Origin of the sequence: uncultured Gordonia sp., from assembly GCF_937858515.1 — a bacterium.
Lineage (GTDB): Bacteria > Actinomycetota > Actinomycetes > Mycobacteriales > Mycobacteriaceae > Gordonia.
Genome location: NZ_CALLZT010000084.1, coordinates 1 through 53,920, shown reverse-complemented (window position 1 = coordinate 53,920; position 53,920 = coordinate 1). Strand labels below are relative to the sequence as shown.

The 53,920-nt window shown below is 65.9% G+C and carries 57 protein-coding genes, 3 pseudogenes and 1 riboswitch; of the genes and pseudogenes, 29 read left to right on the top strand and 31 right to left on the bottom strand.

Features of this window, described 5'->3' with window-relative positions; translation table 11 throughout:
* From Q0627_RS07640 to Q0627_RS07630, 3 genes are all read right to left on the bottom strand, one after another.
* Nucleotides 1–1,330 (bottom strand): acyl-CoA dehydrogenase family protein (locus tag Q0627_RS07640; protein ID WP_298808825.1); only part of this gene is annotated, 1,330 nt, incomplete at its 3' end.
* 260 nt (nucleotides 1,331–1,590) lie between these two features.
* Nucleotides 1,591–2,361 carry a deoxyribonuclease IV gene (locus Q0627_RS07635; RefSeq protein WP_291017751.1) on the bottom strand — a complete coding sequence of 257 codons (771 nt, stop codon included), beginning with the start codon at nucleotides 2,359–2,361 and terminating at the stop codon, nucleotides 1,591–1,593.
* Between the two features lie 30 nt (nucleotides 2,362–2,391).
* Entirely contained in the window at nucleotides 2,392–2,598 is a 207-nt protein-coding gene (locus Q0627_RS07630) for a hypothetical protein (RefSeq protein ID WP_005193468.1), read from the bottom strand.
* Between the two features lie 264 nt (nucleotides 2,599–2,862).
* On the opposite strand from Q0627_RS07630, the gene Q0627_RS07625 reads away from it, so the two are divergent.
* From Q0627_RS07625 to Q0627_RS07615, 3 genes are all read left to right on the top strand, one after another.
* Nucleotides 2,863–4,020 carry a phosphatase PAP2 family protein gene (locus Q0627_RS07625; protein ID WP_298808819.1) on the top strand — a complete coding sequence of 386 codons (1,158 nt, stop codon included), beginning with the start codon at nucleotides 2,863–2,865 and terminating at the stop codon, nucleotides 4,018–4,020.
* 86 nt (nucleotides 4,021–4,106) lie between these two features.
* Nucleotides 4,107–5,135 carry an ABC transporter permease gene (locus Q0627_RS07620; RefSeq protein ID WP_298808818.1) on the top strand — a complete coding sequence of 343 codons (1,029 nt, stop codon included), beginning with the start codon at nucleotides 4,107–4,109 and terminating at the stop codon, nucleotides 5,133–5,135.
* A gap of 9 nt (nucleotides 5,136–5,144) precedes the next feature.
* Nucleotides 5,145–5,711 carry an HdeD family acid-resistance protein gene (locus Q0627_RS07615; protein ID WP_298808816.1) on the top strand — a complete coding sequence of 189 codons (567 nt, stop codon included), beginning with the start codon at nucleotides 5,145–5,147 and terminating at the stop codon, nucleotides 5,709–5,711.
* 59 nt (nucleotides 5,712–5,770) lie between these two features.
* On the opposite strand, the gene Q0627_RS07610 is transcribed toward Q0627_RS07615, so the two are convergent.
* The 9 genes from Q0627_RS07610 to Q0627_RS07570 all read right to left on the bottom strand — a co-directional run bounded on the left by Q0627_RS07610 (nucleotide 5,771) and on the right by Q0627_RS07570 (nucleotide 14,117).
* Nucleotides 5,771–6,670 carry an acyl-CoA thioesterase domain-containing protein gene (locus tag Q0627_RS07610; RefSeq protein ID WP_298808813.1) on the bottom strand — a complete coding sequence of 300 codons (900 nt, stop codon included), beginning with the start codon at nucleotides 6,668–6,670 and terminating at the stop codon, nucleotides 5,771–5,773.
* Between the two features lie 87 nt (nucleotides 6,671–6,757).
* Nucleotides 6,758–7,135 carry a PIN domain-containing protein gene (locus Q0627_RS07605; RefSeq protein WP_298808811.1) on the bottom strand — a complete coding sequence of 126 codons (378 nt, stop codon included), beginning with the start codon at nucleotides 7,133–7,135 and terminating at the stop codon, nucleotides 6,758–6,760.
* Entirely contained in the window at nucleotides 7,132–7,383 is a 252-nt protein-coding gene (locus tag Q0627_RS07600; RefSeq protein WP_291018456.1) for a hypothetical protein, read from the bottom strand. Before Q0627_RS07600 ends, Q0627_RS07605 begins: the two co-directional genes overlap by 4 nt.
* Before the next feature lie 61 nt (nucleotides 7,384–7,444).
* The gene (locus Q0627_RS07595) at nucleotides 7,445–8,023 is read right to left on the bottom strand and encodes a hypothetical protein (protein WP_298808809.1); all 579 of its coding nucleotides are present in this window, start codon (nucleotides 8,021–8,023) and stop codon (nucleotides 7,445–7,447) included.
* Nucleotides 8,024–8,093: 70 nt separating this feature from the next.
* Complete coding sequence (locus tag Q0627_RS07590) at nucleotides 8,094–8,906, bottom strand: IclR family transcriptional regulator (protein WP_298808808.1); 813 nt, start codon at nucleotides 8,904–8,906, stop codon at nucleotides 8,094–8,096.
* Nucleotides 8,906–9,517, bottom strand: a complete 612-nt coding sequence (locus Q0627_RS07585; RefSeq protein WP_298808805.1) for a sarcosine oxidase subunit gamma — start codon at nucleotides 9,515–9,517, stop codon at nucleotides 8,906–8,908. Before Q0627_RS07585 ends, Q0627_RS07590 begins: the two co-directional genes overlap by 1 nt.
* Nucleotides 9,510–12,596, bottom strand: a complete 3,087-nt coding sequence (locus tag Q0627_RS07580) for an FAD-dependent oxidoreductase (RefSeq protein ID WP_298808803.1) — start codon at nucleotides 12,594–12,596, stop codon at nucleotides 9,510–9,512. Before Q0627_RS07580 ends, Q0627_RS07585 begins: the two co-directional genes overlap by 8 nt.
* Nucleotides 12,593–12,859, bottom strand: coding sequence for a sarcosine oxidase subunit delta (locus Q0627_RS07575; protein WP_291018673.1), 267 nt, complete (start codon nucleotides 12,857–12,859; stop codon nucleotides 12,593–12,595). The genes Q0627_RS07580 and Q0627_RS07575 overlap by 4 nt, the downstream gene beginning before the upstream one ends.
* Nucleotides 12,860–12,890: 31 nt before the next feature.
* On the bottom strand, nucleotides 12,891–14,117 hold the full coding sequence (locus Q0627_RS07570) for a sarcosine oxidase subunit beta family protein (protein ID WP_291018670.1): 1,227 nt from the start codon (nucleotides 14,115–14,117) through the stop codon (nucleotides 12,891–12,893).
* A gap of 213 nt (nucleotides 14,118–14,330) precedes the next feature.
* Here Q0627_RS07570 and Q0627_RS07565 point away from each other — a divergent pair, with 213 nt between their 5' ends.
* The 3 genes from Q0627_RS07565 to Q0627_RS07555 all read left to right on the top strand — a co-directional run bounded on the left by Q0627_RS07565 (nucleotide 14,331) and on the right by Q0627_RS07555 (nucleotide 17,589).
* A complete protein-coding gene (locus tag Q0627_RS07565) occupies nucleotides 14,331–15,725 on the top strand; it encodes an L-serine ammonia-lyase (protein ID WP_298808797.1) in 1,395 nt (464 codons plus the stop codon).
* 38 nt (nucleotides 15,726–15,763) lie between these two features.
* Nucleotides 15,764–16,753: an LLM class flavin-dependent oxidoreductase gene (locus tag Q0627_RS07560; RefSeq protein WP_298808795.1), complete on the top strand. Its 990-nt coding sequence runs from the start codon at nucleotides 15,764–15,766 to the stop codon at nucleotides 16,751–16,753.
* 92 nt (nucleotides 16,754–16,845) lie between these two features.
* Nucleotides 16,846–17,589: a glutamine amidotransferase gene (locus Q0627_RS07555; protein ID WP_298808793.1), complete on the top strand. Its 744-nt coding sequence runs from the start codon at nucleotides 16,846–16,848 to the stop codon at nucleotides 17,587–17,589.
* A 44-nt stretch (nucleotides 17,590–17,633) separates the two neighbouring features.
* Here Q0627_RS07555 and Q0627_RS07550 read toward each other — a convergent pair.
* A pseudogene (locus Q0627_RS07550) lies at nucleotides 17,634–17,753 on the bottom strand (excalibur calcium-binding domain-containing protein); the annotation flags it as partial.
* A gap of 241 nt (nucleotides 17,754–17,994) precedes the next feature.
* Between Q0627_RS07550 and Q0627_RS07545 the strand changes: the two are divergent.
* Both Q0627_RS07545 and Q0627_RS07540 read left to right on the top strand, forming a co-directional pair.
* Complete coding sequence (locus Q0627_RS07545) at nucleotides 17,995–18,192, top strand: hypothetical protein (RefSeq protein WP_291018659.1); 198 nt, start codon at nucleotides 17,995–17,997, stop codon at nucleotides 18,190–18,192.
* Nucleotides 18,189–18,530 carry a type II toxin-antitoxin system PemK/MazF family toxin gene (locus Q0627_RS07540; RefSeq protein WP_298808788.1) on the top strand — a complete coding sequence of 114 codons (342 nt, stop codon included), beginning with the start codon at nucleotides 18,189–18,191 and terminating at the stop codon, nucleotides 18,528–18,530. Before Q0627_RS07545 ends, Q0627_RS07540 begins: the two co-directional genes overlap by 4 nt.
* Before the next feature lie 456 nt (nucleotides 18,531–18,986).
* On the opposite strand, the gene Q0627_RS07535 is transcribed toward Q0627_RS07540, so the two are convergent.
* A complete protein-coding gene (locus tag Q0627_RS07535; protein WP_291018649.1) occupies nucleotides 18,987–19,121 on the bottom strand; it encodes a hypothetical protein in 135 nt (44 codons plus the stop codon).
* Between the two features lie 354 nt (nucleotides 19,122–19,475).
* On the opposite strand from Q0627_RS07535, the gene Q0627_RS07530 reads away from it, so the two are divergent.
* Entirely contained in the window at nucleotides 19,476–19,682 is a 207-nt protein-coding gene (locus Q0627_RS07530; RefSeq protein WP_291018647.1) for a helix-turn-helix domain-containing protein, read from the top strand.
* A 26-nt stretch (nucleotides 19,683–19,708) separates the two neighbouring features.
* Nucleotides 19,709–20,920: a type II toxin-antitoxin system HipA family toxin gene (locus tag Q0627_RS07525; RefSeq protein WP_291018639.1), complete on the top strand. Its 1,212-nt coding sequence runs from the start codon at nucleotides 19,709–19,711 to the stop codon at nucleotides 20,918–20,920.
* A 182-nt stretch (nucleotides 20,921–21,102) separates the two neighbouring features.
* On the opposite strand, the gene Q0627_RS07520 is transcribed toward Q0627_RS07525, so the two are convergent.
* Both Q0627_RS07520 and Q0627_RS07515 read right to left on the bottom strand, forming a co-directional pair.
* A complete protein-coding gene (locus Q0627_RS07520) occupies nucleotides 21,103–21,576 on the bottom strand; it encodes a hypothetical protein (protein WP_298808786.1) in 474 nt (157 codons plus the stop codon).
* Between the two features lie 170 nt (nucleotides 21,577–21,746).
* A complete protein-coding gene (locus tag Q0627_RS07515) occupies nucleotides 21,747–21,992 on the bottom strand; it encodes a hypothetical protein (protein WP_298808784.1) in 246 nt (81 codons plus the stop codon).
* A gap of 84 nt (nucleotides 21,993–22,076) precedes the next feature.
* Here Q0627_RS07515 and Q0627_RS07510 point away from each other — a divergent pair, with 84 nt between their 5' ends.
* Nucleotides 22,077–23,318, top strand: a complete 1,242-nt coding sequence (locus Q0627_RS07510) for an HNH endonuclease signature motif containing protein (protein WP_298808782.1) — start codon at nucleotides 22,077–22,079, stop codon at nucleotides 23,316–23,318.
* Between the two features lie 159 nt (nucleotides 23,319–23,477).
* Here the strand turns inward: Q0627_RS07510 and Q0627_RS07505 are convergent, their stop codons facing one another.
* The gene (locus tag Q0627_RS07505) at nucleotides 23,478–24,152 is read right to left on the bottom strand and encodes an HAD family hydrolase (protein WP_298808781.1); all 675 of its coding nucleotides are present in this window, start codon (nucleotides 24,150–24,152) and stop codon (nucleotides 23,478–23,480) included.
* 89 nt (nucleotides 24,153–24,241) lie between these two features.
* Here Q0627_RS07505 and Q0627_RS07500 point away from each other — a divergent pair.
* Both Q0627_RS07500 and Q0627_RS07495 read left to right on the top strand, forming a co-directional pair.
* Nucleotides 24,242–24,388 (top strand): annotated as a pseudogene (locus tag Q0627_RS07500) (cupin); the annotation flags it as partial.
* A 105-nt stretch (nucleotides 24,389–24,493) separates the two neighbouring features.
* Entirely contained in the window at nucleotides 24,494–25,057 is a 564-nt protein-coding gene (locus Q0627_RS07495; RefSeq protein ID WP_291016367.1) for a peroxidase-related enzyme, read from the top strand.
* 31 nt (nucleotides 25,058–25,088) lie between these two features.
* Here the strand turns inward: Q0627_RS07495 and thiD are convergent, their stop codons facing one another.
* Both thiD and thiC read right to left on the bottom strand, forming a co-directional pair.
* On the bottom strand, nucleotides 25,089–25,931 hold the full coding sequence (gene thiD, locus Q0627_RS07490; protein WP_291016369.1) for a bifunctional hydroxymethylpyrimidine kinase/phosphomethylpyrimidine kinase: 843 nt from the start codon (nucleotides 25,929–25,931) through the stop codon (nucleotides 25,089–25,091).
* Nucleotides 25,928–27,532 (bottom strand): annotated as a pseudogene (gene thiC / locus Q0627_RS07485) (phosphomethylpyrimidine synthase ThiC); the annotation flags it as partial. The pseudogene thiC and the gene thiD, both read right to left, overlap by 4 nt.
* A gap of 321 nt (nucleotides 27,533–27,853) precedes the next feature.
* Nucleotides 27,854–27,968, bottom strand: a riboswitch (TPP riboswitch).
* A 246-nt stretch (nucleotides 27,969–28,214) separates the two neighbouring features.
* Between thiC and Q0627_RS07480 the strand changes: the two are divergent.
* The 4 genes from Q0627_RS07480 (at nucleotide 28,215) to Q0627_RS07465 (ending at nucleotide 32,174) form a co-directional block, all read left to right on the top strand.
* Nucleotides 28,215–28,565, top strand: coding sequence for a GNAT family N-acetyltransferase (locus Q0627_RS07480; RefSeq protein ID WP_291016371.1), 351 nt, complete (start codon nucleotides 28,215–28,217; stop codon nucleotides 28,563–28,565).
* A gap of 30 nt (nucleotides 28,566–28,595) precedes the next feature.
* Nucleotides 28,596–29,348 carry a siderophore-interacting protein gene (locus tag Q0627_RS07475; protein ID WP_291016373.1) on the top strand — a complete coding sequence of 251 codons (753 nt, stop codon included), beginning with the start codon at nucleotides 28,596–28,598 and terminating at the stop codon, nucleotides 29,346–29,348.
* Nucleotides 29,349–29,469: 121 nt separating this feature from the next.
* Nucleotides 29,470–30,870 carry a salicylate synthase gene (locus Q0627_RS07470; protein WP_291016448.1) on the top strand — a complete coding sequence of 467 codons (1,401 nt, stop codon included), beginning with the start codon at nucleotides 29,470–29,472 and terminating at the stop codon, nucleotides 30,868–30,870.
* Entirely contained in the window at nucleotides 30,867–32,174 is a 1,308-nt protein-coding gene (locus tag Q0627_RS07465; protein WP_291016376.1) for a lysine N(6)-hydroxylase/L-ornithine N(5)-oxygenase family protein, read from the top strand. The genes Q0627_RS07470 and Q0627_RS07465 overlap by 4 nt, the downstream gene beginning before the upstream one ends.
* Here the strand turns inward: Q0627_RS07465 and Q0627_RS07460 are convergent.
* From Q0627_RS07460 to Q0627_RS07440, 5 genes are read right to left on the bottom strand one after another with little or no spacing between them, the layout of a single operon-like run.
* Entirely contained in the window at nucleotides 32,144–32,920 is a 777-nt protein-coding gene (locus tag Q0627_RS07460; RefSeq protein ID WP_291016379.1) for an exodeoxyribonuclease III, read from the bottom strand. The two genes, Q0627_RS07465 and Q0627_RS07460, sit on opposite strands and share 31 nt — an antisense overlap.
* Before the next feature lie 5 nt (nucleotides 32,921–32,925).
* Nucleotides 32,926–33,426 carry a barstar family protein gene (locus Q0627_RS07455; RefSeq protein WP_298808779.1) on the bottom strand — a complete coding sequence of 167 codons (501 nt, stop codon included), beginning with the start codon at nucleotides 33,424–33,426 and terminating at the stop codon, nucleotides 32,926–32,928.
* Nucleotides 33,426–33,980 carry a ribonuclease domain-containing protein gene (locus Q0627_RS07450; RefSeq protein ID WP_291016386.1) on the bottom strand — a complete coding sequence of 185 codons (555 nt, stop codon included), beginning with the start codon at nucleotides 33,978–33,980 and terminating at the stop codon, nucleotides 33,426–33,428. Before Q0627_RS07450 ends, Q0627_RS07455 begins: the two co-directional genes overlap by 1 nt.
* Nucleotides 33,981–34,012: 32 nt before the next feature.
* Nucleotides 34,013–34,993, bottom strand: coding sequence for a GNAT family N-acetyltransferase (locus tag Q0627_RS07445; protein ID WP_298808776.1), 981 nt, complete (start codon nucleotides 34,991–34,993; stop codon nucleotides 34,013–34,015).
* Nucleotides 34,994–35,011: 18 nt separating this feature from the next.
* Nucleotides 35,012–35,614: a peptide deformylase gene (locus Q0627_RS07440; RefSeq protein ID WP_291016392.1), complete on the bottom strand. Its 603-nt coding sequence runs from the start codon at nucleotides 35,612–35,614 to the stop codon at nucleotides 35,012–35,014.
* A 278-nt stretch (nucleotides 35,615–35,892) separates the two neighbouring features.
* Here Q0627_RS07440 and Q0627_RS07435 point away from each other — a divergent pair, with 278 nt between their 5' ends.
* From Q0627_RS07435 to purB, 5 genes are all read left to right on the top strand, one after another.
* Nucleotides 35,893–36,252, top strand: a complete 360-nt coding sequence (locus tag Q0627_RS07435; protein WP_291016395.1) for a DUF3263 domain-containing protein — start codon at nucleotides 35,893–35,895, stop codon at nucleotides 36,250–36,252.
* Between the two features lie 65 nt (nucleotides 36,253–36,317).
* Nucleotides 36,318–36,797, top strand: a complete 480-nt coding sequence (locus Q0627_RS07430; RefSeq protein ID WP_291016397.1) for a LytR C-terminal domain-containing protein — start codon at nucleotides 36,318–36,320, stop codon at nucleotides 36,795–36,797.
* Between the two features lie 141 nt (nucleotides 36,798–36,938).
* Nucleotides 36,939–37,694, top strand: coding sequence for a superoxide dismutase family protein (locus Q0627_RS07425; protein WP_291016400.1), 756 nt, complete (start codon nucleotides 36,939–36,941; stop codon nucleotides 37,692–37,694).
* Nucleotides 37,695–37,752: 58 nt separating this feature from the next.
* Nucleotides 37,753–38,871 carry a glutamate--cysteine ligase gene (locus Q0627_RS07420; protein ID WP_291016450.1) on the top strand — a complete coding sequence of 373 codons (1,119 nt, stop codon included), beginning with the start codon at nucleotides 37,753–37,755 and terminating at the stop codon, nucleotides 38,869–38,871.
* A 72-nt stretch (nucleotides 38,872–38,943) separates the two neighbouring features.
* The gene (gene purB, locus Q0627_RS07415; protein ID WP_291016402.1) at nucleotides 38,944–40,371 is read left to right on the top strand and encodes an adenylosuccinate lyase; all 1,428 of its coding nucleotides are present in this window, start codon (nucleotides 38,944–38,946) and stop codon (nucleotides 40,369–40,371) included.
* A 4-nt stretch (nucleotides 40,372–40,375) separates the two neighbouring features.
* Here the strand turns inward: purB and Q0627_RS07410 are convergent, their stop codons facing one another.
* Entirely contained in the window at nucleotides 40,376–40,663 is a 288-nt protein-coding gene (locus Q0627_RS07410) for a SelT/SelW/SelH family protein (protein WP_291016404.1), read from the bottom strand.
* Nucleotides 40,664–40,762: 99 nt separating this feature from the next.
* Nucleotides 40,763–41,116, bottom strand: a complete 354-nt coding sequence (locus Q0627_RS07405) for an Lsr2 family protein (protein ID WP_291016407.1) — start codon at nucleotides 41,114–41,116, stop codon at nucleotides 40,763–40,765.
* Nucleotides 41,117–41,338: 222 nt separating this feature from the next.
* Here Q0627_RS07405 and Q0627_RS07400 point away from each other — a divergent pair, with 222 nt between their 5' ends.
* Nucleotides 41,339–42,238, top strand: coding sequence for a phosphoribosylaminoimidazolesuccinocarboxamide synthase (locus Q0627_RS07400; protein WP_291016409.1), 900 nt, complete (start codon nucleotides 41,339–41,341; stop codon nucleotides 42,236–42,238).
* The gene (locus Q0627_RS07395) at nucleotides 42,235–44,415 is read left to right on the top strand and encodes a S9 family peptidase (RefSeq protein WP_291016412.1); all 2,181 of its coding nucleotides are present in this window, start codon (nucleotides 42,235–42,237) and stop codon (nucleotides 44,413–44,415) included. The genes Q0627_RS07400 and Q0627_RS07395 overlap by 4 nt, the downstream gene beginning before the upstream one ends.
* A 154-nt stretch (nucleotides 44,416–44,569) precedes the next feature.
* Here Q0627_RS07395 and Q0627_RS07390 read toward each other — a convergent pair whose 3' ends face one another.
* The 3 genes from Q0627_RS07390 to Q0627_RS07380 all read right to left on the bottom strand — a co-directional run bounded on the left by Q0627_RS07390 (nucleotide 44,570) and on the right by Q0627_RS07380 (nucleotide 48,375).
* Entirely contained in the window at nucleotides 44,570–46,111 is a 1,542-nt protein-coding gene (locus Q0627_RS07390; protein WP_291016413.1) for a DHA2 family efflux MFS transporter permease subunit, read from the bottom strand.
* Nucleotides 46,112–46,264: 153 nt separating this feature from the next.
* Nucleotides 46,265–47,827 carry a DHA2 family efflux MFS transporter permease subunit gene (locus Q0627_RS07385; RefSeq protein ID WP_291016415.1) on the bottom strand — a complete coding sequence of 521 codons (1,563 nt, stop codon included), beginning with the start codon at nucleotides 47,825–47,827 and terminating at the stop codon, nucleotides 46,265–46,267.
* Nucleotides 47,828–47,868: 41 nt separating this feature from the next.
* Nucleotides 47,869–48,375 (bottom strand): MarR family transcriptional regulator, encoded by a 507-nt coding sequence (locus Q0627_RS07380; protein WP_291016417.1) that lies wholly within the window; start codon nucleotides 48,373–48,375, stop codon nucleotides 47,869–47,871.
* A gap of 123 nt (nucleotides 48,376–48,498) precedes the next feature.
* On the opposite strand from Q0627_RS07380, the gene Q0627_RS07375 reads away from it, so the two are divergent.
* From Q0627_RS07375 to Q0627_RS07360, 4 genes are all read left to right on the top strand, one after another.
* Nucleotides 48,499–48,984: a glutathione peroxidase gene (locus tag Q0627_RS07375; RefSeq protein ID WP_291016419.1), complete on the top strand. Its 486-nt coding sequence runs from the start codon at nucleotides 48,499–48,501 to the stop codon at nucleotides 48,982–48,984.
* A 99-nt stretch (nucleotides 48,985–49,083) separates the two neighbouring features.
* Nucleotides 49,084–49,320, top strand: coding sequence for a phosphoribosylformylglycinamidine synthase subunit PurS (purS, locus tag Q0627_RS07370; RefSeq protein WP_291016421.1), 237 nt, complete (start codon nucleotides 49,084–49,086; stop codon nucleotides 49,318–49,320).
* Nucleotides 49,321–49,324: 4 nt separating this feature from the next.
* On the top strand, nucleotides 49,325–50,005 hold the full coding sequence (gene purQ / locus Q0627_RS07365) for a phosphoribosylformylglycinamidine synthase subunit PurQ (protein WP_291016425.1): 681 nt from the start codon (nucleotides 49,325–49,327) through the stop codon (nucleotides 50,003–50,005).
* Nucleotides 50,006–50,008: 3 nt separating this feature from the next.
* A complete protein-coding gene (locus Q0627_RS07360; protein ID WP_291016427.1) occupies nucleotides 50,009–51,322 on the top strand; it encodes a M18 family aminopeptidase in 1,314 nt (437 codons plus the stop codon).
* A gap of 78 nt (nucleotides 51,323–51,400) precedes the next feature.
* On the opposite strand, the gene Q0627_RS22480 is transcribed toward Q0627_RS07360, so the two are convergent.
* Nucleotides 51,401–51,607 (bottom strand): DUF433 domain-containing protein, encoded by a 207-nt coding sequence (locus tag Q0627_RS22480; RefSeq protein ID WP_366852257.1) that lies wholly within the window; start codon nucleotides 51,605–51,607, stop codon nucleotides 51,401–51,403.
* 48 nt (nucleotides 51,608–51,655) lie between these two features.
* Nucleotides 51,656–52,537 (bottom strand): lytic transglycosylase domain-containing protein, encoded by an 882-nt coding sequence (locus tag Q0627_RS07355; RefSeq protein WP_291016430.1) that lies wholly within the window; start codon nucleotides 52,535–52,537, stop codon nucleotides 51,656–51,658.
* A gap of 442 nt (nucleotides 52,538–52,979) precedes the next feature.
* Between Q0627_RS07355 and Q0627_RS07350 the strand changes: the two genes are divergently transcribed.
* Nucleotides 52,980–53,564: a hypothetical protein gene (locus Q0627_RS07350; RefSeq protein WP_291016432.1), complete on the top strand. Its 585-nt coding sequence runs from the start codon at nucleotides 52,980–52,982 to the stop codon at nucleotides 53,562–53,564.
* Nucleotides 53,565–53,920 lie beyond the last annotated feature (356 nt).

The window sequence follows — 53,920 nt, the reverse complement described above, 5'->3', positions numbered from 1 at the left end:
AGTCGATCTTGGCGTCGCGGATGTACTGCTCGATCGGGTAGTCCTGCAGGAAGCCGGAGCCGCCGAAGGTCTGCAGCGATTCGTGGCTCAGCGCGGCGTACGCACGCTCGGAGCCGACACCCTTGACGATCGGGAGCAGCAGGTCGTTGACGCGGTGCGCAAGGTCGGCGTCGGCGCCGGAGACGATCTTGGCGGCTGCGGCGTCCTGGTGCGAGGCGGTGTACAGGTAGACCGCGCGCAGGCCCTCGGCGTATGCCTTCTGGGTCATCAGCGAACGACGCACGTCGGGGTGGTGGGTGATGGTGACGCGCGGGGCGGCCTTGTCGGTCATCTGGGTGAGGTCGGCACCCTGGACGCGCTGCTTGGCGTAGTCGAGGGCGTTGAGGTAACCGGTCGACAGGGTGGAGATGGCCTTGGTGCCCACCATCATGCGGGCATGCTCGATGACCTCGAACATCTGCGCGATGCCCTTGTGGACCTCGCCGACGAGCCAGCCCTTGGCGGGGACGCCGTGCTGACCGAAGGTGACCTCACAGGTGGCCGACGCCTTGATTCCCATCTTGTGTTCGACGTTGGTGACGAAGACGCCGTTGCGTTCGCCCAGTTCGCCGGTCTCGTGGTCGAAGTGGAACTTGGGGACGAAGAACAGCGACAGTCCCTTGGTGCCGGGGCCGGCGCCCTCGGGACGGGCGAGCACCAGGTGGAAGATGTTCTCGGTCATGTCCTGGTCACCGGAGGTGATGAAGCGCTTCACGCCGTCGATGTGCCAGGTGCCGTCGGGCTGCTCGACGGCCTTGGTGCGGCCGGCGCCGACGTCGGAACCGGCGTCGGGCTCGGTGAGGACCATGGTGGCGCCCCAGCCGCGCTGGGCGCAGATGGCGGCCCACTTCTTCTGCTCGTCGGTGGCCTGATTGAAGAAGATGTCGGCAAAGCCGGAACCGGCTGCGTACATGTAGAGCGGCGGGTTGGCGCCGAGGATCATTTCACCGAGGGCCCAGAACAGGGTGCGCGGGGCGGGCAGGCCGTCGAGTTCTTCGTGCAGTCCGATCTTGTCCCAGCCTGCTTCGATGTAGGCGGCGTAGGACTTCTTGAAGCTTTCGGGGACGGTCACCGAATGGGTCTCGGGGTCGAACACCGGCGGGTTGCGGTCGGCATCGGCGAACGATTCGGCGATGGGACCTTCGGCCAGGGTGCGGACCTCGCGCAGCATGTCGATGGCGGTCTCTTTGTCGAGGTCGCCGAAATCGCCTTCTTCGAGGACCTGCTCCAGGTTGAAGAGTTCGAAGAGGTTGAACTGGAGATCACGCAGGTTGCTCTTGTAGTGACCCATTGTCTGGTTCCTATCTGGGGTGTTGCTTTCTTTGCGGGGCAGAAGCGAGGGGTGGTCTCTTGCCCGGGGCGCTCGGGCAACCGTAAGTTACTCGCCAGTAACTTCAGTTTACTACCGATTTGCATATGCAACAAGTGGCATGTTTGTGATCGCGCCGACTCTGCGAAGAATATATTCGGCGCGGTAAGAACCGCCCTCCACGGCGTAGCTGCCGATCTACGGCGGCGGCCGGTCCGTGGAGGGCGGATCTTGTCCGGTGATCAGAGGTGTTCGCGCAGGTAGGTGAGGTCTTCGGGGATTCCCTCGGTGGGGGTCTCCAGAATGATCGGGGCTCCGGCTGTGCGGGCCACCTCCGCGAGGACGGCCGCGTCGATGTGGCCGGATTCCAGGTTGGCGTGCCGGTCGCGGCCCGAGTCGAACTCGTCGCGGGAGTTGTTCAGATGCACCAGGTCGATGCGGCCGGTGATCGCCTTGACCCGTTCGACCAGGCCCACCAGATCCTCACCGCCGGCCCAGGCGTGGCAGGTGTCGAGGCAGAATCCGGCCTGCTCGAAGTCGCCCACCTCGCTCCAGAGCCGGTCGATGGATTCGAGGGTGCGGGCCATCGCGTGATCGCCGCCGGCGGTGTTCTCGATGAGGATCGGCACCCCGAACCCGCCCTTGTCCACCTGCCGGTCGAACAGCTTGTGCCAATTGGCGAAGCCCTCGGCCGAGTCCTCACCGTCGCGCAGGTGACCACCGTGCACGACCAGCCCGAACGCGCCCAACTCCGCGGCAGCCGCGGCCTGCTGCTCGACGGCCTTACGGGAGGGCATCCGTAGCCGGTTGTTGAGGCTCGCGACGTTGATCGAGTAGCTCGAATGCACCACGACGTCGATCGGAGACTCCCGGAATTCCTGCGCCCGCGGGTTGGGGGCGGGCTTTTTCCAGCTCTGCGGGTCGGTGACGAACATCTGGAAGACGTCGATGCCGAGGTCGGCCGCCGTGGCAAGTGGGTCGGTGTCTTCGCGAAGGTGGGCTCCGATGCGCATACCGCAACGATAGTGCGCCGCGGTCGGGCGTCAGTCGAGCAGTTCTTCGATGGTGATCGGCACCCCCGGTGCGATCAGGATGCGGCAGGGGGCCTCGGTGCCGGGGTACAGGTTGAACCACTCGTGGCTGCGGCCGGGACCGTCGTAGACGGCCGCCAGCGAACGATGAAGCCGGGCTTCGGCCTCCTTGCTGATGATGTAGCGCTGGTCGCCGTAGCGCAGATACCTGTTGGACACGGGGAGCTCCGTTCTCGTCGATCGGTGTGCCGGACGGGCCGACAACGGGGCCGTTACGGTGTGATCTAACACACAATCGTACGTGGCGGCTGCCGGAAGTTCAGGCCCGGCCGCCACGAAAAATGCTGCGAATCGTCGCGTTCCGGACGCCCATCTCCATACCCGGACGTCTTGGCGCGCACTATCGGCCGATCATGAATGCGTGGGGCCAACTAGGGTGACGGGAGCCGTCGTATCCGTGAACAGACCTGTGGAGCAGCCCCGTTGAGCATCGATGAGTCGGAAGCACCAGCCCCGCACCGGGGTGTGGAACCGCTGCTGACCGACCTGGGCAAGGCCGCCGAACTTGACCCGGACATGGCCACCCGCCGCGATCTGACCTGGGTGCGCCGGGTGGCCATCGGTCTGTGGGCGATCGGCATATTCGCCGAGTTTTGGGTGCACGGCCTGGCCTTCGACCGCACCCGGCTCATCTTGCTGATGTGCTTCGGGATGTTCGCGGCGTGCATCGGCCGGCGCCGGGCCATCACCGTGGTCGTCGACTGGCTGCCGTTCGTGCTGATTCTGCTGCTCTACGACTGGACCCGCAACGTCGCTCAGCTCATCGACATGCCGACGCAGTGGCATCTCGCGCCCGACATCGACAAGTGGATGTTCGGGGTCAATCCGACGGTGTGGCTGCAGAGTCACCTCAAACATGCCGAACCCACCTGGTGGGAGGTCGTCACCAGCGTCGTCTACATCTCGTACTTCATCGTCCCGTACGCGATGGCGGCGATCCTGTGGGTGCGTGACCGTGCGGTGTGGCGACGCTACGCCGCGTGTTTCCTGGCGACGACGTTCCTCGCGCTGGTCGGTTACACGCTGCTACCTGCCGCCCCGCCGTGGGCCGCTGCCCGGTGCACCGCCGAACAGGTCGTCGATCATCCCCGTGATCCGCCGTGCATGCATTCGATGAACCCCGAACCCGGCGGCGGGCTGCTGGGCAAGGTCGAACCCCGCCACGACGGTGCTGCGCCCTATGTCGAACGCATCTCGTGGCGCGGCTGGAGCGTGCTCAATATCCACAACGCGTCGCAGTTGTTCACGATGGCGCAGGGCAAGTCGAATCTGGTCGCGGCGATTCCGTCGCTGCACGCGGGCTTGACGATGCTGCTGGCGCTGTTCATGTGGCCGCGGGTCAAGGCGCTCGGCAAGACGCTGTTCATGGCCTATCCGCTGGCGATGGCATTCGCGCTGGTGTTCACCGCCGAGCATTACGTCATCGACATCCTGCTCGGCTGGGCACTGGCGGCGAGTGTGATCGCGGTGTGTCGGTGGGTGGATCGGCGCTGGTTGATACCCCGGCAGGAGGGCTTATGCACCGCAGCCGAGCGCGCCGACGTTGAGATCACGAATCAGAAACAAGAACTGGACATCTGAAAGTTGGCTCGCCGGGGATCGCCGGGTACGCGTTAGCGTGAGACGTTGTCGGCAACAGCCCCGGCGACCTGACTGAGAGGTGAGTGATGGCCACCGAGACCGCAGACCCCGAATCGTCAGAATCGTCCGGTCCTCTGGCCGACAAGAGCCCGTGGCTCAAGATCGGCATCGTGGTCGGCGGCCTCGCGGTTGCCGTCTCCCTGATGGTGCTCGCCTTCCTTGCACCGTCGATCAACTCGGGTGCCGACGATCTGCCCGTCGGTATCAGCGGCCCCGCGCAGGCGACCGCGCAGCTTCAGCAGAAGTTCGAGGCCGCCCAGCCAGGTGCGTTCGACTTCAGGAACTACGACGACGCGGCCGCGGTCGCCGAGGCCGCCCACGACCGGGACGTGGTGGGCGGCATCAGCATCGAGGCGGACGGTTCGGTGACGATCACCGTCGCCGGCGGTGCAGGCACGCCGTACTCGGCGTTGCTCAAGAACATCGGCGCGGGCCTGGAGACCGCCGGTAAGAAGGTCACCTACACCGACATCGCGCCGCTGACCGCCGACGACCCCAACGGTTCGGGCCTCAGCGCGCTCGGCATGCCACTGGCCTTCGGTGGCATGATCTCGGCGGTCCTGCTGTCGACGCTGCTCAAGAACCTGCCCCTGTACAAGATTGCCGGCTCCATCGCCGGATCGACCGTCGTCGGTTTCGTGGTCGTCGCAATCCTGCAGTTCGGCTTCGGGTCCGTCGACGGCAACTACTTCCTGACCTCGTTGTCGCTGGCACTCGGCGTGGCCGCAATCTCGCTGTTCGTTCTCGGCATGGAGTCACTGCTCGGCTACGCGGGCTTTGGTGTCGGCGGTCTGTTGATGATGTTCATCGCGAACCCGTTGTCGGGTATGGCGACCGGTTGGCAGTGGCTGCCGTCGCCGTGGGGTTTCATCGGGCAGTTGCTGCCGATCGGCTCGACCGGGACGCTCGTCCGGTCGGTCGCCTTCTTCGACGGTCATGGCATCGGTATGCCACTGACGGTCCTGTTCATCTGGGTGATCGTCGGCGTGGCACTGACCATCGGCGGTGCAGCCAAGAAGCAGCGTGCCGCCGCCGCGTCCGCGGCGAACGCGTAAGGTGCGCTCATGACTTACTCAGATCTGGAGAACAGGCTTCCCGACGAGGCGCTCATCGCCGTTCGCAACACCATCGTCCTCACCTCGATCGTCGGCATCGTGGCCGGCATCGTCGCGCTGGTGTGGCCGCACGCGACAATGCTGGTGATCGCGGTGCTGTTCGCGATCTCCCTGTTCTGCATCGGCGCGTTCCGCCTCTACCTCGCCTTCGCGGGCAAGGATCTGTCGGGTGCGTGGCGGGTGGTGCACGGAGTTCTCGGTTTCATCATCCTGATCGCCGGCATCATCGCGCTCGTCCGGCCCGGACAGTCCCTGGCCATGCTCGCCGTGTTCATCGGTGTGGGCTGGATCTTCTCCGGACTCGGCGAGATCTTCTCGGCCAGCGACAATCCGTACGCACCCAAGTGGCTGCTGATCGTCTCCGGCATCGTGTCGGTGATCGCCGGCATCGTGATGATCGCCTTCTCCTGGGTCGCCCTGGCCACCCTGGTCTGGGTGTCGGCGATCATGCTGATCGCCATGAGCATCGCCAACCTGTTCACGCTGCCCAAGCGGGCACCGGCTGCCGCGGTCTGATCGGGTCCGCCCGGATACCCGACCGCGGTGAGTATCCGGGCAACTGGCCGTCGGCGGGCTCAGCTTTCGGCGTAGTGGCCGGTCATATCGACCTTCGCGAAGTCGATCTGGGCGGCGACGTTGTTGACGGCTGTGACCAGTCCGGTGCCGAACCGTCCGTCGGCGTCGTAGAGGCCCGTCGACGAGGTGGAGATGCCGTCGTGTTCGGTGTGCGATTCGGCACGCACGTGGATGCGGCCGTCGCCGGGCAGCCGGCTCAGCGCGACGGTGAGGTCGCAGTTGATGAACGCGATGCCCTCGGTACCCCAGTTGCCCATCAGGCTCGTCGCCTCCGACGCCATGACGGTGCGCTGGAACGGGCTGGGCGGTTCACCTTCGACGACCTGCGCCGATCGGCTCCACACGGCCTTCTGTCCGTCGGTCTGGTTGGTGCCCATGTCGTTGGACCAGGTGCCGCCGGAATAGAACCACGGCGCGAGGGCCGGATCCCACGGGCCCTCCCCGTTGAACTCGTTCGATGCGGCGTCCTGCTGCTGCGGGGTGGGGGTGTCGGCGGCGACGATGTCGTCGGCCGGGTTGCGCCAGCGTTTGCCGGGCGGGTTGGCCGACTCGCGCAGGAACACCGTCGTGCTGCGGGCGACCACGACCTCCTCGGTGCTCGCGCCCGACGGCTTATCCTGCACCACGTCGACCTCGATGACCCTGATCCGCCCACCGTCGCGCAGCACCCGGCCGACGGTGCGGGTGGGCAGCGCGCGGGCCATCTTGAACAGGTCGACGGTGAATCGAACCGGCCGGAATCCGGTTTCGCCGTAGCCGGTTTCGGCGGCACGAGCGGCGATACCGCAGACCGCGGGGCCGGTGAGGGAGTCGGCGGCCCACAGGCTGCGCGCCAGCGGAAGCGGCAGGAACCGTCCGGAATCCTCGGTGAAGAACGCGAGCACAGGTCCGTCGGTCATCAACACTCCTCAAATCGGTCCTCCTTCGCACACTATGCAAGGGACCGGAGCACTATTGCACGGGGGTGCGTTGCGGTCGGTGTCGCTTCACACCGTGATGAGGTCGATTGAGGGATCGAGCGCGCGCAGATCGTCCGGGTCGCTCGTCACGATTGTCTGGCGGGCTCGCCGCCCACAAACGATGACGTGTGCATCTGCGATGTCGGACGTGCCGCTCGCGGCCAACAACCGTCCTACGTTCGTTGCGTCGACCTTGTCGAGCGGTACCACGTTCGTGCGCGGTTGACGCACCAACCGGGCGAGTCGTGCCTGCCGGGCAGGGTCTCGGATCGCCTGCGCGAGGGCAGATCCAGGGATCGTAATGATTCCTCCACGCTCGGTTGCCAAGGCCAGCAAGGCGATGACCTGCCGCCGTCCGCGGTCGAGTTGGATCAGCGGGCCCGCGTCGAGCGTCACACCGTTCACGCGACGGAATCATCCACACCGAGAATGCGGTCGGCCCATTCCCGCTCTTCCGCGGTGAGCGGGCCACCGGTTTCTTCGAGTGCCTGTGCGAGCATCGCACCCCATCCGGCCACGTCGTCGAGCGAGACCGCGACGGCGTGCTGCACAAATCCGGACACGCTGTCGGCTTTGCCCTCTGCGACCAACTCGCGGATCGCCTGCACCGACTCGACAGGTAGGGTCACTGTCACCTTCTGCGAACTCGCCATACTGATCACCATACCGATGTGCGGAGTGGTGGCAAGGTTCCATCCACAGGCGGCGGAGTGCTCAGCCGATCTCGGTGGCCAGACCGTCGATGGTCAGAGTGACCCGGTCGTCGCCTGCGGCTTCGGCCAGCCAGGCCGTCAGGTCGGCCAGGGCCGCGGTCACGTCCGGTTCGTGCAGCAGCGGCCGGGGAGAGGTCGGCGTGTCCAGGCCGGCGCGCGTTCGGTAGGCGGCAGCCGCGCCCAGAAGTCGTCTTGCCTGCGCGGGGTCGGTGTCCCAGAGTGCGTCGGCGGTCATCAGGTACAGACCCGTCGCCGGCGGCAGTTGCCCGAGATGCACGAGCGCCCACGCCCAGTGCTTGGCGACGTCGACGGTCGACGCCTGCCCGCGGCCGTGCGTCCGGACGTACTTACTGTGCAGTTCGCGGCACGCTTGGTCGCTGTCGGACCACAGCGCCAGCTGCGACATGCACCGCACGCAATCGTGCAGGTTGGACAGGTAGGTGACCGAGTAGGGGCCTTCGCGGCGGGATCGGATCTCCCGCAGCACCGAATACTCGGCGAGTGCGTGTGTCCATTCGCCGGCGGACAGGTACTGGGCCGCCTCTGCCTCGATCTTCGCGAGAACACCGGTGTCAGTCATGTAGGTATTGTGACGGCAATCACAGAATTGCGCCACGGATCGAATGGCCTGGGTCGGCGGAGCGGTCGGGTCAGGTGCCGGTGTGGCCGAACTTCGCGCTCAGTTCGGCCACCGACGCGGCCAGGCCGGCGGCGATCGTGGGGGCGTCGGCGGGATCGATCCGGTAGCGAGGTCCGGTGATGGTCAGCGCGGCGATGATGCCGTCGGTGTGGTCGCGCACGGGGACCGCGACGGCCACCATTCCCACCTCGAGTTCCTCGTCGGCGACCGCCCAGCCGCGTTCGGCGACAACGCCGAGTTCGTCTATGAGTCGCGTGCGGTCGGTGACGGTGTTGTCGGTGTACGCCGCCGGCCGCGCCGGGAGGAGGTCGCGGAGCTGCGCGGTGGTGAGCGCGCTGAGCAGCACCTTGCCCGACGATGTGGCGTGTGCGGGGGTCGCCTGTCCGATCCAGGTGTGCATCGCGACGCTCGCGGTGCCCAGTGCTTCGACGACGTTGATGGCCTGCGTGCCGTCGAGCACCGCAAGGTTGGTGGTTTCGCCGGTGGCGGCGGCGACCCGGTTGCACACGTCCTGGCCGTACGTGGCGAGGTCGAGTTTGGCGGCGGTGGTTCCGGCCAGGCGCACCACTGTGAAACCGATCCGGTAGTCGCGCCCGCCCGGCACCTGTTCGACGAATCCGCGTGCTTCCAGCGATGCGACGAGCCGCGACACCGTCGACTTGTGGACGCCCAGTTGCCCCGCCAGGTCGCTGACGCCGGCCGACCCGGCCCGGCCGATGAGTTCGAGGATCTGCAGTGCCCGGTCGACGGATTGGACGGTGCTCCCGGTCTGCCGGTCACCTCCCGTGGTATCGGTCTTGTCCGTCTCTTTCGGGCTGGTCATCAGAGCATCCTTGCGGACATTCCGCTGCGCTGGGCGGTGGGGGACTCGGTTGTGGCGGTGTATTCGGTTGCGGCGTCGACGATCCACGCGGCGAGATAGTCGGCGAACGAGGAGCGTACGTACAAGGCGAAACCACTGTTCTCGCGGTGCACGATCACGCCGGCCTGAGCGAGGAAGGTCTGCACCGCGGCGGTGTCCCCGAATCGGCCCGGCGACAGGTCGATCGCGCATCCGTGCGCCAGAACCGTTGCGGCATAAGGTCCATCGAGGGTGATGCGGGTACGTTGGCCGGTGGTGTCGGCGAGATAGGTTCCGCCCGGCGCGGATTTGCCGGCGTCCACCGATGTCTGCAGGACGGGGAGCCAGTCGTGCGCAGCGATTCCCGGGCGGGTGAGCAGCCACTCGTCGGGTCCCAGCCAGATCGCGTCGGTGCCGTCGGCGGAGCTGATCGCGCACGCACCGGGCAGGGTGAGTGCGTCGATCACGCCGGGGTCGGTGGTGCGCACACTGATTGCCGCGACCGGTGTTTCGGAGACCAGCACGGCCGGTGCGAGCGCCGCGAAGCGCCACGCCCAGCTTGCCAGGGGCGTGATCATGGGTATCTCAGCCATCGGGGCGGGCTCCTTCGGGATCGACGTACACGGGGGGGGGGCCCTCGCCCTCGACGAGCCGATCGCCGACGGGCACGTCGAGCCGGGTGCCGATGCGTCCGGTGCCGCCGCCGACGAGGGCCAGTGCGAACGGCCGGCCGAGCTCGGCGCTGTCGTAGCTGGAGGTGACGTGCCCGAGCATCGGCACGGGGGCCGGCGGCACGACCCGATCGGGGTTGTGGTCGATCACCTGTGACCCCTCCGGCAACCGGGTGGTCGCGTCCACCGGCAGCAGTCCGACGAGTTGTTTGCGGTTCGGGTCCAGATTGGACTGCCTTGCATAGGAACGCTTTCCGATGAAGTCGGGTTTGCGTTTGGACACCGCCCAGCCCAGGCCGAGATCGTGCGGTGTGACGGTGCCGTCGGTGTCCTGCCCGATGATCGGATAGCCCTTCTCCGCTCGCAGGACGTGCATCGCCTCGGTGCCGTACGGAGTGATCCCGTACGACGTACCGGCCTTGACGAGGGCGTCCCACACAGCGCGTGCGTACCCGGCGGGAACGTTCACCTCGAACGCGAGTTCGCCGGAGAAGCTGACCCGTCCCACCCGCACCGGCACGCCGCGGAAGGTGGTGTCCCGCCAATCCATGAACGCGAACGCGTCATTGGCCACGTCGAGCTCGCCGAACACGGCACCGATCACCTCGCGGGAGCGAGGCCCGACCACCGGGAACGTGGCCATGTGATCGGTCAGCGAGGTGCTGAACACCCGCAGCTGCGGCCACTCGGTCTGCTGCCACTCCTGCATCCAGTCCAGGATCGACGCCGCGTTGCCGGTGGTCGTGTACACCCAATAGCGATCGTCTGCGAGCCGCATCACCGTGCCGTCGTCGATCACCATCCCGTCCGCGCCGCACATCACCCCGTAGCGGATCTTGCCGGGCTTCAGCGTGCTCATCAGGTTGGTGTAAAGCATGTCCATGAACGCGGGGGCATCCAGTCCGGCCACCTCGATCAGACCGAGCGTCGACCCGTCGAGAATGCCGACACCTGAACGGACCGCGGCACATTCGCGGAGGACCGCCGCGTCCATGTCCTCGCCGACGCGCGGATAGAAGCGGGGCCGTTTCCACTGGCCGACGTCCTCGAACACCGCCCCCGATTCGACATGCCAGTCGTGAATGGGGGTGCGCCGCACGGGATCGTAAAGATCACCCCGATCACGTCCGGCGAGCACAGCGAACGACACCGGTGTGTACGGCGGACGGAACGTGGTGGTGCCCGCGCCGGCGACCGGAACCCCGAGCAAGTCGGCGACGATGCCCGACGACACGATCCCCGAGGTCTTGCCCTGATCGTGGGCGGTGCCGATGGTGGTGTACCGCTTGACGTGCTCCACCGACCGCATGCCTGCGCCTATGGCGCGGGCGATGTCGGCGACCGTCGCATCACGCTGCAGATCAACGAATGAGGTTGTCGCAGTGGATGGGTCGCCGGGACTACGCCAGCAGATCGCCGTCGCCGCCGGGGTGCGTTCGGGTGTCTTCGGTACGCCCCGGAATTCGGGTAGCGGTATGCCCATCTTGCGCAGCGCCGCCAGCGCACCTCGGCGGCCGTCGGTGAGACAGCCGCTCTCGGTGAGCAAACCCGCTGCCGCGCCGACGATCTCGACGTTCATAAGTGAACCCACCGGAAGGAACGCCGCCGCAGTCTCGTCGAATGCAATCGTGCCCCGTAGCTGACTCCACAGGTGCGCCGCCGGATTCCATCCTCCACTCACCAGAATGGTGTCGCAATCGATCACGGTCCCGGTGTTCAGTCCCGGTGCACTGATCTCCGCCCCGATCACCTCATGTGCCTCTGGTCGCCGGACCCTTCGAGACCCTCGCTCCTTCGTCGCTTCGGCCTCAGGGATCAAGAAGGTCGCCGCGTATTCGTCTGTGGTTACCCATGATTCGTGTGGTTCGTTGGTTGTGGTGGTGTTTCTTGTTTTGTGTGGTTCGTTGGTTGTGGTGGTGTTTCTTGTTTTGTGTGGTTTGTCGGTCGTGGTGGTGCCTCTTGATCCCTGAGGAGCCGAGCCGTTAGGCGAGGCGTCACGAAGGGTCTGGTGAGTGGCGGCTCCCAACGCGCGAACCACATAGCCGCCCGGGTGGACGGGAATCCGCAGCTTACGAGCCTCGTCGAGCAGGTCCGACGCGACCTCGTCCCGGGTGTCGACGATGGCGGAAATCGTTGTGCCGGCACCGGAGAGCGCGAACGCGGCCTCATAGGCGGAGTCGCAGGCGGTGTAGACGACGGCAGTGGACCCGGGGCGCACCCCGTACCGGCAAACGTAGTCGGCGGCGGATCCGGCGAGCATCACCCCGGGAAGATCGTTGTCGGCGAACACGATCGGACGTTCATGCGCACCGGCCGCGATGATGATGTGCCGGGCCCGGATGCGGTGCAAACGCTGCCGCGAGACATGTGCGGGTGCTTGATCCCCGAGATGGTCGGTACGGTGCTCGACGGCCAGCACGAAACCGTCGTCGTAGCCACCGAACGCGGTGGTGCGGACCAGTCTGGTGGTGCGTTCGAATGCGTCGAACTCGGCGACGGCAGCGGCAACCCACGAGGCACCCGGTGTCGACCCACCCGGTTCGTTGCGTTCGTCGACGAGCAGGACGGACACCCCGGCGCGGGCGCAGATCAACGCCGCCATGAGGCCGGCCGCACCGGCCCCGACGACCAGCACGTCGGGGTGGTGGTGGAGCCTGTCGTAACGTGCGGTGTCGGGTTCGGTACTGAGCCTTCCCCAACCCGGAACCCCGTGCGCCACAAGACCAGGACACAGTTCGACGGTGGTCGCCGGTACCATCGGCTCGATGAAGGGTGCGTCGATACCGACCTGGGCGGTGGCATCCTCGGCCCATGATCCGCTGATACCGCGTGGGCGGCCTAGATTGACGCTGGTCGTGACCGTGCGCACCCCGCTGGCCAGCAGCGCCGAGGCGAGAGTGTCCCCGGCGTATCCGGTGTAGGTCACACCGTCGAAGACGAAGTCGACGGGCCGATCGCGATCGACCCGGCCTCCCGCTGCAATGCGGTTGGACTGGCTCATGATTCATCATCCTTGGCTGCCGAGGCACGGAATGTGTAGGTCACGGTATCGCGTTCGGCGGTGAACCACTGCCGACAGCCGGCGACGTGGCACCAGCGTTCGGCCAGAACACCTTTCGGGTTGGGTCGGAAGAACAGGTATCGGCCCCACTCGGTGTCGTCGAGTCCGGCCGGGTTCTCCGGGTAGTCGATACCGGCCGCGGCGCCGTAGTGGAACTCGGTTTCCTCGCGGGGCCCGCAGTGAGGGCATGGAATCAGTTGCATCGCAATATCTCTCAGGTCAGTGAGCTGTAGGTCAGTGAGCTACGGCGGCCGCGCCGTGTTCGTCGATGAGCGCACCGGTGTAGAAGCGTTCCAGCGTGAACGGGGCGTTGATCTCGTGCGGCATACCGGTTGCGACGGTATGCGCCAGACACCAGCCCACCCCCGGTGTCGCCTTGAATCCGCCTGTGCCCCAGCCACAGTTGAGGTAGACATTGTCGTACGGGGTGGTACCGACGATCGGAGAGGCGTCGGGCGTGACGTCGACGATGCCGCCCCACGTGCGCAGCAACCGGGCGCGCGCGAACACCGGGAACAGTTCGACGGCCGCCGCCATCTGCCTTTCGATGATGTGGAACGCGCCCCGCTGCCCGTACCCGTTGTACGAGTCCACGCCCGCACCCATCACCAGTTCACCCTTGTGCGCCTGGGAGACGTACACGTGCACCGCATTCGACATGACCACCGTCGGGTGGATCGGCTCAAGCAACTCCGAGACGAGCGCCTGCAGCGGATGGGACTGCACCGGCACCGGAACCCCGAGCCGGTCGGTGAGCGTGGAGGTGTGTCCGGCCGCGCACAACGCCACCCGGCCCGCTCCGATGCGTCCGCGGGAGGTTTCGACCGCCGTGACCCGGCCGCCGTCGGTGGCAAAGCCGGTGACTTCGCAGTTCTGGATTATGTCGATGCCGGCGTTGACCGCGCTGCGGGCGAAACCCCATGCCACATAGTCATGTTTGGCGATGCCGCCACGTGGCTGAAAGGTGGCGCCGAGCACCGGATAACGGATGTTCGGGGACACGTTGACGATGGGACAGACGTCGGCCACCTGCTGGGGGTCGAGCCATTCGGCGTCGATTCCGTTGAGCCGGTTGGCTTCCACGCGGCGGATGCTGTCACGCACGTCCTGTTCGGTGTGTGCGAGGTTGAGCACGCCGCGCTGGCTGAACAGGATCTGATAGCCGAGTTCGTCCTCGAGGCCCTCCCATAGCTTCAGCGAGTGTTCGTAGATGCGAGCGCTCTCGTCCCACAGGTAGTTGGAGCGGATCAGGGTGGTGTTGCGCGCCATGTTGCCGCCACCGAGCCAACCGCGTTCGAGCACAGCCACGTTGGTGATCCCGTGATTGCGGGCCAGGTAGTGCGCGGTGGCCAGGCCGTGTCCACCACCGCCGACGATCACCACGTCGTAGTTCGGCCGGGGATCGGGGTTGTGCCACAAGAAGTCCGGATGCTGTGGCAGATCTGCTCCGGGGGCTGTCATCTGGGCTGTCCTTGCATGTCGGTTGGTGTGTGAGATCAGAAGTCGATCACGAAGAGGTGAGTGTTCGGACCTAACAGTTGTTGCGACCAGCGCAACTAAGCGCGTGTCATGCAACAATGGTGTAGCCTGTCCGTTGCGTTGTCAATCGGACTCCAGAACTTGCAGCCATCGGGGAGAAGAATCCGCAGTACACTATCCATCGAGGTCAAAGCCATGACTGTCAGTGTTTTCGAGCTTTTCAGCATCGGTATCGGACCGTCGAGTTCCCATACCGTCGGACCGATGCGCGCCGCACAGCGCTTCGTCGCCGACCTCGCCGACCGCGGTCTGCTCGTCGAGCCGATCCGGGTGGAGGCCGAACTGTTCGGCTCCCTCGCCGCCACCGGCGCCGGTCACGGCACCCTCGACGCCGTCCTCCTCGGGCTGGAGGGACTACGGCCGGAGACGATCTCCACCGACACCAAACAGCAGCGGCTCGCCTGGATGGCGGTGCACCGCCGGATCCGGATCGGCGGCCTGATCGAGATCCCGTTCACCACCGACGACATCGTCTGCCGGGCGAATACGTACCTGCCCGAGCATCCGAATGCGATGACATTGCGTGCCTTTGGAATTGACCCTGCACCCAGTGCGGAGGAAACCTATCTCTCGGTGGGCGGTGGTTTCGTCGTCACGGCATCGGAGTGGGCCGCCGCGTCGTCGCGTGGACCCGCCGCCGACACTGTCCCATGTCCCTATTCGGATGCCCGGGAACTGCTTGAGCTGTGTGCATCGTCGGGGTGCTCGATTGCCGACATCACCCTCGCGAACGAGGCGGTGCACCGCTCGCGCGACGACGTCGCCAAGTATCTGCTGGAGATCGCCGACGTGATGCACGAATGTGCGCGTCGCGGTATGAGAACCGATGGTGTCCTGCCGGGCGGTCTGAACGTCAAGCGCCGGGCGAAGGCGTGGTGGCAGCGGCTGGTGTACGAGGACCCCGACCGGGCGCCGGAGTTCGCCGAGGACTGGGTGAACCTGGTGGCGCTGGCCGTCAACGAGGAGAACGCCGCAGGTGGGCGGGTGGTCACCGCTCCCACCAACGGCGCCGCCGGCATCGTGCCCGCCGTGCTGTACTACGCGCGTCGCTACACGTCCGCGGGACGCGCCGACCACGACGATGTGACCGTGCGGTTCCTGCTCACCGCGGGTGCCGTCGGCGCGCTGATCAAGGAGCACGCGTCGATCTCGGGTGCCGACGTCGGCTGCCAGGGCGAGGTGGGGTCGGCTGCCGCGATGGCCGCCGCGGGATTGGCCGAGGTCCTCGGCGGCTCACCGGCACAGGTCGAGAATGCCGCCGAGATCGCGATGGAACACAGCCTCGGTCTCACCTGTGACCCGATCGGCGGACTGGTCCAGATTCCGTGCATCGAACGCAATGCGATCTCGGCGGGTAGGGCCATCAATGCCGCCCGCATGGCGTTGCGCGGCGACGGCACCCATCGGGTCAGTCTCGACCAGGTGATCGCGACCATGCGGGATACCGGCCGCGACATGCACAGTAAGTACAAGGAGACCGCAACGGGCGGACTTGCCGTGCACGTGCCGCTCAATATCGTCGAATGCTGACTATCGACAGGTTAGTTAGGGTTGGCTAACCTCGAACCATGACCGCTATCACAGGTGTGAGCGACCGGACCTTCGGACTGTTCCTGAACATGGGCGCCAACCTCGCGCCCACCACGGCCGGGGTGTTCGACCTGACGCTGCGCGAGGCCGATGCCGCCGAACAACTCGGTTACGACGAATTGTGGGTCACCGAACACCATTTCATCCGATTCGGCATCAACCCGAGCGCGCTCACCACCGCCGGATTCCTGCTCGGCCGCACCGAACGGATCCGCGTCGGCACCGCGGTCACGCTGTCGCCGCTGCTGCATCCGGTGGAGATGGCCGAACGGTCCGCGCTGCTCGACCAACTCAGCGGCGGCCGGTTCAGCCTCGGTCTGGGCCGGGGCGGATATCGGAAGGACTACGATGTGCTCGGCGTCGACTTCGCCCGCTGGGACGACGAGCCGGCGTCGAGTGCGCGGCAGATCCTCACCCACTGGGCGCCGGAGTCGGACCTGCAACCCGCGCCGCTCACGCAGCCGCATCCGGAACTGTTACTCGGCACCACCGGTGCGGCCGGCCTGGAGCTGGCCGCTCGCAATGGTCTTGCGCTGCAACACTATTTCGCGATGCCCGCTGAGCCGCGGGTACAGATCGAACAGGCCTACCGGTCATTCGATCCGGTGGGTGATCCCCGGCACCTGCACACCCTGACCGTCATCGTCGACGACGACCCCGACATTCGGCATCGGCTCGAAAAGGTTGCGCTGCAATCGTTCAAGGACGGCGACCATCCGCACGTCCCGCAGGCCCCCGAGTTTCACGTCGGTCCCGACGGAAAGCCGCTCACCTCCGAAGATCAGGTGAAGATGGCCGTGCACGCCGCGATCGTCGGCTCGGTCGAGCAGGTCGTCGACGGGCTCGGCCGGTTCATCGAGACGACCGGCGCCAGGCGTCTCGCGTTCTACGCCGAGGCCATCGCCGACGCCGACATCACCATGCGCACCATCACCGACCTCGCCGAAAAGGTGATCCCCCAGCTCTGACACCGCCGCCACTTCAGTGCGTGCACCGTTCTTGTAGTTGGCTGGTGTATACCGATTGCGTTCGGCCCTCGACGAAGGAGCACCAGTAAGCCATGTCCGCCACCCCGACAGTCCTCGTGATCCGACACCTCCTGTTCGAGGATCTCGGCATCTTCGCTCCGGTGCTGATTGAGTCCGGCTACCGGATCGACTACGTCGACGCCGGCATCGACCGCATTGACCCGGACGCCGTGTACGACGCCGACCTGCTGGTGGTCCTGGGCGGCCCCATCGGGGTGGGCGACCAGCGCGCCTACCCCTACCTGACCGACGAGATCGCGGCCATCGCTGAGCGAATCGACCGCGGCCTGCCGACGCTGGGGGTATGTCTGGGTGCGCAACTGATCGCCGCGGCACTGGGTGCGGCGGTCGAACCCACCGGACGCATCGAGATCGGCTATGCACCTTTGACTTTCGCCGATGTCCCGGACAATCCGCTCGCGATGCTCGGGCAGGTGCCCGTACTGCACTGGCACGGCGACCAGTTCGCCATCCCCGACGGCGCCCGGCTACTGGCATCCACCCCAGGATTCCCGCATCAGGCATTCGACTATGGTCCGGCCGTCCTCGCCCTCCAATTCCATCTCGAAGCCGACCACGACCGCATCGAGCAATGGCTCATCGGACACGCCCACGAACTGGCCACCAACGGCATCGACCCGGCGGCCATCCGTGCCGACGCCGGGCGGTACGGACCACAACTGGCCGACCATGCGCGAGAAGTGTTCGCGGCGTGGCTGCGGTCAGCCGGTGCGCCCGGCACCACCCGCGGAACATCTGCCGCCATTCCCTGCTGAACTGGAACTCGGGCCTTTCGGTCCAGTGCGTTTGTGTGGAGCGCTCAGCTTTCGCAGCCGACGCCGTCGCCGTCTCGGTCGAGAGCGGGCCGGTAGCCCGGCTGCCCGACGTAGACCGGCGCCGCACCCGCTGCCCGGGCCTCCGAGCAGTTTCCGTAGTAGACATCGCCCGTCGTGGGCGAGGTCACCGCCTGCGGCGTGGTGGTGCGCTCCGGTGTCGAAGTGCGGGGTGTCGAAGTGCGGGGTGTCGATGTGCCCGGGGTGGTACGCCCCGGCGTGTGGGTGCGTGGTCGTGTCGCGTCGTCGTCGTTCGAGTTCTGCTTGTGCGACCAGCTGAAATCGTGGTCGGGTATGTGCATGCCAAGTCTGTAGAACAAATGTTGAACAAAGCAGTACGATGAGGGTATGTCAACAATCGGATTCCGGCCCACTGCCGAGGACGAGCGCATACTCCGCACGGCTGCGCGGACCGGGGAAAGTACCTCCGACACGCTGCGTCGGGCGCTACGGCTGCTGGACCACGAACGGTGGCTCGAACAGTTCCGCGCCGACGCCGAACAACTCACCGGCGAAGATATCAACGTCGAACCTCAAGCCTGGTGATCCGGGGCGCGGTGTACCGCATCGACCTCGGCCAGGCGCGCGGTCGCGAACAGCGCGGCAGGCGGCTCGGTCTGGTGATCTCCCCATCGCAATCACCTCTGTCGGTGGTCACGGTCATCCCGACGTCCACTTCCGCCCGACCGGCGATCCACCGGCCCGAACTGGAGATCGCGGGGCGAACGACAACGATGCTGATCGATCAGATCCGGTCCATCGACACCGACTACCTGGTCGGCGATCCAGTCGACTACCTCTCCCGCGACGAACTGGCACAGGTGGAGCTGGCCCTCGCGCACTATCTCGGCCTCACAGCCGTCGCGCCAGCGCAGTCCCGATAGTGTGAAAGTCGAGGAGGCCCCTCTGCTTGAGATTGACGTCAGGTAGAACGTCTCCGCCTACCACTACTCCAAGGACGAAGTCTTCCAGGCGCTCGTGGCTGCGAAACCCGGACTGGCGGGGACGACCGCGTCCAACCTCCGGCGTGTCCCGGACATCCTGACATCCTTCCAGCGGGAACCTCGGTCCTGCTGACTCGGTGTTGTCTACCGACGCTGGGCAAGCTCGGTCCCCCAACTCGACCGCCTGCAGCGAACTGGTGAGGATCGGCTGACGCGAGTCTTCCCGGACTGTGCCGGAGTACATACAGCACCAAGACCGGCGGCGAATGCTTCTCGCGTTCGCCGCCGGTGGGGTGTTGTATCGTCGCGGCTTCCGACCGCTGGGCTCAGTCGATGCCCGTTACCCGATGCCCGTTACCCGATGTCCGTTACCCGATGCCCGTTACCCGATGCCCGTTACCCGATGCCGTTGTCGGCGTCGGTCTCGATGCGCAGGTTGCCACCCCACGCCGACAGGTAGCCGACGTTGCAGCCGCCCCGGATACCGGTGGCACGCACACCGATCTTGTGGGTTCCTGGCGAGAGTTGCATGTAGTAGCTGCCGTCGCTCTGGCTCGGTCCCCCTCACGGCCATCGGTGAACGACTATGGGTAGTTCTCTCCATCAATGGGCAGATCTCCCCTCCGAACAAGAGCTGATTGGGCACAATCGCATTCCGACCCCAAACGTCCCACGGCACCGCATCGATGGTTCCCGCTCAGCTACAGCGCGAGCGTGACACAAGGCGCAACGAGCGACTTACTATGCTTGAGAAGCAAAGCATAGACTCAGGAGGCACGATGAAGGCACGATGGATCTAGGCTTACGCATGAAATACAAGGCATAGGAGACTGTATGGGTGCACCACGACGGACGACCCCACGTCAGCGGTCAACTGTGCCCGCCTTGACAAGCATTGGCGCCACGATCGCCGATCGCCGACGAGGACTGAACCTCACCCAGCAGACTCTGTCCGACCTGAGCGGAGTTTCCAGGTCGACGGTCCAGGCCCTTGAATACGGCAGCGGCTCGATCCGGCTCGAAGCCCTCACAGCCGTCGCCGAAGTACTCGGCCTCCACATCGGCGTCTTGCGGCCGGGGCAAGCGCGATGATGACCGCACCCGCGGAACTTCGCCAGATGAGGCAGGCGGACGTCTATATCAACGACGCGCGAGCAGCTGTTCTGCTCCGCGACGACCGCGACCGGGTGACCTTCCGGTACCACACCGAATTCCTTGACGCGCATCGTGATACAGAAGTCCGCAACCGATCCGTGGCGTGGACGTTGCTGTCTACCCCGACATTCCGGCAGGCGACCGCCGACGGTGGTGCGGTGCCTCCGTTCTTCGCCGGACTCCTACCTGAGGGGGCGCGGCTCGATGCCGCCATCGCCTCGACCAAGACGTCCGCCGACGACCATTTGACGCTTCTGCTCTCCGTTGGCGCCGACACCATCGGCAACGTCCGTATCGCACCCGCAGGCACGGCACCGATCGGCGTCGAACCTGCGGTCGACAATCCCGAAGTCGCCGATTTCAGCAGGCTCGCGGTATCGCTCGGCGAGACGATCGACGTCGACCCGATTGCACTTTCGGGAGTGCAGCCGAAGGTGTCGGCGCAGCGGCTGACCACGACGGTTCGCCGAACCTCAGGCTCCGCGATCTTGAAGTTCAGCCCGGCCCGCTACCCACGGATCGCCGAGAATGAGGACTTCTTCCTTCGCATGGCCCGCGGCTGCGGTCTGCGCACCCCGACCCACGAGGTCGTCCACGATGTCAACGGGGTCAGTGCACTGCTGGTCGCCCGCTTCGACCGCACCCCGGACGGACGCCGGATTCCTCAGGAAGACGCCTGTCAGGTGGCCGGCGCGTACCCGGCGAGCAAGTACCGTCTCAAGACCGAAACCGCCATCAAAGAACTGTCCCGCGCCTGCGCGGACGGCGGAGGTTCGGCAGCAGCCGCAACGCTCGAACTGTTGCAGACGGTGTCGTTCTCGTGGCTCATCGGCAACGGTGATCTGCACGGAAAGAATCTGTCCATCTATGCACCAGAAGACTTTTGGCTGCCCACACCGTCGTATGACCTGCTGTGTACGCAGCCGTATGCGGGCTGGCGCGATCCGATGGCGATGATGCTCTACGGCCGCAACAACCGGTTGACCCACACCCACATCGTCGAATCCGGCGAACGCCTCGGTCTACGCCCACGGGCGGTCTCCCGGATGCTCGACTCACTCACCTCGGCCGCCACCCCCTGGATCGAGCGATGCGCCGAGATCGGCTTCGACGATCGCACCACCGCTCACCTGGAAAACCACCTACGCGAACGCCAAGCCTCGCTCCTCCGATGACACACTCCCGCGTCGCCGACTTCGTCCGGCGAATCGCTTATCGCGATATCCGATACGCGGGACGCAGTTCGAGTCGCGGCACGGGTCAGTCGGGCGTGGTGCGGTGTTGATATTGTCGCGGTCACCGACCGCCGGGCTCAGCCGATGCCCGTTTATCCGATGCCCGTTTATCTGATGCCCGTTTATCCGATGCCGATGCCGTTGTCGGCGTCGGCGCCGGTCTCGAAGTGCAGGTTACCGCTCCAGCCGATCAGGGAGCCGGTGTTGCAGCCGCCCCGGATCCCGGTGGCGCGCACACCGATCCTGTGCGTGCCCGGTGACAGTTGCATGAAGTAGCTGCCATCACGCTGCCCGGGACCGAGCACCTGCCGGCCCCACTCGGTACCGTCAACGATGATGTGGGCGATCATGCTGGAGCAATGGCTGGGATTGGCCCGGAACTGCACCACGTACTTGCCCGAGCTCGACCTCACGTTGTACGAGGGGGTGTTCAGGCATTCCTGGCTCGGCGTCGCGGTGCGGTAGTAGCACTGCGTCACGTTGACCGGATTGTTCGGGAACACAGCGGCATTGGCGGCCGGAGCGGCGAACCCGAGGGCAACGGCACCGGCGGCGGCGATCATGGCACCGGTTGCGGAGGTCTTGGTGATGTTCATTGTTTTCTCCTGCTGTGTTTTGGGAGTGTTTTTGTGGACATCACAACTATCGCCCGACCAGTCACCAACGACAATGGGTAGTTCTCTCCATCGATGGGCAGTTCTCCCCTCTGAGCGAAACCCGATCGGACACAAGCGCATTCCGATGACGCGGCGTGGATCGAGAACAATCAGGTCGGGCGTACGCCGGACATGCGCCGGCGACAGAGGCTGCGCTGATCGACCGGCACCTGTATCGGCGCGGCCGGGATGTCTGCCACGGTTGGGTTACCGCCAAAACGGAGTTCGTCGATGAGATAGTCGTCACCCCAGACGGGCTCGGCCGTCATGATCAGGGATCCGATTTGTATCGACAACATTTGATAAATATCAGAGATTGGTGGTAGAGTGTGGTGGTCGTACGTGGGCTCGCTCATCAGGCTCATGGAAAAGATTGAGCAGGAACGAATTTGGTCGACATGCCTCTTGCTATCGATAGTATGTTCGACTATGGTTGTGGCATGGACCTGGGGAGAGTTACCGCAGAACTGGCCGACCTTGACTTCGGTCAGGAGATGGACGGGCGCGGCGCGTTCGATGCACTGCGCGAGATGCTGACGTTGGTGAATGTCGCACATCATCACGCCGCGGTACTGGTGGGCGTGCTCGATCGGCTCGGGGTGACCAGGAAATGGGGAGGATCGTTGCGGAAGTTACTGATAGACATGGGATGTGCGCCGTCGGTCGCATCCCGGTTGGTGCGTGTCGGCACGTCGCTCCCCGGATTGGCCTATGTCGGTCGGCATACGCGAGATGGGGACTTCTCGCTCGAGCATGCTGATGCGGTGGTCGCAGGACTCGCGCACATCGAACGACGCGCAGGTGCTGAACTCGGCATCGAAGATCGCTTCGAGTTTGAGAATTCGATGGTGGCGCAAGTATTTTCGGGTGTGTCGCCCTCAGAGGTCGCCGCCACTGCCAGGAGAATCGGCAATAGCGTTGCCGATGAATCGGATTCGGGTCTGCCGCCGGCGGAGGACCGTGCCATCGATGACTTCAGTGTGACCGTGGACCCCGATGGTCGGACACGGGTCAGGGGCGATCTGGATGCGATTATCGGTGAGAAGTTTGCGACGCTTGTCGACGCATTCTCGGAGGTCCGGCCTGAGCCTGATGGCTCCCCCGACGCGCGGCCCGCGGGACGGCGCCGCGCCGACGCCGTCGAACGGATACTCGACGCGGCGATGGCGGCACACGAACTCGGAATGCTCGCCGGAGCACCCAAAACCTCAGTCCTGCTGACACTTCCGTCCGACACGCCGGAACTGTCGACGCTGGCATGGGTGGGGCCGGTATCGCAGGCCACCACAGAACAACTCACCTGCGACGCGACGATCACCACGATCATCGTCGACGGTGAGACCGTCCCGCTGCAGATAGGCCGGGACCGACGGCTGTTCCCGGCACACCTGCGCAAGGCGATCATCGTCCGCGACGGCGGTGCGTGCATCAAATGTGGTGCACCGGCATCGTGGACCCAGGTACATCACATCGAACACTGGTCGCGGGGCGGTGAAACCAACCTGGACAACGGATGTCTGGTCTGCACCTCGTGCCACGACGATATCCACCACGCCGGTTGGGATGTCACCATCGGCTACGACCGTCACCCTTGGCTCATTCCACCGGCAACGGTTGATCCACGTCGACGGCCACGCCCGGCCTACAACCGGCGCACCATGCGCCTGGATGTCGCCGCCTGAAATACCCACAGCCTCAACATGTTCCTTGACAACTCCATAGTGTGATGGGCTTCGCTGATCCCCTGTGCCGACCGACCGTCGAGGGGCCTGGCAGGATCGTGTCCTCAGTCGATCAGCGATACGCAAGTCGGTGGGTTGTGTGATTGCAGAGGTCGCAGGCTACCGGACGGCAGTGCCCGCCAGCAGCCCGGGCAGCTCGAGCAACGAATCGATGACCGTCGCCCGAGCCGCCTCGGGGCGGCGCGCATGGAGATATCCCCACGGCCCGCGGCGGATCAGGATGGGCCGCATACCGGCGTCGGCAGCGGGCAGCACATCGTTGTCGGTCCGGTCACCGACGTAGGCGATCTCTTCCGGCGCCACCCCGGCCAGTTCGGCGGCCGCGTTGAAGAACGCAGGATCCGGCTTCTCGACGCCGAGTTCGGCGGAATTGCGGATCTCATCGACCGGCAGGTCCATTGCGCGCAGCGCGGTGAGTGCGCGCGGGGGCTGATTGCCGGCGATCACCAGCCGCAGCCCGGACGTCCGCAACTGTGCCAGCGCGGGGCGCACGTCGGGATAGAGGTCGTCGGCGTCGAAGCTATTGCGCAACCCGGCCGGGTCGTCGGCCGCCCACGCCGCATCCTCGGCGGCGACATCGATATCCGGGCGGACCAGTGAAAAAGCGTCCTCGACCGGCCGGTCGGTGGCCGCACACGCCCCGAGCGCACCGAGAAACGTAAGCGGGGTGACTCCGAGCCGGTCGGCCCACCGCAGCCAGAGCCGCGATTCGTCGACGAGGGTCTCACCGACGTCGAACACGACGGCACGGACTGCGGCTGCGGATTCGCTCATGGCCGTCGAGCTTACGGACGGCCTTCCGGGACACACCGGTCGGTGGCATAGTCGGCGCAAGGTGCGCCGAACCCGAGGAGAATCCGATGCCCGGCTACTACATCTTCGTTCCGCCGTTCGTCCCGCACCGCGAGGAGAACCCCGACCCGGACAATCCGGCCGTCGTGGTGATCGCCCGCAGCACGCAGGAGGCGATCGTCGTCAACCTTCCCGCCCTCTACGCGCTGGAGGGTTGACCGAGCCCGATAGAGCCTGGATGGACAGGGCGGGCCGCCGATCCGGTCTGCGTCGGGGTTACGGTGTGATGGGAGTCACCCGACGAGTTGAACGGAGTCGTTCGAATGTCTGAGCCGATCACCGCCCTGGATCTGCCCGCGCAGGAACTCAGCGAGGCCACCCGCAAGTACTTCGCGATCTGCGAAGAGAAACTGGGAATGGTCCCGAACGTCCTGCAGGCATACACCTTCGACGAGGAGAAGCTGCGTGCCTTCACCGGCATGTACAACGATCTGATGCTCGGCGATTCCGGACTCTCGAAACTGGAGCGGGAGATGATCGCGGTCGTCGTCTCGTCGGTCAACAAGTGCTACTACTGCCTCACTGCGCATGGCGCGGCGGTGCGGCAACTGTCCGGCGACCCACTGCTCGGCGAACAACTGGTCATGAACTTTCGATCGGCTGCGCTCGACGACAGGCAGCGGGCGATGCTCGAATTCGCCGAGAAGGTTACCGAACAACCCGCCAAACTCGACGAAGCCGACCGGCAGCGACTACGGGATGTGGGGTTCGGTGACCGTGATATCTGGGACATCTCGGCAACCGCCGCGTTCTTCAACATGACCAACCGGGTGTCGTCTGCGATCGATATGCGGCCCAACACCGAATACGCGTCGCAGTATCGCTGATCCGCAACGGGTTTCGGAGTCGGGACCGCACTCAGCCCACCTTCCACAGGGGATTGACCGGTCCGTGGCCGGCGCCGAGCGGATAGGCGGCCTCCAGCCCGCGGGTCACCCAGCGTTTACCGAACGCCACCGCATCCGGCATCGAAAAGCCATGTGCCAGAGCCGATGCCATCGCCGCAGACAAGGTGTCGCCGGCGCCGTGATCGTGGGGCGTGTCGATTCGGGAGTGGGTGAACTCGTGGAACTGCGCGCCGTCGAACAACAGGTCCGGGCTCTGTGCCGACGAGCGCAGGTGGCCGCCCTTGACCAGCGCCCAGCGGGCACCCAGCCCGTGCAGGGCGCGTGCGGCATCACGCTGGGACGCGTCGTCGACCACGTCGATGCCGGTGATGAGCCGCACCTCGTCGAGATTAGGTGTCACCACCGTTGCGATCGGGAACAGGACGGTGCGCAACGCATCCAGGGCTCCGGTCGCCAGGAGTGGATCGCCGTGCATCGACGCGCACACCGGATCGGCCACCAGTGGGATGGCGCCGTCTCCACCGATGTCCAGGCCGCCGCAGGCATCGACGACGGCCTCGATGATCGCGCTTGACGCGAGCATCCCCGTCTTGGCGGCGCCGATCCCGATGTCGGTGACGACGCTCGTGATCTGACCGGCCACTATCTGCGGTTCGATCTCCTGGAAGCCCTGTACCCCAAGGGAGTTCTGCACGGTGACCGCGGTGACCGCGACACAGCCGTGAACGCCGAGGGTGGCGAACGTGCGCAGGTCCGCCTGCATACCCGCCCCACCGCCCGAGTCCGAACCGGCGACGGTCAGAACCCGGACGGGGGTTAGACCCGTGGGCGCGGTGGGTAGTTCGGTTGTCATTCCACACCTACGGTTTCAAGGGGCAAATACACCCGGTTGCCCTGTTCGGCGAACTCCTCGGACTTCGCCGCCATCTCCTCGGCGATCTTGCGATCGATGTCCTCGGCCGTGACCAGGTTGTTCTTCTCCGCATAGGCGCGGACGTCGGCGCTGATGCGCATCGAGCAGAACTTGGGGCCGCACATCGAGCAGAAGTGGGCGGTCTTGGCGGGTTCGGCGGGCAGTGTCTCGTCGTGGTAGTCGCGGGCGGTGTCCGGGTCGAGGGCCAGGTTGAACTGGTCGGTCCACCGGAACTCGAAACGTGCCTGCGACAGGGCGTTGTCACGTTCCTGTGCCCGGGGGTGTGCCTTCGCCAGGTCGGCGGCGTGTGCGGCGATCTTGTAGGTGATCACTCCCACTTTCACGTCGTCGCGATCGGGCAGTCCCAGGTGCTCCTTCGGGGTGACGTAGCAGAGCATCGCGGTACCGGCCTGCGCGATCATCGCCGCACCGATCGCGGAGGTGATGTGGTCGTAGGCGGGGGCGATATCGGTGGCCAGCGGTCCGAGGGTATAGAACGGTGCCTCCTCGCACAGTTCCTCCTCCAGACGCACGTTCTCGACGATCTTGTGCATCGGAACATGGCCGGGACCTTCGATCATCACCTGCACGCCATAGCTTTTCGCGATCGATGTCAGCTCACCCAGGGTGCGCAGTTCGGCAAACTGGGCCTCGTCGTTGGCATCGGCGATGGAGCCGGGTCGCAGGCCGTCGCCGAGGGAGAAGGTGATGTCGTACCTGGCGAAGATCTCGCACAGCTCGCGGAAGTGGTTGTACAGGAATGATTCCTGATGGTGTGCCAGGCACCAGGCCGCCATGATCGAACCGCCGCGCGAGACGATGCCGGTGACCCGGCGGGCGGTGAGCGGCACGTACCGCAGCAGCACCCCGGCGTGCACCGTCATGTAGTCGACACCCTGCTCGGCCTGCTCGATCACGGTGTCGCGGTATATCTCCCACGTCAGCTTGGTGGGATCGCCGTTCACCTTCTCCAGTGCCTGATAGATCGGCACTGTGCCGACCGGCACCGGGGAGTTGCGCATGATCCATTCGCGGGTGAGATGGATGTCCTTACCCGTGGACAGGTCCATGATGGTGTCGGCGCCCCAGCGGGTGGCCCACACCATCTTCTCCACCTCTTCCGAGATATCGCTGCGCACAGCGGAATTACCGATATTGGCGTTCACCTTGACGGCGAATCGTTTGCCGATAATCATCGGCTCGGACTCGGGGTGGCGGTGGTTGGCGGGGATCACGGCACGGCCCGCGGCCACCTCCTCGCGGACGACCTCGGGATCGAAACCCTCACGGGCGGCGACGAAACGCATTTCGTCGGTGACGATTTCCGCCCGTGCCCAAGCCAACTGGGTGGATGCCACCCGGGTGGAACCGGCGCGGGGGTCGGCCGGGGCGGGTTCGGGCCGGTGCCACGAGTCCCGGGTCGGTGGTAGACCGCGTTCGACGGCGATGTCGGCCGACGGGTCGGTGTACGGACCTGAGGTGTCATACACATCAAGGTGGTCACCGTTGGTGAGTGCGATGCGTCGTTGCGGCACCCGCAGCGTGCCTCCGTGCTGATGGCCCCCGATGCGCCCATTGCCCTCGGTGTTCCCGCCGGCTTCGCCGCTCCTGTCGCCTTGGGCGCATCCGGTGCCGTGGGTGTCCCTTCTGGCCTGGATCTCCTTGTAGTGCTTGTGGCTACCGGCGATGGGGCCGGTGGTGATGCCTCGGCCGTCGACCGGTGCGTTCGTGGGTGTGCTGCTGGTGGCGGGCAGGCTCGTTGAGGGTGGTTTGGTACCAGGCCGGTTCGCTGTAGACGGGCTTGTCGCGCGTTGGCTTGTAGCAGGTCGGCTTGTAGCAGGTTGGCTTGTTTCAGGCAGGCTGGTGCCCATGGGTGCTCTCCCTACGCCGGCATTACCCGGACAGGTTCAGGCGGTCGGCGGCCGCCTGCCGCCATCTCAGCCCCCGGTGATCGTGGGAGCCCCCGCGTGTTCATTTATGTGATCGCGTGTGATCGCGAATGCGTGGCCGAGCCGGTGTTGCTGAGCAGATGTGGCTGAGCAGATGCGGCTGCGACTCGACGGCCATCGTAGACGCTGACGGGCATCGGGTCACTGTGAGCGCACAATCTGCACCCACGTGATTTTCCTCTGCAAGATCGCGATGCGAGAAGCAGCAAGCACCGGTAGTATGTGATCCGTATCACAAGCAGTGAGTCACCAGAAGTGTGGAGAGGCAGAACCAGTGCAGCGCAAGACCCAGTCAGTCCGACCGACCCAGTCGGCCCAGGCGATACTGCATCAGATCTCCCAGGTGGTACACAACCCCGAGCGTGATCGGTTCGAGCTGTGGGTCGCCGGGGACCTTGTGGGCGTACTCGGCTACTCCTCAGAAGTTGTCGACGGCAAACCAACCATCTCGGTGATGCATACCGTCATCTACGACGAGTACACCGGCCACGGCCTGGGGGCACGACTGGTCCGGGGTCTGCTGGCCTACGTCAAACACTGCGGTGCGCAATTGCGGCCCGTCTGCAGCTTCACCAAACGCTACGTCGACGCCCATCCCGGCATCGTCGAGCTGGCACCGGCTTGATCTTGTTCTGGCCCCAGTAACCTGGGGCGGGTGACCGAGACAGGCGTCGGCGGGGACCGGGGCATCCAGGGTCTGATCCTGAGGGCGTTCGGCGCTGACGACTACCGGCTGACGGTGACGTCCGCCGCGAGGTACCTCACCGACCGGTATGTGCGGCTCGAGTTCTCCGGTGGAGGTCTGCTGCGCGAGCGGCCGTATCACCCGACGATGTTCCTGCGACTGTGGTTCGAGGACCGGCATGGCAGACCCCACCAGCGCGGATACACGATCATCGATCCCGATCCGGACGCCGACGCCTTCGCCGTCGAGTTCGCCGTCCACGAGGGTGCGGCAGCCCGCTGGGCGCTCACCGCACAACCCGGCGACGTGCTCGGGGCGACGTTTTTGCGCTCGGCGTTCGCCGTCCCGGAACCGGCCCCGACCGGCTGGCTGATCGTGGGTGACGCGGCGTCGCTGCCCGCGATCAACTCTCTGCTCGACGAACTCGGTGAGTCCGGGGCGCCTGCGGTCATCTGGTTCGAGTGGGTCCACGACACCGACATGGACCTGCCGGTCCGGTTGCGGTCACACGACACGATTCGGTGGGTTCGGCGCGACAGCGAGGCGGGTATCGTGGCTGCTCTGCGGTCTGCGGCGTTCGATGCTTCCGGGCAGTTCGGCTGGGTGGCGCTGGACACGGCGCAGACACGGGCGGTCGCCGCGATCCTGCGTGCCGACTACAAGCTGGGCAGGCGGGGCGTCAAATCGCAGGCATACTGGCTGGAAACGAGAGGCCCGTCCTGAGTCGTGATCTGGTCCGTGAGATTTCACATTTCGGGTATGGGTAACTTAGGCTCTCCTAAACATGGCGTACCGAGGTCCTGTGATGCCTGAGTCCCCGCAGGGGAGGAGTTTCTGCGTGAATGTGACCGCGAGTTCAACTGTGGCCGCACACACGGAAGCCGGGGCTCCTGCCGATCCGGCGCAGATCTGTGCGGCATGGGCGGCGACCGGCCGTTTTGCCGAGTACGTGGTTTACGAACGCGATGGTCGGTGGATATTCGCCGCCGACGTGGCCGCCCGCATCGTGCTGACCGGTACGGATGTCTCGGTGTCAACGGGTGACACCACCACAAGCAGACGCTGGGCGGACGACCCCGGCGCCCGTCCGGTCGACGCACTCGCCGAGGCGGTCGCGGCACTGCCGATGGCCGATTGGCAGCTCTACGGTTGGGTCGGCTTCGACTTCGCCGCCGGACATCACGGCCTGGGTGATCGGGTCGCCGACGACGCGGTGCTCGCGCACCTCATCGTCCCGCGGGTCGAGTTGACGGTGAGTTCGCACGGCATCGAGAGTGCGGGCGCAGGGGGCGTGGACATCGGCGGGGTCGGGCTCGATGACGAACTGCTTGCGGTGGCCCGGTCCGCCGGCGACATCGCCCATGAGAACGCGCAGCGCGCCACACCGCCCATCGACATCGACTCCGATCCGTACGACTACCGGGGTTCTGTAGCGGCGGCGGTATCGGAGATCGCCGACGGCAAGTACCAGAAGGTCATCATGTCGCGGCATGTCGACATCCCGTTCGCCGTCGACATGCCCGCCACCTACGCACGCGCCCGCGTCGCCAACAATCCGATGCGGTCGTACCTGGTGTCGCTCGGCGGGATCGAGACCGCCGGCTTCAGCCCCGAGCTGGTGGTGTCGGCGACGGCCGACCGTCAGGTGCTCACCGAACCGCTCGCCGGGACCCGGCCGCTGGGCCGCTCGCCCGAGGAGGACGCGGCGGCGCGCGACGAACTGCTCAACGACAGCAAGGAGATCACCGAACACGCGGTGTCGGTGCGGGCCTGCTTCGGCGAGATCGAGTCGATCGCCGAACCCGGCACCACCGCGGTCACCGAGTTCATGGCGATCCGCGAACGCGGTCACGTCCAGCACCTGGCGTCGACGCTGCGGGGCACGCTGCGCACCGACACCGGGCCGTGGGTGGCGCTGTCGGTACTGTTCCCGTCGATCACCGCCTCGGGTATTCCGAAAGCACCCGCACTCGACGCCGTCTATCGGCTCGAGCCGAAACCACGCAGCCTGTATTCGGGCGCGATCATGACCGCGTCGTCGTCGGGCGAGCTGGAGGCGGCACTGGTGCTGCGATCGGTGTACGCGCAGGACGGGCAGGCGTGGCTGCGGTCGGGCGCAGGTGTCGTCGAACAGTCCCGGCCGGATCGCGAGTTCGAGGAGACCTGCGAGAAGCTCGTCGGCCTGGCGCCGTTCATCGTCGCTGCGCAGCAGCCCGGCAGTGATGGCGCGAGAGGTTCATTGTGACCGCCCGTCCCGATACTCTCGGCTCCGATGTCCTCGATGTCCTCGATGTGGTCGGAATCGGTTTCGGTCCGGCGAATCTGGCGGTGGCGGTCGTTCTCGAAGAACTCGCCGAGTCCGGTACCGCACTGAGTGCGGCTTTTGTGGAAAGCAAACCGGAGTTCAGCTGGCATCCCGGAATGATGTTGCCGGGTGCCAATATGCAGATAGCCTTTCCCAAAGACCTTGCCACCATGCGGAATCCGCGAAGTGCCTACACCTTTTTCAATTATCTGCACGCCAAAGGCCGGATGGTTGATTTCATCAATCAGCAGACCTTCTTTCCGAGCAGGCACGAATTCGGGGACTATCTCGCCTGGGCCGCGGACACCGTCGGTGCTGACGTCCGGTACGGAACCCGTGCGCAGCGAATCGCTTTCGACGGCGATCAGGTGGTGGTGAGCTGTCACGGCCCCGACGGTCCGTTCGAATTGCGGGCCCGCAACGTACTTTTCGCGCCCGGACTCGTCGGCAGGATTCCCTGCGGACTCGTGCCCAGTGCCCGGATATTCCACAATCACGACATCCTCACCCGGATCGGCCGGATACCGTCGGCGCATAACGGGGCGTTCGCGGTGCTCGGTGCCGGCCAGAGTGCCGCGGAGGTGGTCGAATATCTGCACAGCACCTACCCGCAAGCGCGGGTGCACCTGCTGCACACCAAGTTCGGTCTCTCACCGTCGGACGACAGCCCGTTTGCGAACCGGGTGTTCGACCCGGACACCGTCGACCTGTGGTACTCGGCCCCCGTCCACGTCCGGGAACGGATGATGGACTATCACCGCAGCACCAACTATTCGGCGGTCGACATGGACCTGCTCGAGGAGTTGTACCGGCGTGAGTACCACGAAAGCGTGACCGGCAGCCGGCGTCTGCTCATCCACCGCACCACCGAGGTCACCGGCGCCGTCGAGGACGCCGACGGGGTCAGCGTCGGCACCCGTAACCTGATGACCGGTGCCGAGGACACCATCCGGGTCGACGCACTGGTCTGCGCCACCGGTTTCGCACCGGGCAACATCAGGGACCTGCTCGGCGATGCGTCGGAGTCGTGCCTATTCGACGACGAAGGTCCGGTCGTGGGCCGCGATTACCGGCTCGCCACAGTCGACAACGTGTGCGCGGGCGTCTACCTCAACGGCGGCGCCGAGGCCACGCACGGGTTGTCGTCGACACTGTTGTCCAACATCGCGGTCCGTGCGGGGGAGATCATCGACTCGGTGCTGGCGCACAGCCCTCAGCTGATCTCGAGGACCACCGGCGCGTGATCGCTGGCACCTCGGGCTTTGCGGGCATTGCGGTCGACATGGGCGTCGAACACCCGGTCACCGAGCGCCGGTGAGCACAGCAGGTAGTCGATGCGCACGCCCTCGTCGCGTGGAAACCGCAACTGGGTGTAGTCCCAGCAGGTGTAGCCGGGCGCGTAGGGGAGCGCCGCGTCGGTGAACCCGTGACCGGTGAACGCGGCGAGTGCAGCTCGTTCGGCCTCGGTGACGTGCGGTCTGCCCTCGAAGTAGGTCCGGTCCCACACGTCGTCGTCGGTGGGTGCGACGTTCCAGTCACCGGCCAGCACGATCTGCGCGGCCGGATCGTGGGCGAGCCACAGCGCGCTGCGGTCGGCGAGTGCCGACAACCATTCCAGCTTGTAGGCGTAGTGCGGGTCGGTGAGCGATCGTCCGTTCGGGACGTACAGGCTCCACACCTGCACGCCGTCGCACACCGCGGCCACGGCCCGTGCCTCGACGCCCACATCGGCGAATGCGGGCTGCCCGTCGAAGCCGTACTGCACCGATTCGAGGCCGACCCGCGAGGCGATGGCCACACCGTTGAATCCGCCCTGCCCGCAGAACACGACGTCGTAGCCGCTCGCGAGGAAACTCATCACCGGGAACTGGTCGTCGGGACATTTCGTCTCCTGCATCGCCAGCACGTCGATGTCATGGCGTTCCATCCACGCCACCACGGTCTCCGAGCGGGCACGGATCGAATTGACGTTCCACGTGGCTATCCGCATGGCGGTCAGTCGATCTCGGCGAGGGTGGCGCCGGCGGCCTCCCAGCGCGTCCGGACGATCGGGCGGCGACGTTCGGACGTCGACAGTACGACGGCGAACGTGGCGGACGGATGGGCCTGGTGGGCGTAGTGATCGCGGTAGAACAGCAACGACGAGGCGAACCAGTCGAGCTGCCCGAGGTCCGCGGTGAGCAGATTGTGGGCGCGTGAGATGTGCGTCAGATAGCCCGTCGGCGGGACCACTCCGGCCGAGAGCGCCCGGCCGTCGAGATCACGCATGCAGTCGTCGAAGGAGTCCTTGTTGTAGCCGAACGACTTGCCGAACTCCCAGGCCCGGGAGAACGCTGTGAACAGTCCGGACAGCGTGGTCATCCCGGCTGCGTCGACGGTGCGTACCGAGAAGCGCCGTCCGGGGGACGGCATGTGCGCCGAACCGAGAAGCCCGATCGGCGGGCCGTCGTGGGTGGCGTTGATCAGGAACTGGCGCAACGAGATCGGGGAATCCATCAGTTCGGTCCTCGAATCCGGGTGAAGGAACGGTAGTGGTCGTCGGTGTACCAGGCCGAGCCGTCGTCGGCGGTGATGATGCGTTCGGCGTCGCGGCTGCGGCCCGGCTTCTTCGGGTTCACGTCCCACTCCTGGAACCTCAGGCGGCGGCCGTCGGATCCGGTGCGCGGGAGCAGACCTTCATTGTTACGGAAGTTGATGCCGCCACGGGTACCGGGTGCGTCGGCCGCGTCGGGCCACTGCCCGGCGTCGATCAGTTCGAGTGTGGCCAGCGCGTGCGTGGGGATCTTGCTGCTCTGGGTAGACCGCTTCTGGGTTGTGCTCTTTTGGCTCGCACTTTTTTGAGCTGAGCTTCTGGGCGCGGTGGGTTTCGGACTTGTCCGGAAGGTGGGCTTGACCGTGCCCGACGACGTGACCGCGTGGGTGCCGGACCCGGTGTCGTCGTTTCCGCCGGTGACCAGCAGGGCGATCACGCACAGGGCGGCGATGATCAGTACGGCGATGACAGTGATCTGTGCGGACCGTTTGCGGCCCTGCGCGCTGGAAGCAGACATCGCAGACAACGGTAGGCCATGACGGCGCGCCGCTACAGCCGGACGTACCCGTACTGGTGGTGCAGGCCGAAGCCGAGTCGCCGATACCAGGCGCCGGCCGCGCGGTTGGCGGCATCGACCTGCAGGTACGCCGTGCCCGCGCCGAGATCCCGGCCCCAGCCGAGCAGAGCCGCCAGCACTTGGCCGCCCAGTCCACGGCCACGGTGACCGGACAGCGTGTGCAGGGCGGTGACGCCGAGAACGGGGTTGCCGGCCGCAGTCGGGGTGATTGCTCCGCGGCCGATCGCCCCGAGCCGCTCGTCGTCGCGGATGCCGGCGAAGACGAGCCGGCCGTTGCGCACTGAGCTGATCACCGCCGCGGCCATGGCATGGTCGGCGGGCGAGGTTGCAGGGTCCAGGCGCACATCGAGCCACTCGGAGCCGGCGGCGGGTTCACAGATCACCTCTGCGGTGCTGGTCCCGCCCGTGACCTGCGCGATCTCCGCTGTCAGTACCTGCACTGGCTGTTCGATCCGCCCGGGCAGATGTGCGGCCGGAAGGAGCCGGTCGGGCCAAGCCAGTTGCGGCGGTAGGGACCGGTCCCGGTACCAGTCGGTGATCGCGCTCAGTGTCGGCCCGTCCGCGCGGGCTCCGATGTCGATGGGCACCGCGCAGTTGGCGCGTCGCGTGTAGCCGCCGCCGGCGCGCACCAGCCACCCGTCGATCCACTGCGACTCGGTGCCCGGCCAGGCGTGCGCCGCCGCGTACTCGACGGCTCTGATCTCGCTGTTGCGCACGGTCCGCAGCGACAGCACCCGGATCGAGGTCACCGCAGATCGGGGGATCTCCACGACGGTGTCGTCCCGGTCGAGCCGGATCCTATCCGCACCGTCCCCGACGACGACGCCGGTCACATCCGACAGTGACGGTCCCGACGTGGTGGCCGGATTGGGCGCACCGCGCCAGTCCGCGGGCGTGTCCGCACCGAGCCGGTAGCGCACCACCACCCGATCGCCGATCAACGGCTCGCTCATGGCAGCCGAGTGATGAGCTCAGTCATCGTGGCCGAAGGGGTCCTCCTGGGCGCCGGGCAGCCAGGTGAGGCCGGGGGCGCCCCAGCCGTTGCGTTTGACGGCCTTCTTCGCCGCACGGGCGTTGCGGCCGACGAGGACGTCGACGTACAGGAAACCGTCGAGGTGACCGGTCTCGTGCTGCAGCATCCGGGCGAAGAAGTCGTTGCCCTCGATGACCACCTCGGCGCCGTTGCGGTCGGTTCCGGTGACGCGGGCCCAATCGGCGCGGCCGGTGGGGAACTGCTCACCCGGCACCGACAGGCAGCCCTCGTCGTTGTCGTCCGGGTCGGGCATCGTCTCGGGGATCTCGGAGGTCTCCAGCACCGGGTTGATCACCTCGCCGCGCCGGCGGATCACCGACCCGCGGCTCTCGTCGGGGCAGTCGTAGACGAACATCCGCAGGCCCACACCCACCTGGTTGGCGGCCAGACCGACACCGTGTGCGGCGTCCATCGTCTCGTACATGTCGTCGAGCAGTGTGACGATCTCAGCGGCCGGGCGGCCTTGGTCGTCGAGTACGACGGGTGCGGTCGGCGTGTGCAGGACGGGTTCGCCGATGATGCAGATCGGGAGAATAGCCATGTGTTCGTTTCTCTCGTGACGCGTGCGGAAAGGTCCGGTGCGGGTTCCCGGTGATCGCCGGCCCTGCCCGCGTGTGTCAGATTACCGCCGGATTTTCTCCGATCGGTGCGCGGTGGCGAGTCATGCCGGGGTTGGTGCGCTCGGCCGTGTTTAGATTGCTGGCGAACGACATCGATGTGAGTCACCACGTCAATGCGAGAACCCGGATCAGGGCGAGCATGGGCAGTGAATCAGTCGGGGGGTGTCCATAAGCATGGGGCGAATCCAAAGGGAGCGACATGGATAGCGCAGCAGCGCGTAGCCGCGATCACGGTGACCGGATCACACCTACGGACGTGGTGGAGCCTGCGGCCTCGCCAGCCGATCCCAAGGCGATCGGGGAGGACGGCCTCTCGCGCCGCGATCACGACATCCTGGCGTTCGAACGCCAGTGGTGGAAGTACGCGGGTGCCAAGGAAGAGGCCATCAAGCAGTTGTTCGGGTTGTCGTCGACCCGCTACTACCAGGTGCTCAACGCGCTGGTGGACCGGCCGGAGGCGCTTGCCGCCGACCCGATGCTGGTCAAGCGGCTGCGGCGGCTGCGCTCGGCCCGTCAGAAGGCGCGTGCGGCACGCCGGCTCGGCTTCGAGATCACCTGACATCCGGTTGCATGAGCAGTCGGTGGCGCCGATCCCGCGATCCGCTGTGAGTTAAAGTTGCCGAGATGAAAGCTGACCGGGAACAGAACAGGCTTCCCTTCCGTGCGGGAGCGATGCTGCTGCTGTCGGTGGCGGTCGTGTTCTTCGGGCTTGCCTGGCATTCGGCGGCCTCGGGTGGCGACGACCCCGAGCAGAAGCTCGCCGAGGCGGGCGCCAAGATGTCCGCGACCTCCGCCTCCACGTCCGCGCCGGGCAGATCCTCCTCGGGCCGCGGCCCGGCGTTATGCGTGTTCAACGCGGGGACGGTCGCAGGATTGGCGAGTGAGGTCAGTTCGGAGCTGGAGAAGAAGGGCTTCCGGGTGTCCGACACGGGTAATCTCACCACCAGTTCGTTCACGGAGAACACGATCTTCTACGACTCCGGCAACAAGTCGACGGCGCAGCGGGTGTCGAGGGCACTCGGGGGCGGGGCGAGCATCGAGGCCCGGCCCGCCGCGTTCAGCCAATGCGCCGACGGAGTGCCCGTGATCGTCGTGAGCCGCTGATCGGTGCGGTGTGGCTGATCGGTGCGGTGTGTTGTCGGTCGTGTCGATGGCCGAATCACCGTACCCATCGACCACACATCCACTACGCCCTGTAATACTTGGTCCACCAGACACGTGGTCCCACCAGACACGAGGAGTGCCATGTCCGCCAGTTCTCACCTCGCCACCCCGGCCACCGGCCGTCGTCGTACCGCGCGTGTGGTCGCGGTGATCGCGGCGGCGGGCGCTATCGGCGCGGGCCTGTCCGCCTGTTCGCCCGACGAACACGCATCCGATGCCCCGTACACCGCACCGTCGGTCGTGACCGGCGACCAGGCGCCTCCGGGTGAGGGGACGGGCGTGGACGGGCATTCGGGCAAGGCCACCGCCTCCCTCAAGGACGCCAAGGGCAAGCCCGTCGGCACCGCCACCTTCACCACCCTCGGCGATGCGGTGAAGGTGTCCGTCATCGTCAGCGGTCTGCCCGCCGGTTTCCACGGTATGCACCTGCACACCAACGGCGAATGCAAGGCGTCGGGTTCCGAACCGTTCACCTCGGCCGGTGGCCACCTGCAGGTCGATGGCAATACCGGACATCCCGCGAGCGGCGACCTGGTGTCGATCAATGTCCTGGAGGACGGCTCCGGTGAAGTGACCACCACCACCGACAAGGTGACTCTGGATCAGATCGACGGCAAGTCGATCATCATTCACGCCGATGCCGACAACTTCGGCAACATCCCCACCCGGTATGCGGCCAAGCCCGATGAGAAGACCCTGACCACCGGTGACGCCGGCTCGCGCATCGCGTGCGGTGTCATCGAGGCCGAGGCGTCCGGTGACCACGGCAGCAGCGAGTCCGGTGATGACGAGTCCGGGGACGACAAGTCCGGCGAGCACAAGTCCGGCGGCCACTGATACCCGGGGCGCACCGGTAGTCCGGGCCGTACTCCGCAACGCGGAACAGACCGTCGTGATCACCCCGATCGAGTTCGTCGGGTCGCCGACACCCAGTCTCGGCGTCGAGTGGGAGTTCGCCCTCACCGACAAGCGGACCGGCGACCTGTCCAACTCGGCCGCGGCCTTGTTCGAGCTGGTCGGCAGCCGGATCCCGGGCCCGGACGGCAAAGTGCACAAAGAGCTGCTGCGCAACACCGTCGAGTTGGTGACCGGTATCTGCCGTAACACCGGTGAGGCGATGGCCGACCTGTCGGCGACCCTCGGTGCGGTCCGCGAGCTCACCGACGAACTCGGCGTCGACCTCTACGGCGCGGGCACGCACCCGTTCGCCGAGTGGTCGACGCAGTTGCTCACCGAGGGGCACCGGTATGCCGAACTCATTGAGCGCACCCAGTACTGGGGCCGGCAAATGCTCATCTGGGGTGTGCATGTGCACGTCGGCATCGACCGGCGTGACAAGGTGCTGCCGATCCTCGATGCGCTGCTCAACTACTACCCGCACCTGCTGGCGCTGTCCGCGTCGTCGCCGATGTGGGCGGGGCAGGACACCAGCTACGCCAGCAATCGGGCGATGATGTTCCAGCAGTTGCCCACCGCGGGGCTGCCGTTCCAGTTCACGCGGTGGGCGCAGTTCGAGAAGTTCGTTTCCGATCAAAAGATAACTGGGATCATCGACCACACCAACGAGATCCGCTGGGACATCCGGCCGTCGCCGCATCTGGGCACCATCGAGGTGCGGGTGTGTGACGGGGCCACCAACATCGCCGAGTTGTCGGCGCTGGTCGCGCTCATCCACTGTCTGGTCGTCGATCTGTCGCAGCGGATGGACGCGGGCGAGGAATTGCCGACGATGCCGCCGTGGCTGGTGCAGGAGAACAAGTGGCGCGCGGCCCGCTACGGCCTCGACGCCATCGTCATCTGTGACCGGGAACTCGATGAACGGCTCGTCACCGACGATCTCGCCGATCTGCTGAAACATCTTGAGCCGATTGCTGATTCGCTGGATTGCAGTGATGAGCTGGCCGGTATCCACGGGATCATCGAGCGCGGAGCCAGCTACCAGCGCCAACGCGCGGTGTTCGCCCGCACCGGCTCGATGCGTGAGGTCGTCGCCTCGGTGGTCGCCGAACTCTGACGCGGTGCCGCGGTCATCGTCCGCCCGACGGGAGATTGCAGGCCGCGTCGCGTGTGCTTATAGACTTGCGCCGTGTCGAAACCTGCCATCTCCAACGTCCTGGCCTCCCGGTATGCCTCCGCCGACCTGACCTCGATCTGGTCGTCGAGCGCCAAGATCGTGCTCGAACGGCAATTGTGGATCGCAGTGCTGAAGGCGCAGAGGGATCTGGGCATCGACGTCCCTGAGCAGGCGATCACCGACTACGAACAGGTCGTCGACCAGGTGGATCTGCAATCGATCGCCGACCGCGAACGCGTCACCCGGCACGACGTGAAGGCGCGGATCGAGGAGTTCAACGCGCTCGCCGGGCACGAACAGATCCACAAGGGCATGACCAGCCGCGATCTGACCGAGAACGTCGAGCAGCTGCAGATCCTGCGTTCGCTGGAACATGTGCACGCCCACGGTGTGGCGGTGCTGGCCCGAATCACCGACCGGGCCGCGCAGTACTCGACGGTGGTGATGGCCGGACGGTCGCACAATGTGGCCGCCCAGGCCACCACGCTCGGTAAGCGGTTCGCCTCGGCCGCCGACGAACTGATGATCGCGCTGACGCGGCTGCGTGAGCTGATCGACCGGTATCCGCTGCGCGGGATCAAAGGCCCGATGGGCACCAGCCAGGACATGCTCGACCTGCTCGACGGCGACGCCGCCAAGCTGGCCGATCTAGAGCAGCGCGTAGCGCGGCATCTCGGGTTCTCGCGGTCGCTGACGTCGGTGGGGCAGGTGTATCCGCGTTCGCTCGACCACGACGTGGTCTCTGCCCTGGTCCAGACGGCCGCCGCACCGTCGTCGCTGGCGCACACCATCCGGCTGATGGCCGGGCACGAGCTGGTCACCGAGGGTTTCCAGCCCGGCCAGGTGGGCAGCTCGGCGATGCCGCACAAGATGAACACCCGCAGCTGCGAGCGGGTCAACGGCCTGGCGGTGGTCCTGCGCGGCTACGGTTCGATGGCCGCGGAACTGGCCGGCGCGCAGTGGAACGAGGGCGACGTGTTCTGTTCGGTGGTGCGTCGCGTCGCGCTGCCCGACGCGTTCTTCGCCCTCGACGGCCTGATGGAGACCTTCCTGACGGTGCTCGCCGAGTTCGGCGCCTACCCGGCGGTGATCGCCAACGAACTCGACCGGTACCTGCCGTTCCTGGCCACCACCAAGGTGCTGATGGCGGCGGTGCGGGCCGGGGTGGGGCGCGAGACCGCGCACGAGGCGATCAAGGAGAACGCGGTGGCCGTCGCGCTGGCGATGCGCGAGGAGGGTCGCGAACCAGATCTGCTCGACAGGCTGGCCGCCGATGAGCGGTTGCCGCTGGACCGGGTGCAACTCGAGGAGGCCCTCGCCGACAAGAAGGCGTTCATCGGTGCCGCCGAGCAGCAGGTGGCCGATGTGGTGGCCGCGGCGCAGCGGATCATCGACGAGTACCCGGAGGCCGCGGCCTATACACCGGCCCCGATCCTGTAGGCGGTCACTGATCCGCGGCGCGGTCGGCGTGCCCGAGATTCCAATCGGGCAGTGCCGCGTCGCGGATCAATTGTTTGACGGTGACCGCGTCCGGGAATCCGCCGTCACGCTTGCGTTCCCACACCTGCGTGCCGTCGACGTCGATGTGGAAGACGCCGCCCGTGCCGGGAACCAGCGTCACCGAACCGAGTTCGGCGCCGAAGGTGTTGAGCAGTTCACTTGCCATCCATGACGCCCGCAGCAGCCAATTGCACTGGGTGCAGTAGGTAATGGTGATCCGGGGTGCGCTCATGCCGGTAAGTATGCCCGGCAACGGTGCCGGGCATAGCTCAAGCTGATAGGGCTCAAGCGGATAGGGCTCGGGCGGGATAGGGCTCGGGCGGGATAGGGCTCAGCGGATGGGGTGGGCGGCTTCGAAGGCCTCGACGATGGGTGCGGGCACGCGGCCGCGGTTGCTGACCTCGTACCCATTGGCCCGTGCCCAATCCCGGATGGCGCGGCTCTGCTCGGCAGATGGCCGGTCCTGTCCCACGCTGGCGACACGCTTGCGGGTGACCACGTTGCCATTGACGATCTGCCGGGATGACTCGATGTACAGCTGCAGACTGTCCCGGAATTCTTCGGCATGCTCGATGCTGGTGTCAAATTCGTAGGTGGTGCCGTCGACGGAGAATGTCACGGTTTCGTGCTCCGCGAGCACCGTTCCGTCGAGGTCGTCAATAATCTGCTCGACAATTTGTCTCACCGGATGAATTCCTTAATCAGTGTGAATGTTTCAGTGCGAATGTCTCGACCTGCGATGCGGCAGCCGACCGGGCTGTCGGTGATCGTGGTCTGCCATCGAAATGTAGCAGAATGCGGAGATGTTCCCGATTTCCGGGCGTGTCGGTCGCGGCCGGCCATGCCGGAGGGACCGCACCGGAGGGGACGGCACCGGGGACCCGGAGGTATGCCCTAGGCTCGACGTATGCGCCCGAACTTGCAGTCGTATCAGCATGTGGCCTCGGGAAAGGTACGCGAGATCTATGAGATCGACGCCGACACCTTGCTGCTGGTGGCCACCGACCGTATCTCCGCCTACGACCATATTCTCCGGCCCGCCATTCGGGACAAAGGCCGCATCCTGACTGCTATGAGCTTTTTCTGGTTCGACGCCCTCGGCGTCCCGAATCATCTCGCCGGCGGCCCCACGGATGAACGTATCCCTGCCGAGGTCGTGGGCCGCTCGATGGTGGTGCGCAAACTGCCGATGGTGCAGGTCGAATGCGTCGCACGGGGCTATCTGACCGGTTCGGGCCTGCTCGACTACCGCGCCACCGGCGCGGTGTGCGGAATCGGACTGCCCGAGGGTCTCGGGGAGGCCGACAAGCTGCCCGAGCCGATCTTCACCCCGGCCACCAAGGCCGAACAAGGTGAACACGACGAGAACATCAGCTTCGACCGCGTCGTCGAGGATGTGGGCGCCGAGCAGGCCGCGGCGTTGCGCACCGCGACGCTCGACATCTATTCACGGGGCGCACAACTGGCCGCTGAACGGGGCATAATCCTGGCCGACACCAAGTTCGAATTCGGTCTCGGGACCGACGGAGAACTCGTCCTCGCCGACGAGGTGCTGACCCCGGACTCGTCGCGGTACTGGGACGCTGCCGGCTATCGGGCCGGGCAGGTGCAGCCCAGTTTCGATAAACAGATCGTCCGCAATTGGCTCACCGGGCCCGATTCGGGTTGGGATCGCGCGGCCGACAATCCACCGCCCGAACTGCCCGAGGACGTAATCGAACGCACTCGGCAGCGGTATATCGAAGCCTATGAATTGATTTCACAGTTGAAGTTCGCCGATTGGCCGGACGCGGAGGTGCGGGGATGAGCGTGACCCCGGCCACTCCAGAAGGGAAAACAGTGCCGGAAAAGCAAGCACCCGAAGGCAAGAGCGTGCCACCGGTTGCCAAGAAGGTGCCCACCGAACGTACCCATCACGGCGATACCTTCGTCGACGAGTACGAATGGTTGCGCGACAAGCAGAACCAGGAGGTCATCGACTACCTGGAGGCGCAGAACCGCCATACCGAGGCTCACACCGGTCATCTCGGTGACCTGAGCAAACAGATCTTCAACGAGATCAAGTCCCGCGTCAAAGAGACCGATATGTCGGTGCCCAGCAGGCGGGGAAGCTACTGGTACTACTCCCGAACGCAGGCGGGCAAGCAATACGGGATCAGTTGTCGCTGCCCGGTTTCCGGCGACGACGACTGGACACCGCCCAAGATCGGTGACAGCGTGCCCGGCGAGGAGATCACCTTCGACGCCAACATCGAGGCGCAGGGTACCGACTTCTTCAGCCTCGGCGCGTTCAGCATCTCCGAGGACGGCGACTGGCTGGTCTACGGTGTCGATAACGTCGGCGATGAACGATACACGTTGCGGTTCAAGAACCTTCGGACCGGCGAACTTCTCGACGACGAGATCCCCGGCACCGCGGGCGGGGCGGTGTGGTCGCTCGACGCCCGGCACGTGTTCTATCCGACCGTGGACGACGCCTGGCGTCCGGATACGGTGTGGCGCCACGACATCGGGGCGGGCACCGACGACGTCAAGGTGTTTCACGAGCCCGATGAACGCTACGGGGTGGGTATCGGCACCACACACAGCGACAAGTATCTGATCATCGGGGTGAGTTCCAAGATCACCTCGGAGGCATACATTCTCGACTCCACCGATCCGACCGGCGAATTCCGTAGTATCGCGCCGCGCGTGGAGGGCGTGGAATACGGCGTCGAACACCTGATCGTCGACGGCGAGGACTACTTCGCCTTCATGCACAACGAGATCCGAGACGGTGTGAAGCTGGAGAACTTCGCCGTCGACATCGCCCCCGTCACCGATCCTGCGGCGCGCCGGCCGCTGATCGAGCACGATCCCGGCGTGCGGATCGAGGATCTCGACGCATTCAGCGACTATCTGGTGCTGTCCTACCGATCCGGCGGTATCCCGCAGTTGTCGATCGCGGATCTGCGCACAGTCGACGGACTGCCGACGGCACGCGATTTCGTCCAGGTGGAGTTCGATCAGGGACTGTATTCGGTTGCGCTGGCCGGAAATCCCGAATGGGCGACGCCGCGGCTGCGGATCGCGTACGGCAGCTTCATCGAACCGTCCGAGCTCCTCGAGCTCGACGTCGCCACCGGCGAACGTACCCTGCTCAAGCGGCAGCCGGTGCTCGGCGGCTACGACCCGGCCGACTACGCGCAGTCACGCGAATGGGCCACCGCCGCCGACGGTACCAAGGTGCCGCTGTCGGTGATCCGCCGCAAGGATGTGACAGGTCCGGCGCCGCTGCTGCTGTACGGCTACGGATCGTACGAATCGAGCCTCGACCCGGCGTTCAGCGCCGCACGGCTGTCGATGCTCGACCGCGGTGTGGTGATGGTGTTCGCCCACATCCGTGGTGGCGGAGAACTCGGTCGGTACTGGTACGAAAACGGCAAGACCCTGAGCAAGAAGAACACCTTCACCGACTTCGTCGACGCCGCAAGGTATCTCATCGATTCGGGCTGGACCACGCCCGATCAGATGGTGGCCGAGGGCGGTTCGGCGGGCGGTCTGCTCATGGGTGCGGTCGCCAACCTGGCACCCGAACTGTTCCACGGGATTCTGGCGTCGGTGCCGTTCGTGGACGCGCTCAACTCGATCCTCGATCCGTCGCTGCCGCTGACCGTGACCGAATGGGACGAATGGGGCGACCCGCTGCACAATGCCGAGGTGTACGAGTACATGAAGTCTTACACCCCGTACGAGAACGTGACGGCCCAGCCGTACCCGCCGATTCTCGCGCTGGCTTCCCTCCACGACACCCGGGTGTTGTTCACCGAGGCCGCCAAATGGGTTGCCCGCCTTCAGGAACTGAGCACATCCGAGCATCCGGTTCTGCTCAAGACCGAGATGTCTGCCGGGCACGGCGGAGTCAGCGGACGCTACAAGAAGTGGGAGGAGGCCTCGTTCGAGCTGGCCTGGATCCTCCAGCAGACCGGAGCCGTCACCTTCTGACGAGACCCTCCGCCGGCCGACGCCCCCACCGCCAGTTGAGGTGTGAGGTCGCCAGCGATCGAGCGTGGCAACCCTCGTGAGATAGCGATGTCGTCTCACCGGGTTTCGATGCTCGATCGCTTGCGCTCCTCGCACCTCAATCAACGGAAGGGGGTCAGTGCGCGATCATCGGTGGGGCGTCCTCGGCCGGGGTGATCCGGGTCCGTGGCAGGAAGTAGGCCGGGATCAGCGTGAGCGCGACGAGGACGCAGGCGACGATGAACGTCGTCCCGAACGCCGACGCCGCCCAGTCGAACCACTGCTGCGGCGGTTGTGGCGGCAGGCCTGCCTTGTCGGCGAGTGCGGCGTAGTCCTTTTCGGAGGCGTTCGAGAGGATGGCGAGCCCGGACTCCTTGTGGCTGCTGAGGTTGGTGGCCAGCAGCACCGAGAACAGGGCTGTGCCGATCGATGACGAGGTCTGCTGGGTGACGTTCAGCAGGGTCGAACCGTGGGGGACGTCGGTGGGGCGCAGCTTGGCCAGAGCCGAGGTCATGATCGGGGTCATCGTCATGCCCATACCGAGGCCCTGCACGAACAGCGCACTCCCGATCAGCCAGTACGAGGTGTCCGCACCGAGGAACATCAACGGGGTGAGGCCGGCGAAGATCAGCGTGATGCCGACGAGGACGAACTTGCCCGGACCCATCTTGTCGGTGAGCCGCCCTGCGACCGGCATCGTTACCATCGCACCGATGCCCTGCGGTGCCAGCAGCAGTCCGGCCATCATGGTGCCCTCACCCCGGACACCGATGAAGTACTGCGGGAACAGCAGCGTCGACCCGAAGAACGCGATCGCGAACATCGACATCGTGATGAGCGCGTTGCGCAGGGTGGCATTGGTGAACAGGCGCAGGTCGAGCAGCGGCTTGTCGGTGCGTAGCGCGTGTACGACGAACGCGACGATCAGCACCAGGCCGATACCCGCGGGCACCAGCACGCGGGTCGAGGCGAAGGTGCCCTTCTCGGCGCTGCCCGACAGCCCGAACAGGAACAGCGCCAGACCGGGGGAGAGCAGCACGAGGCCGAGAACATCGACGTTCGCGCGCGTCGGCTCGTAGTTCTTGTCGAGGACGAACCAGGCGTAGACGAGGGCGATGATGCCGATCGGCAGGTTGATCAGGAAGATCCAGTGCCAGCTCAATTGCTCGATCAGGAAGCCACCGAGGATCGGTCCGCCGATCGGGCCGAGCAGCATCGGGATACCGAGGGCGGCCATCACCGAGCCCATCCGTTCCGGGCCCGCGGCCTTGGTGAGGATCATCATGCCGACCGGCATCAGCAGGCCGCCGCCGAGTCCCTGGATCATCCGGAACGCGACGAGCATCCCGATACTCGAGGCCAGGGCACACAGCGCGGAGCCGAGCGTGAACAGCACCACCGAAGTGAGAAAGACGTTCTTGGTGCCGAAGCGGCCCGCGGCCCACGCGGACAGCGGAATGACCGCGGCCAGCGACAGGGTGTAGCCGGTCATCGTCCAGGCGGCGCCGGCGGCGTCGGTGTTGAACTCGTTCTGGAAGGTGTTCTGCGCGACCGACACGACGGTGACGTCGAGGATCGACATGATCGCGCCGAGCACGACCACACCGGCGACGATGAGCACCTCTTTGTCGAGATTGGTCTTGTGCGGCGGCGCGGCACCGGCCGGTGAATCGGTCACAAGGTCTCCTGTGCGTGATGGGGGCCGAGGACGGAAGTCGCCACGGGCGTCCCTGCAACTATTGCACCGGCACAAGCAATGTGGGCAGGTGAGGGTCCGGACGCGACTGTGCCCGTGCCGGACGAACCGGGCACGGGCACGAGGTCGGCGACCTCAGTGCATCATCACCGGGGCGGACTCGGCGCCGGCGATCCGCTTACGCGGCAGGAAGAACGCCGGGACGAAGGTGACCGCGATGAGCACGGCGGAGATGACGAACGCGCCGGCGAAGGCGGACGCGCCCCAGTCCAGCCACTGCGTGGGTACCTCGGCGGGGGCCTGACCGGCTGCGACGAGCTTGTCGTACTGCTCGGGCGCGGCGTTGGAAGCGATCGCCAGCTTCGACTCGGCGTGCGCGGCCAGGTTGGAGGCCAGCACCACCGAGATGATGGCGGTACCGATCGATGAGGCCGTCTGCTGCACCACGTTCACCAGCGTCGAACCGTCGGGAACTTGCGACGAGTTCAGGGTGGCCAGCGCCGACGACATGATCGGCATCATCGTCATGCCCATGCCCAGACCCTGCACGAACAGTGCCCCGCACAGCAACCAGTACGAGCTGTCGGCGCCGAGGAAGGTGAAAGTGCCCATACCCAGGGCGATCAGGACCAGGCCGCCCAGGACGAACTTGCCCGGACCCATCTTGTCGGTGAGTCGGCCGGCGATCGGCATCGTGATCATCGCGCCGATACCCTGCGGTGCCAGCAGCAGACCGGCGGCCAGGGTCGATTCGCCGCGGATACCGATGAAGTACTGCGGGTACAGCAGCGAGGCGCCGAAGAACGCGATCATGAAGAGTGTCATCGCGATCACCGATATGGACAGGGTCCGGTTCCCGAACAGCCGCAGATCCAGCAGCGGGGCCTTGCTGCGGAGGGCGTGGGCGATGAACGCCAGGATCAGCACCAGGCCCACGGCCGCGGGAATGAGCACCTTGGCGGCGAGGAACGTGCCTTCTTCGGCACTGACGGAGATGCCGTAGAGGAACAGCGCCAGGCCGGGGGACAGCAGCACCAGCCCGATGATGTCGATCGAGGGCCGGCTGGTCTCCTGCTTGTCGCGCAGGACGATCCACGAGTACACGAACGCGACGATGCCGACGGGCACGTTGATCAAGAACACCCAGTGCCAGCTCGCCTTCTCGATGAGCAGCCCGCCCAGGATCGGGCCGGCGATCGGGCCCAGCAGCATCGGGATACCGAGGACGGCCATGACCGAACCGACGCGTTCGGGGCCGGCGGCCTTGGTGAGGATCATCATGCCGACGGGCATCAGCAGACCGCCGCCGAGGCCCTGGATCACGCGGAACGCCACCAGCATGCCGATGCTGGAGGCCATCGCACACAGGGCCGAGCCGATGGTGAACAGCACCAGGGAGGTCAGGTACACGTTGCGGGCACCGAACCGGGCCACCGCCCAGCTCGACAGCGGGATCACCGCGGCCAGGGCCAGGGTGTAGCCGGTCATCGTCCAGGCGGCGCCGGCGGCGTCGGTGCCGAATTCGTTCTGGAAGGTGTTCTGCGCGACGGCGACGACGGTGACGTCGAGGATCGACATGATGGCGCCGAGGACGACGACGCCCGCGACCAGCAGCACCTTGCGGTCGAGGCCGCCCTGTGGTGCCGGGGCCGGCGGCGTCTGCGTGGACGCCGGCGAGTTGCCGGTGGTGGAGGACATAGCGGTTTTCCTGTCGTGATGAGAGGTAATGGCGAATCTGGTCAGACGGTGTGCGGTGCGGCGGTGCACGCGGCGAAATAGTCGGTGTCGGCGTGCAGGATCCTGTTGAGTGCGTCCCGGAGCTGGTCACTGACGTCGGCGGGCAGGGTGTCGACGAAGCTGGTGATCGTCTGTTCCTTGACGGCCCGCTCGGAGTCGATGAACCGCTGCCCGGCGGCGGTCAGCGAGATCCGTTTGACGCGCCGGTCGGTGTCGTCCTCGCGGCGGTTGACCAGGTCGGCGCCGACGAGTTTGTCGACGGTGCGGCCGGTGGCCGCCAGCGACAGGTGGATGCGTTCGGCGATCTCGTTCACCGACAGCGCCCGGTCGTGGGAGCCGACGGTGAACAGCACCTTGAGCTGGGAGAACGTCAGGTCGGTGCCCGCCAGGAAGTCCGTCGCGTTGGTCTTGGCGGCGGTCATGAACCTGTGCAGGAACTCGGCCAGCGCCGCACACGTCTCGCCGGTCGCTTGGCCGGCTTCAGTGGTGGCATGGGCTGGATTGGTCACCCGAAAATGCTAACTCCGATGCAACTATTTCGTGAACGCAAGCATTGGTGATGTTGGGCACCCGATGCGATCGGTGTGAGCGCAACCACGCGCCGGGCCGGGGTGTGACTACGCTTGGCCGCTATGGCCAATATCAAAGAGATCCCCGTACATGCCCTCGACGGCTCCGACCTGGACCTGAGTACCTTCACCGGACCGCTGCTGGTGGTGAACGTCGCCAGCAAATGCGGACTCACCCCGCAGTACACCGCGCTGGAGAAGCTCGCCGGCACGTACGGTGATCGCGGTCTGACCGTCGTCGGGGTGCCCTGCAACCAGTTCGCCGGGCAGGAACCGGGCTCGGCCGAGGAGATTGCCACCTTCTGTTCGTCTACTTACGGCGTCACGTTCCCGCTGCTGGAGAAGGCCGACGTCAACGGCGACGACCGGCACCCCCTGTACGCCGAGCTCACCCAGACCGCCGACGCGAAGGGCGAGGCCGGAGATATCCAGTGGAACTTCGAGAAGTTCCTCGTCGGTGCCGACGGCAGCGTCGTGGGCCGTTTCCGGCCGCGCACCGAGCCCGACGCCCCCGAGGTGATCGAGGCCATCGAGGCCGCGCTCGCCTGATGACAGGGTCGGGGCGCGCTTCACGATGCGCCCCGGCCCGGGCTCACCCGGTAAGGTGAGTGCTCATTGATTCCGTAAGAGACGAGGAGCGTACGGACGATGGCGCGTGTGGTGGTCGATGTGATGCCCAAGGCCGAGATTCTCGACCCGCAGGGCCAGGCGATCGTCGGGGCGCTGGGCCGTCTCGGTTTCGCCGGGATCGCGGACGTCCGGCAGGGCAAGCGGTTCGAGCTGGAGGTCGACGACTCTGTCGACGACGCCACACTCGAGCGGATCGCCGAGGAACTGCTGACCAATATGGTCATCGAAAATTTCAGCGTCTCGCGGGTGAGCTGAGCTCATGGCTGTGCGTATCGGTGTCATCACCTTCCCCGGAACCCTCGACGACGTCGACGCCGCGCGCGCCGCGCGCCTGGCCGGTGCCGAACCGGTCGCGCTGTGGCACGGCGACGATGACCTCAAGGGCGTCGACGCGGTCATCGTGCCCGGCGGCTTCTCCTACGGCGACTACCTGCGCGCCGGTGCCATCGCCAAGTTCGCGCCGGTGATGCAGTCGGTGGTCGACGCCGCGGGCAAGGGCATGCCGGTCCTGGGTATCTGCAACGGTTTCCAGATCCTGTGCGAGGCCGGTCTGTTGCCGGGTGCCCTCATCCGCAACGAGGGCCTGCACTTCATCTGCCGCGACGAATGGCTGCGCGTCGAATCGAACACCACCGCCTGGACCAGCCGGTTCGAGCGGGGTGCGGAGATCCTGATCCCGCTCAAGTCCGGTGAGGGCCGGTTCGTCGCACCGCAGCGCAAACTCGAAGAGCTTGAGGGTGAGGGTCGCGTCGTGTTCACGTATGCGGGCGGTAACCCCAACGGGTCGACCCTGAACATCGCGGGCATCAGCAACGAGACCGGCCGCGTCGTCGGGCTCATGCCGCACCCCGAACACGCCACCGAGGCGCTGACCGGTCCGAGCGACGACGGCCTCGGGCTGTTCTACTCGGCCATCGACTCCATCCTCGCCACCGTCTGAGCCATGATCGGCACCAGTGCGACGGCCGCGGGTCTCGGTGAATTCATCGACGCCTCGCCGTCGCCGTTCCACGTATGTGCCACCGCCGCAGGCGTTCTCGATGCCGCCGGCTACACCCGGCTGTACGAGGAACAGAACTGGCCGTCGGCGGCGGGCCGGCACTATGTGATCCGCGGCGGATCGATCATCGCCTGGTCCGGCGGTGCCGATACCGGTGCGGGTTTCCGAATCGTCGGCGGTCATACCGACTCACCCAACCTGCGGCTCAAACAGCACCCGGACCGCAACGACGCCGGTGTGGGCGTGGTGGCGCTCGAACCGTACGGCGGTGCCTGGCTCAACTCGTGGCTCGACCGCGACCTCGGGTTGTCGGGGCGGCTGGCATATCGCACCGCGACAGGTGTGGAGCACCGGCTGATCCTCATCGACGAGCCGGTGCTGCGCGTACCGCAGTTGGCGATCCACCTGTCCGAGGACCGCAAGGGCGTGTCCCTGGATCCGCAGAAGCACGTGAACGCCATCTGGCACACTGCCGACGCCGAACCCGACATTCTGTCGTGGGTGGCGCGGCGTGCGGGCATCGAACCGGTTGACCTGCTCGGCTGGGACCTGATGACGCACGACGTCACCCCGTCCCGCATCATCGGCGCCGAACAGGACCTGCTGAGTGCCCCGCGCCTGGACAACCAGGGCACCTGCTACGCCGGTCTGCGCGCACTCCTCGACGCTGATGACCAAGTGGCCGCCCGTCAACACGAATCCGAACCCGTCGGCCATCGGCCCGCCCGGATGCTCGCCCTGTTCGATCACGAGGAGGTGGGCAGCGGCTCCGAACGCGGCGCCGCCTCCGACTTCCTCGCCACGATCTGCGAACGAATAGTGTTGGCAGAGAGAGGATCCCGAGCCGACTACCTACGCGCGATGGCGTCCAGCTTCTGTGTCTCCGGCGACATGGCCCACGCGACCCACCCCAACTACCCCGACCGCCACGAACCCAACCACCGCATCACCATCAACGGCGGCCCGGTCCTCAAGGTCAACCAGAACCTCCGCTACGCCTCGGATTCCTTGGGAGAAGCCGTCTTCGCCGTGGCCTGCGCCGACGCCGGCGTCCCCCTGCAGCGCTACACCCACCGCGCCGACCTCCCCTGCGGCTCCACCATCGGCCCCATCACCGCCACCCGCACCGGCCTACGCACCGTCGACGTCGGCGCCCCCCAGTTGGCGATGCACAGCTCCCGCGAACTCATGGGCACCCACGACGTCCCCATGTATTCCGCCGCCCTACAAGCCTTCTACCTCTCCACCGCCCGATAGGCAGAGTTCGAGGTGGTCGTGCCATGCGGTCGTCTCACCCGACCCAACGCGTCCCTCGCTCCTGGCGTCGCTTCAGCCTCAGGGATCAAGTAGCGACCGCCCCTTAGTAGGTGCCTTGGTGGTGGCCTCCTTGATCCCTGAGGCCGTTGCGAGGTACGAGCGAGGGTCACGAAGGGTCCGGTGAGATGAGGCTCCCACCGTCGCGGCAGGGATTCGTGTGCCGCGGACGCACGGCACGCCTCCCATGATCCGGTGGTTCGCGGTGATCCGTTCCTGCTCAGCCATGTCACGAGTGTAGGTCGGCGTCGCGTGTACTGCGATGAGTGCGACCGGTCAGTAGGTGCGGGCGTGCTCGCGGACGTCGGAGACGTATTGATAGGAGTGGTTGTAGCGCAGGATGCCCCGGGTCTGGCCGTCGTCGGTGCGCATGTTGACACCCTCCGAGCACAGGTACTTGGCGGTGGTCAGGGCGGCGTCGTACAGGTTTTGGGGGTCGGCCTTGCCGTCGCCGTTGCCGTCGGCGGCGAACATCTTCCACGTCGACGGGAGGAACTGCATCGGGCCGACAGCGCGATCGTAGGCGGCGTCGCCGTCGAGGGCGCCGCCGTCGGTGTCGGTGATGACCTGGTTGCCGGCGAGGGTGCCGTTGAGTGTCGGGCCGTAGATCGGGTTCTTGAGAGTGCCGTCGGCGAAGGCGTCACCCATGTTGGCGTGATGGGATTCGACGCGGCCGATACCGCCGATGATGGTCCACGGGATGCCGCAGCCGGGCGTGGTGCGGGCCATCGTGTCGGCGGCGTTCTTGTACGCCTTGTAGTTGATGACCGGGATCTCGCCGGTCGCGACGGCCGACGGGGTCGACACCGCCGCGGCGGGCTGCGAGGGCGGGATGAAGGCCGGTCCGACCGGCTTGGCGGCCGGAGTGATGTCGGCGACGCCCTGCACGGGTGGGACGAACGCCGGTCCGACGGACTTGATGGCAGGAGTGATCGCGGCGACGCCCTGGACGGTGGGTTCGGTGCGATGCTTACCGGGCTTCTGCGCGGTGCTCGCGCCATCGGACGCCTGGTCGGGAGTGGTCGCGTTGGCGAGAGCCTGAATTCCCGGGGCGTGCGCATCGGCTGCCGCGGCGGTGGCCATCAATCCCCCGGCCACCGGCACCATGGCCGTCACCATCCACTTCGCGTGGTTGCTCGGCTTACTGTGCTTACCCACTTCAGTCGCCTTCCCGGTTGGATGTTCCGGAGCGACGCTACATGAATTCGTACCCGCGGCGTTATCACGACGTTACATAACAAGCCGATAACGGAATGGTGACAGGCCGTTGCCGCAGGTAGGTGACCTGCCCCTCGGATATGTGATTGTCATCACACCTTGTCCCCTGGGTGGGTGACAGGGCTGCCGATGTGGTCGGAACGAAGGGTGCGGACTGATCAGGTGCGCCCGGCGATCGAGGCGGCGGACGTCTGGTCCCGTATGTCGGTATTGCCCGGGTCGCGCGCCGCAGTCGGCAATAGCGGCATATGAGGCAAATTTCATCCCTAAGGCCGACATCGGTGGTGCGCGATGGCGAATACGCTGCTCAACAGGGTGAACTCGTTGCGTTTCGGCGCGACCGGGCCCGTTTGAATCCGTCAGATCGAGGAACGAGGGACCAATGAAACGAATGGTTGCGAGCATTGCCGCAGCGGCGCTGGTCACGTGTGGTGCCGCTGCGAGCCTGAGTGCCGCGCCAGCGAGCGCGGTCGGAAGCCTGGACATATTCGGAGCACTGCTGACCGGATCGGCCGCTGGGTCGAGCGGCGGGAACGGCTCACCCGAACCGGGCGGCCCGCAGTCGAACACCGGACCGTCGAACACCGGACCGTCGAACACCGGCCAGAGGCCTAGCGGTGGGCCGTCGTCCAATGGGGTCGTTGGAATCGACGTCACGGCGAAGCGGGCAGACGGCGGCTACGCGTATGGTACGAAGATCGGACCGGGTCTCTTCACCCTCTACGATGGCAAGTTCACGCCTGCAGTCGTGTACAACGCCCGTACCTCGGCCGGGGGTACAAATAGTGCCAACAACTGTCAGATCGAGATTCAGATAACCGGGCCTCAGAACTCCGGAGTGATCAAAACCGCAGAGTGTAGCGGCACCAAGCACCCGGACCGGATCACAGTCACCGGCACTTACACTGCTACGGTGCTTGACCGGGTCTCTGGTCGCCAGGGCACGTCCTCGTTCACCATCGAGTAGGTAGTGCGCAACTTTCGTCTCAAAAAGGGGTTGGCTCGGGCATATGCCCGAGCCAACCCCTTTTTGGCAGATTCTGGTCGTTTCGCTCACGGCGTACTCAGGCCGGAATGGTGCCCTGTTGACGCTGGTTGTGCAGGTCAGGGCGCTGCGAGCTGATGCTCGTGGCGCGGCCGGAAGGGACATTAACTGCAGGTGGGCGGACATCGACCACTACAGTGGTACGCAGACTGGTCGCACCGGTGACGAGACCGTCATCTGCCGGTTCCGGGTGGCACGCCCGGGACCCCGGTGGCGACGGGTGGAAAAGATACGTGAGGGAGAACAATGTTCGAACGGTTCACCGACCGCGCACGCCG

Excerpts from the sequence above, each read along its gene's own strand:
- Q0627_RS07515 (WP_298808784.1), bottom strand. The coding sequence starts at position 21,992 with ATGAGCGAGCCCACGTACGACCACCACACTCTACCACCAATCTCTGAT.
- Q0627_RS07425 (WP_291016400.1), top strand. The coding sequence starts at position 36,939 with ATGTCCGCCAGTTCTCACCTCGCCACCCCGGCCACCGGCCGTCGTCGT.
- Q0627_RS07600 (WP_291018456.1), bottom strand. The coding sequence starts at position 7,383 with ATGGCGAGTTCGCAGAAGGTGACAGTGACCCTACCTGTCGAGTCGGTG.
- Q0627_RS07440 (WP_291016392.1), bottom strand. The coding sequence starts at position 35,614 with ATGGCTATTCTCCCGATCTGCATCATCGGCGAACCCGTCCTGCACACG.
- Q0627_RS07410 (WP_291016404.1), bottom strand. The coding sequence starts at position 40,663 with ATGAGCGCACCCCGGATCACCATTACCTACTGCACCCAGTGCAATTGG.
- Q0627_RS07545 (WP_291018659.1), top strand. The coding sequence starts at position 17,995 with ATGTCAACAATCGGATTCCGGCCCACTGCCGAGGACGAGCGCATACTC.
- Q0627_RS07375 (WP_291016419.1), top strand. The coding sequence starts at position 48,499 with ATGGCCAATATCAAAGAGATCCCCGTACATGCCCTCGACGGCTCCGAC.
- Q0627_RS07570 (WP_291018670.1), bottom strand. The coding sequence starts at position 14,117 with ATGACAGCCCCCGGAGCAGATCTGCCACAGCATCCGGACTTCTTGTGG.
- Q0627_RS07435 (WP_291016395.1), top strand. The coding sequence starts at position 35,893 with ATGGATAGCGCAGCAGCGCGTAGCCGCGATCACGGTGACCGGATCACA.
- Q0627_RS07560 (WP_298808795.1), top strand. The coding sequence starts at position 15,764 with ATGACCGCTATCACAGGTGTGAGCGACCGGACCTTCGGACTGTTCCTG.
- thiD (WP_291016369.1), bottom strand. The coding sequence starts at position 25,931 with ATGACAACCGAACTACCCACCGCGCCCACGGGTCTAACCCCCGTCCGG.
- Q0627_RS07590 (WP_298808808.1), bottom strand. The coding sequence starts at position 8,906 with ATGACCAGCCCGAAAGAGACGGACAAGACCGATACCACGGGAGGTGAC.
- Q0627_RS07450 (WP_291016386.1), bottom strand. The coding sequence starts at position 33,980 with ATGTCTGCTTCCAGCGCGCAGGGCCGCAAACGGTCCGCACAGATCACT.
- Q0627_RS07525 (WP_291018639.1), top strand. The coding sequence starts at position 19,709 with ATGAGGCAGGCGGACGTCTATATCAACGACGCGCGAGCAGCTGTTCTG.
- Q0627_RS07610 (WP_298808813.1), bottom strand. The coding sequence starts at position 6,670 with ATGACCGACGGACCTGTGCTCGCGTTCTTCACCGAGGATTCCGGACGG.
- Q0627_RS22480 (WP_366852257.1), bottom strand. The coding sequence starts at position 51,607 with ATGGCTGAGCAGGAACGGATCACCGCGAACCACCGGATCATGGGAGGC.
- Q0627_RS07505 (WP_298808781.1), bottom strand. The coding sequence starts at position 24,152 with ATGAGCGAATCCGCAGCCGCAGTCCGTGCCGTCGTGTTCGACGTCGGT.
- Q0627_RS07430 (WP_291016397.1), top strand. The coding sequence starts at position 36,318 with ATGAAAGCTGACCGGGAACAGAACAGGCTTCCCTTCCGTGCGGGAGCG.
- Q0627_RS07350 (WP_291016432.1), top strand. The coding sequence starts at position 52,980 with ATGAAACGAATGGTTGCGAGCATTGCCGCAGCGGCGCTGGTCACGTGT.
- Q0627_RS07580 (WP_298808803.1), bottom strand. The coding sequence starts at position 12,596 with ATGAGCCAGTCCAACCGCATTGCAGCGGGAGGCCGGGTCGATCGCGAT.
- Q0627_RS07510 (WP_298808782.1), top strand. The coding sequence starts at position 22,077 with ATGGACCTGGGGAGAGTTACCGCAGAACTGGCCGACCTTGACTTCGGT.
- Q0627_RS07455 (WP_298808779.1), bottom strand. The coding sequence starts at position 33,426 with ATGGATTCCCCGATCTCGTTGCGCCAGTTCCTGATCAACGCCACCCAC.
- Q0627_RS07565 (WP_298808797.1), top strand. The coding sequence starts at position 14,331 with ATGACTGTCAGTGTTTTCGAGCTTTTCAGCATCGGTATCGGACCGTCG.
- Q0627_RS07575 (WP_291018673.1), bottom strand. The coding sequence starts at position 12,859 with ATGCAACTGATTCCATGCCCTCACTGCGGGCCCCGCGAGGAAACCGAG.
- Q0627_RS07495 (WP_291016367.1), top strand. The coding sequence starts at position 24,494 with ATGTCTGAGCCGATCACCGCCCTGGATCTGCCCGCGCAGGAACTCAGC.
- Q0627_RS07535 (WP_291018649.1), bottom strand. The coding sequence starts at position 19,121 with ATGCAACTCTCGCCAGGAACCCACAAGATCGGTGTGCGTGCCACCGGT.
- Q0627_RS07555 (WP_298808793.1), top strand. The coding sequence starts at position 16,846 with ATGTCCGCCACCCCGACAGTCCTCGTGATCCGACACCTCCTGTTCGAG.
- Q0627_RS07615 (WP_298808816.1), top strand. The coding sequence starts at position 5,145 with ATGACTTACTCAGATCTGGAGAACAGGCTTCCCGACGAGGCGCTCATC.
- Q0627_RS07385 (WP_291016415.1), bottom strand. The coding sequence starts at position 47,827 with ATGTCCTCCACCACCGGCAACTCGCCGGCGTCCACGCAGACGCCGCCG.
- Q0627_RS07620 (WP_298808818.1), top strand. The coding sequence starts at position 4,107 with ATGGCCACCGAGACCGCAGACCCCGAATCGTCAGAATCGTCCGGTCCT.
- purQ (WP_291016425.1), top strand. The coding sequence starts at position 49,325 with ATGGCTGTGCGTATCGGTGTCATCACCTTCCCCGGAACCCTCGACGAC.
- Q0627_RS07445 (WP_298808776.1), bottom strand. The coding sequence starts at position 34,993 with ATGAGCGAGCCGTTGATCGGCGATCGGGTGGTGGTGCGCTACCGGCTC.
- Q0627_RS07395 (WP_291016412.1), top strand. The coding sequence starts at position 42,235 with ATGAGCGTGACCCCGGCCACTCCAGAAGGGAAAACAGTGCCGGAAAAG.
- Q0627_RS07585 (WP_298808805.1), bottom strand. The coding sequence starts at position 9,517 with ATGGCTGAGATACCCATGATCACGCCCCTGGCAAGCTGGGCGTGGCGC.
- Q0627_RS07360 (WP_291016427.1), top strand. The coding sequence starts at position 50,009 with ATGATCGGCACCAGTGCGACGGCCGCGGGTCTCGGTGAATTCATCGAC.
- Q0627_RS07520 (WP_298808786.1), bottom strand. The coding sequence starts at position 21,576 with ATGAACATCACCAAGACCTCCGCAACCGGTGCCATGATCGCCGCCGCC.
- Q0627_RS07595 (WP_298808809.1), bottom strand. The coding sequence starts at position 8,023 with ATGACTGACACCGGTGTTCTCGCGAAGATCGAGGCAGAGGCGGCCCAG.
- Q0627_RS07635 (WP_291017751.1), bottom strand. The coding sequence starts at position 2,361 with ATGCGCATCGGAGCCCACCTTCGCGAAGACACCGACCCACTTGCCACG.
- Q0627_RS07460 (WP_291016379.1), bottom strand. The coding sequence starts at position 32,920 with ATGCGGATAGCCACGTGGAACGTCAATTCGATCCGTGCCCGCTCGGAG.
- purS (WP_291016421.1), top strand. The coding sequence starts at position 49,084 with ATGGCGCGTGTGGTGGTCGATGTGATGCCCAAGGCCGAGATTCTCGAC.
- Q0627_RS07400 (WP_291016409.1), top strand. The coding sequence starts at position 41,339 with ATGCGCCCGAACTTGCAGTCGTATCAGCATGTGGCCTCGGGAAAGGTA.